Below are 51,619 nucleotides of genomic sequence, written 5' to 3'. Positions count from 1 at the left end.
GGCCTCGACATTGATCAGGGTCAGCGTGTTCGCCAGCTCGCCGAGCGTTACGACGGTGCTGAAGGTGTCGGGCGCCGTCGTCTGGCTGTTCACCGCCTTGTCGAACATTTTCCAGCGCGTCGTTGAGCCGAGCGGAAGCCACTTGGTTGCATCAGTCAGCGCGTTGCCTAGGTTTCCGCCAGCGAGCGATTTGTAAAGCTTATGCGCCGCGAGGTCAGACACGATGTCATTGAGCGCGTAGGTAGTGCCGCCCGCATAAGCCGCGTAGACCGTGCCGAGCACCTTCCACCAGGTGGGCGAGCTGGCGGGCGTGTGGCCCAAGTTCGCAGCTTGCAGCGACTGGTAGACGATCTGCGAAGTGCCAGTTGCCACGCCACGAATGTCACCCGCTGCGTACGTTGTGCCGGCGACGTAAATGGCGACAATCGCCTCCGGAACCGTGCAACTTGTCAGCGTGGTGTCGGTGATCGCAACTGGCCTGATCAAGCGGAAATCGGCGGCGCTCATGGTTGCTCCTTGGTGCGCATCGCGCTGAAGCCGTCAGTTGCAACCTCCAGCCCGTCAGCCACCCGCTTCGTACTTCCAGCAATGGAGCGGTTCTCTTCGCTGTTGTCCTTGCGAAGTTGCTCGACTTCGGCAGTAAGGCGCTCGACCGCCGCGACCAGCACTTCGTTGTTGTTGGATGGATTGCGCAGGCTATCCATCAAGTCCCGTGTGCTGTGAATGCGCGATGCTCCGGTCGCCTCAAGCTCTGGGCTAAGCTCGCCAACCCATCGCAGCCCGCCCATGTGATCGCCGCCATTGGCAAATCCCTTGATAGATGACGTTGTCGGGTGCATCCCGGCGTCAAGTTGACGCTGCACCTCGACCCAGTACGCCTCGGTGTGGCCCGTGAACTCCCACGCCTTGTCGCCCGTGAGGCCTAGCGCGGCGCCGACGCTGGCAACAGCGTGCTGCTTCGAATCGAGCAACGTGGTGCCAGCGCTCTGGATGTAGGCATCCCCGCCGTATTGATCGACATAAGCCTGCACGGCGGCCATGCCTGGCGAGACTGGGCTAGGCGCAGGCGCAGCCATGCCAGCCGCTGCCTTGAATGCCTTCTCGGCCTGCTCCACACTGAGGATGTCTTTGATCCCCTTGAGTACGTCGAGCTGCGCCTGAGCGCCGGTCACGATGGCGTCAAGGCGAGTGATCTCGGCTTCGTGGACCAGTTGAGAGGCGTCTTTCTGCGCGATCAGGGCGGCGAGCGTTTTCTCTTCGACCGATAGCGCTACATCCGCCAGCGCGCCGAGCGCAGCCACGTCGTTCTGCGTCTGGTAAAAGTCGCGCTGGTAGTCCTGAATCGTGGCGAACATGCTCGAAGCGTCTTTGCCGACCACAGAAAGCGCGCCCTTGAGGCTGTCGGCAGATGGCAGGGCGCCGCTAGAACGAGCGATCGCCAGGGCGGTACTGATCTGCGCTTGGGCGCTTGCACGGTCGGAGGCATCCGTGCCTTGAAGCTTCATGCTGCCCAGTGCGCCGCTCAGTGCATCGGACAGGGATTTAGCACTAGCCAGCGCCTTGCCTGACGCGTCGATGCGTGTCTGAATTGCCTTCATCTCGATTGCGTGCGCCGCCGCCTTTGCGGACTTCTCGCGGTCGACGGCCTTTTGCAGCACGCCGAATGCGGTATCAGCGGCGCTGAGCAGGTTGGCTTGAGCCTCTTTCAGGTACTCGACAGCGGACGTGTGGTTCTTGATCGCCTGGATCTCATCGAACAGCGCGCGGTTGGACTGGTCCAGCGCGTCACGCTGCTTGATGAGCAACTGGGTCGAGGTCATGGTGAGGCTGTCGTATTCTTCTTGCAGCGACTTGCGCTCGGATGCGATGTTCGCGATTGATTTGCTTGCATCCTCGATGGCAGTCGTCACCGCTGCGAACGCCGACTCCAAAGCCATCAGTCCGGCGAAGGTCTCTGCGCCTGCCTTAGTCGCCAACATTCCGCCTTCTTGCAAGCCGAGCACCGCAGCCTTGAAATCATCGCGCGTCTTGATGTTTGCAAGGCCCATCGCGGCGAGTTGTTCCGTGACGTGTTTTTGCACTGGCGCCAAGCGCTCGGCTTCGGTCAGGAAGTTTTCGGCAAAGCTGGAAGTCTGCTCTGCCAGTTTGTCGATTCCACCGGACAGCATGATCAGATGCTCGCGCGCGGCCAGGCTGCCGACGCCGACCTGTCCGAACGTCATGCCGATAGAATTCAGCGCGGCGTCGAGCGTGGCATAGTTGGACGCAATCCGGATCACGGTCTCAGCGTAGCCCTCGCCCACCTGGCGGAACTTGTCCATCTCCGGGAATACGGCCGCCGCCATATCATCCATGGTCTTGGAGATAACCCCGTTGAGTGCGTCGGTCAGATCCTGCCCGGTCAAGCCCTTGAGCGAAATGCGGGTGGTGTCGATCACAAGCTTGTCCAGCACACTCGCAACTTGGGCCGCGCCCATTCCCATGCCAACTGCAGCGCTGGTCAAGGCGCCTTCCAGGTTCGTGAAGATCAAGCCGAACTGCGCGGACAACTCGTCGCTCAGGCCCTGAGTCTCGACCGAGTTGCTGGTTTTCTTACTCAGTCCGAACCAACTCGACTTCGTGGTATCCACGCTCGCGTACTGGCTGTAGCCATCACCTTTTTGCAGGTCACGAATGTTGCCGCCGTACTGTACGCCGGAGTCGATAATGCTGGTCTTAGTCTTCCCCCACAGATTGTTCAGGAAGCGCGAGATAGGCTCGATGTCGTTCAACTTTCCCAGGAACCCGCGAATGCCAGGGTTAGCGGTTGAGCCTTCGGCGATGCCCATGTTCGTGCCGTCGACAACACCAGGCGTGCGGATCAAGAGATTGGTCAAGCCCTTCATTGACGCTTCGATATTGCGGAGGGCAGACAGCATGCCGCGATTGATCGGGAGCAGGTCGTCGGAGTGCGATTCAAGCATCTCCAGCGACTTCATGATCGAATCAGTCTTGGCGTCCTTGTCGCCAAACACGCCGCCAGTGCCTTGCTTCTTCTGCGCGTCAGCAGCGGACATGCCGCCACCCGAGCCGCTCCCGCCGATGCCTCCGATCAGCTTGGCGCCGATTGCGACGACTGCGGCCAGCGTTGCAGCGCCGGCGGCAAGGTTGGCTGGGAACGGCAGCGACGCTAGCGCCTTGACGACAGCCGTAATGCCCCAGGCGCTCGCTTCGGTCGCGGCCAAGCCGCTCGATACGCCAGTCTTCGTCGTTTCAGCGGTAACCTCGGTCGCCTTGCTCGCAACAAACAGGCTGGTGAATGCCGTCGTGAGGCCGCTTTTCGTCAGCATCGTCTCGATAGCCATCGCCATCTCGGCAGCACGGAATGCTTTCTCGGCGCCTTCCATGACTTTGTAGCCAGTCGTGTTCTCTTTGAAGAATCCCTTGGCGGCGCTGGCCATGTCGCCGTACGAGCGTACCTTTGCTTGGGCGCTCGCGTGCGCGGCTGCAATCTCAAGCTTGGCGATCTTGTCGACATTGCCGGCATTCTTCGGGTTAGCTTTGTCTGCCGCCAGTTGGGCCGTGATGGCCTGCTGCTGCACGGCGTAACCGGATAGCGCGGTCGTCAGTCCGCCGATTGCGGAGCCGACGCGCCCGAAGGATTCGGCCATTCCATCGGCAGCGGATTTCGTGGCGTTGTCGACCGCTACCAGAATGTCGAGCAGTTCTTTGGCTTGAGTGACATCAAGCCCCATATCTTGCGCGGTATCAGCCGCTTGCGCGGCGGCGAGGCCCTTTAGCGCGTCGATCCGTCGCTGGATATCGGCAATACCAGCATCAGTCAGGACGAGAGACTGCTTGGCAGCTTCCAATTCCGCGATCTGGACCGCCGTGATCGCCTCTGGCAGCATGCCGTATGTCTTGACCTTGAGGATCAGCGCGGCAGTCTGCGCTGTGATCTCGTTGACGCCGCCATTGGATGAGTCCGCAGCCTCGGCCGCCAGCTTCTCGGCCTGCGCCTTTGCTTCCCACGCCTCGGTGGCGATATCGAGCGCCAGCGCCTCACTCATGATTTGCATGCGAAGAGAAAGGGTTGGCGCCTTGGCGGCCTCACGCGCGGCGTTCATCATTCGCATCTGTCCGGCGTTCAGGCCTAGCTGCGATCCCTCGATCTTCATCGCTTGGATGAAGCTCTCGGCCGCCTTGACGGACGCGGCATATTCTGCGGCAGCTTTTTTCGCTGCGGCCTTCCGCTCGCTTTCTTGGTCGTTCAAGAACGCTTCAGCTTTTCGCCGCGCGTCTGCAGCCTTAGCATCATCAGCGCGCTTCTCGGATTCAGCCTTGGCAGCCACAGCACGCGCCTCTCCCTGAGCTTTGATTCCAGCAAGGAGTGTTTCGATATCGCGCTTTTTATCCGCAATCTCACTATCCCAGGCCCCCTCACTACCCCAAAGCAGATAGCCGAGGATCGGGACTGACTCTTTCGCGTTTAACTGGTAATTCTCAAGCACCTCAAGTTCCGCTCGCAGGTCGCGGATTTTCTTGGTGTCACTGGCAAATTCATTCGTAAAGGTGAGCGCGCCAAGTGCGCCCAGGCCTACCCAAATCGATTGCAGCAGGCCAGATTCCTCGTAGGCGGTCTTCATGGCGCTCGATACTTGATTCAACCCAGGAAGCATGTCGCTAACCAGCTTCGTCTTAAACCCACCGACGGTGATATTCAGATCTGCAAGGCTGTCGTTGAACTCGTCGGCCTTATCGGCCATTTCCTGGGTCGCGCCCGACATCGCCTTGCCCTTGGCGATCATCTCCCCGATTTTCGCCCCACCTTCGGATAAGAGTGGCGCAGCCGACGCCCATGACTTCCCAAGCGTCGCCGCTCCTAATGCCGCGCGAGTCTGCGGATCATCAATGGCAGAGAACACATCCGCCAGCTGCTTGAATGCCTCAAGCGGCTCTTTTGCAGTCACGCCAAGACGCGCATATTTCTCGGCGTTCTTCCCCATGTTCATTGCGAGCTTGTTAATCGAGTCGGCAGCGCCGGCCAAATCACCGCCCGACTGCATCGCCGCCAGCTTGAGGCCAGCCAGATCAGCTACCGCGATCTTTGTGCTCTTGCTCAGGTCGTTTAAATTGTCTGCGGCGTCAATGACACCCCTGACCATGCCAGCGAACGCGCCAACAGACAGCGCGCCAGCTATAGCGCCGAGTGCAGTCTTTGCGATGTTCGCGGCCCGCGCCATGCTCTCGGTCGCTTGCGATACCGTCTGGCGCGCTTGGTCCATGTCCTTTTGGAGGCGCGCAACGGAGGCGAAAAGTTGCAGCTCAATGGAACCAGCGATCATGGGATGCCTTATTTGAAAATGAAAACGCCCAGCAAATTGCCGGGCGCTTCGGTCTAACCTAGGAACGTGTCGAGATTCCGCAGAATCTCCGCCTGCTTGAGCCTTGCGGCATCGGTCGAGTCGGCAAACGGCGGCGGGCAATCGCGCTTAGTGGCCTTGTGCGACTCGTTCAGGTATTCAATGGACAGTCGCCGGAGGGTCTTGCACTCCCATGGCGACAAGGTGATACCCTCGTTTTCCTGGTAGTTCCGCAACTCTGTGTTGTTGATTGATTCGTCGCCCAACGTCGGACCTACTTGCCAGAAGTGTTTAAGCAGGTACTCGGCATCGCCAGGCGGCGGCATGTCCGGCTCAAATTCGTCGTCGCGGGCGGAATCCTTCATCCTCTGAAGCCGCGTTATGGACGGGCCTTTTGACTTGTCGGATTCATGCTTGTCCGGCGCGGTACCGAGCCATGCGCCGTGCCGGACATAGATGCTTAATTCATCGCCAGCGACTTTTAGAAATTTTCCCAGCCGATGTGGAACTTGACGACTTGCTCAGTGATGTAGCCGAGCTTCGGATTCGAGTACAGGTCTTTAGCCGAGATTGGGAAGTTCTCGATTTGCGTGGTAACAGCCGACAACTTCTCGGCTCGCTGGGCGATGTTGCCCTCGACCGTTTCCTTCGCGTGCTTGCCGCGCATCGCCGCATAGGTCTTGATGGTGGCAGCCGTGTCGATCCGGTGCTGAGCGTCCATCGCCTCTTTGGTGCCGGGGCTGCGCACTTCGATGCGGACGGGCTGGCCGTTGAACAGCAATGGCGCGTCGCCCTTCTTGTTCTCGACTTCCAGCCATGCGGTGTCGATTGCTTCGAAGTCGGCTACGTTGAATACTGCTGCGTTGATTTGGTCGGTCATGGTGAGTTCCTAGTCGTGGGTGATTGGCTGTTGCCAGAGGGGTGCTGAGTGGATTGATGTAAAAATTTAGATGGTGCAGCCTTCATGAAGCCTGCGCTTCGCTTCGATGTAAGCCGCGTGCGCCAACTCCGGCGAGTTAAAAGACCCGAGTCGGTAGGTCTTTTTGTTGGCGTCGATTCGTGCGCGCCAGCGGTTTTTATCAGGAATAACGCCAAGCAGGCCCGTGCTGCTACGCACGCACGCTTGTCTAAGGTTTTGGTGATTAATATTGCAGGAGACATCGCGCAGATTAGCGATTCGGTTATCACTTTTGACGCCGTTTATGTGATCAATTTGATCAGAGGGCCACTCACCATGAACATAAAGCCAAGCGAGACGATGGCCTTTGTAGTTCCGACCGTCGAGCCTCATCTGAATGTACTCGCGACTACTCTTATGTCCCGCAATCGCCCCTGCCTTAGCTCGCGCACCGCACGTCTTGCGCCAGATGAAAAATCCTGTTGCCTCGTCATATATGAAAAGCTCTCTGAGGCGACCTGCCGTAATCAGCGGTATTTTTTGATTCATGATTTGGCTTGTGTGATTAGCCCGTGCCAGCCGCCGCGCCCACGAAGGCGACAGCGACCAGCCGGTGCTGGGGTTGGCCGGATGGCCGTGAGGGATTACGCGACGCCGATGATGATTACGTCGTAGGTGACGCCGGTGCCGCCAGCGCTGTTCGTTACCGTCAGCATGTCGGCGGTGGTCGCGGTGACGGGGTAGCCGTTCGCGTCCGGAGCGACCAGGGCGATCATGCCGCCCGGCTTGACCTTCAGCGTGTGCGTCGCCGCGCCGAAGAACGAGAAACACGCTGCGGTGGCGTGACCGCCTACCACAACATCATTCGTGTTCGCAGCCGAAGCCTTGATGATCAGCGCCTTGATCTTGGTGAAGGTGATCGCGGCGCCGAAGGCATCGATCAGCGTCGCGGCCAGGTCGAGGTTTTCCGTTCCACTGGCGGCCAGCGTGCGCGTGTCGGAGAACAGCGACTTGGCCTGATTAGCGCCGGTGCCGTCAGTGAGGGCGAAGTTGCTGGCGTTATTGACGTTCTGCGTCACGTCACCCAAATCGAGCGCATTGACCAGAGTGGCCCCGAGCGAGAGCGTGATGCTTGCATTGAGGGTAGCCATGATTTCCCCTTATGCCTTGATGGTGTCGGTTTGGCGCAGCAGAGTGAAAGCGCCCTGCACCACGTTGTCAACCGTACCGTTGTTCTCGACCATCTTCATCACTTGCGCGGTGAAGTAGCGAATGGCGCCGCTCTGCTTGACCATCTTGAACGAATAGATGGCATTGGAGTTGGCGGCCGCGTTGATGATGATCTGACCAGCATCGGCCTCATCCCATCCGCAGGTGAAGTCCGCGTTCGGCAGTTTGTAGCTGGCCTTCTTCTCCGTCTGCTGGGCGCTACCGACAGGGGCGTGAGTGGCTGTGTTGTACTCACGGCCAAGGACGCTACCGATGTCGGTCAACTCGCCGACGGGAGTCCATGGCAGCGCGGCAAACGCGCCGGCGGTTTGGGAGCCTGGCAGGGACGCCGAGATGGACACGGCGGTATTCGCTACTGTTTCATAAGTCATGGCGTTACCTTTCGATCAAAAGAACCTGCCGTGCAAGAGCGCGTGGGCAGGCAGGTTGGGAAATGGGCGTAAAAAAAAGCCAGCGGGTTAGGCTGGCTGCGGTGAATCTGGAAGTGTTTAATTTGGCTCGATGTATGTCACTTTGAAATCACGGCTCTGCTCGAACGTCGGAACTGACTCGTCGCCCATATCGGGGCCGACCGTATCGCGTAGAACGCTGCGCACGTCCACGCCGGCAATCGTGCCGGTATGGACGCCAGCCCCGAGCTTTGCGGCCAGCAGTAGGGCCTTCTGCTGCGGATATGATGTGCCGTACACCGTCACCTGGATGCGCGCCGTAACTAGCGTCGCGGGTCCGCCGTTCGCGATCGTGATCCGCTCTGGGCGACTGATTTCCTTGATGCCGATTGCGGGAAGTGCAGTCCCTTGCGGCACGCTCCCGGCGAATACCTTGCTGCCGACAATCGCGGCGACTGGCGCATGCGCGAGAAGCAGGGACCGCATCACAACAACCGCGTTCATTTCTTGCGCGACTTCGCTTGGGGTTCGGGCGATGGCTCATCGACCGGCGCGGCCACTTCGACCACAACCGGATTCCAGTCGTCGTCAAGTTCAACAGCGGCATAATTGGCGATGTGCGCGCGCCCCATCCGCTCGCCGAGCGGAGATTTCACGGTTTCGTAGTCCTGACCCTCTTCCAGATCGTCTACGGTCACGCCGTTGAGTGATCCGCGAATTGATTTCGTCATTCTGATTTTCATTCTGCCTCCGGTGCTGGTACGTTGATGCCTTCTTTGGTAAGGCGTTCGCGGATTTTTGCGGTTACCGCCTCAATCGCTGCGCCACTCTTGCTGTCAAATGACGGGCGCATAAATGGCGATGGCTTTGCGCCGGGGTGGCTCACAACCGGCCCGATAAATGTATTCCCGATTTTTAGCGCATTCCTGTTGATTGTCCTCATCGACATATACGTCAACTTATTCCGCTTTCCAGTCAGTCGCCAGTTGATCGGGCGCTCGCTATCCTGCACCTTGATTAGGTGGGGCTTCGTGCCATACTCGACCATGTGGGCGTAATAGGCGATCTTGGGATCTGTTTTCACTGTGGCGCGCACAACGCCTTTTTTAAAGCCGGTCGAAACCTTGATGCTTTTGCGGAGTGCGCCGGAATCGACAGGCACGTTCGCCCTGGCTTCATCGCGAAGAACCGCAGCCCCGGCACGAAGGGCGGCGCGCATGATATTCCGCTCCACCTTTACTGGAAGGCTGCGAAGGAACGCATCCAACTCCTTGCCGCCCTTGATGATTTGGTCAGCCACCGTACGCCTCCAATCGGAATTCGTAATGCACTCGGTCATCGAGCATCGCTGGCCCGGAGATGATCTGCATAATCAGGTCGCCACGGCTATGCAGAACGGCGCGCATCTTGCCGGTCACTGCGCCCGCGCCCTGCATTCGAAGCCTGCTGCGCCTAACGCTCAAGTCAAGCCCGTTAGAGGTCGACTCGGCGCGGCTTGGAAGCTCGTCCTGTACGTTGGCCCAGTAGCGGTCCAGCAGCGTTACCCAGTTCTCGACTGGAGTGCCGTAGTCTGGATCGACCCCGCCGATGTTGTGCTGGATCGACACCTTTTCGTCGCGACGGAATGGGGCGACCATCAGCCGTACACCTTGTACGGATGTATCTTCCCGATGAGATAAGGCGATGGAGCAGTACCAGGTGTGGCGAAATGCTCCTGAATGCGGCCCAGGATGAAGCTCTTGAATCCGTCAGGCACGCTGGCTGCGGTATCGCCATATCCATGCACGGCCACCACGCTAACCGCATTGATCCGGCAATACGTGGCAGGCCAAGTGACATTCGGCGCCGGAACGATGTACCCTGGCTTGCTTTTTCGGTCGATGGTGTAATCCGCCGGGTCAAGCGTCTGCTCGATGTTATCGAGGTCAAAATACTTGACGCTTGTGACTGACTGGAGTTGCGCCAGCGGCATTCGAATGCTGCCGGGGCCGTTACCCATGTCGGCCTTTGGGAACCTGTCGAGCGTGATCTCGTGAGTTTGCGTAATGAGCGCATGGCCGGTGTAATGTTCGGCTTCGATCATAAGTGCGCGCACCTCGATTTCGATAGCCTCGTCGTGGTCAGTTCCGTTGACGCGCGCCGCGTTTCGCGCGGAAGTCAGCGATACCGCCATTTCGACAGGCTCGACAATTACTTCGGATGTCATCGGCTATTCCTCTGTGTTGCTGCTGGACGGGACTGCGCGCCACTGGTTGGCCGCGACTGACTTTCATTGCGTTGCGGCGAATAGCCTGAGCCGGATGGGGCGCGGGCGTAAGTGATGCCCGAGCTGTACGTCATATCCACCGCATATCCCGTAAGCGCGTAGATTCCAACGCCTACTGTCAGCCGGCGCGCCGCGCTGAGCCCTGCCGCGCCGCCCGTGATGCTGAAGCCTCCCGCTCCTGCACTCAACCGCCGCCCCATCGCCATCCCCGCGCCGTTGGCGAGGATCGAGAAGCTGCCCGGCGCAGCGGTCAGACGTCGACTCGCGCGCAAGGCTGTCGCACTGCCGGTGATGGTGAATGCGCCGGCCTGCGCGGTCAGGACATTGCCACCCGGCGTGTACGTCAGATTGGCCGCATGCCCCGTGATGCTGAGCGAGCCGGTGGCGGCGACTAGGCGGCGGGCGGGGCGCAGGCCGGCGACACCACTAGTCAGCGCAAACGATGCCGGTGCTGCCGAAAGCTTCCGCGCGGCGCGCAACCCGGTGGTGCCACCAGTCAGTGCGAACGTGCCGACGGCGGCCGCGAGCTGGCGCGCAGCCTTCAGTCCAGCGGCTGATCCGGTGATGGAGAATGAACCAGGTGCAGCGGCGAGCTGGCGCGCGACAGCCATTCCGGCAGCATTGCCCGTGATGGTGAATGTGCCGGTGGCGGCGGACAGTGTGTAACCGGCTGGCGCTCCTACGGTCTCGTCAACATACCCGACACCCGGTATCAGGCGCGGGCCGCTGCCGGTTTCTTCGACGTAGCCGAAGCCCGGTATCAGGCGTTGCGCCATTAGCTCACCTGTAGATTTGGATCAATGTAGACAATCGCGCTTGGCTTGGCGAGGAATACCCGCGCATGGAAATAGCCAGCCTCCTGCGGCATGAATGTCACCGACAGCTTTTGCTTGTTCGGATTGGTCATACCGGTGGTCGCCCATGTCGCGCTCGATGCAGTCTGGTCGGCTGCCGCAGCAAGGAAATCGGCCTTCATGTCTTCGATAAACGTTCCTTGAGGATAGCCGCTGGCGCCTAAATACTGCACTTCCAGCCAGATATCGGCATCGGTCAGGTTGGTGGCGCTGTCGTGCAGGATTTCCGCCGTCACGGTGATGGCGCTGCCCGTCGTCGTGTTCCAGCGGTTCATTACGGGCGATTCCAGCGGCGAGAAGTACGGGCGCACGCTGGCGTTGGTGACTTCCATCTTGAACGAGAACGGCGTGTCGCTGCCCCATGTGCCGCCCGACTTAATGAACACCGGGTCGGTGTTGATGCTGCCGGTAAAATCCGTGGTCTTGAGACGGTAATTGGTGTCTGCGCTGTCGCAGTTATGCATTTCAGCGCGGAAGCCGGGGTTTACTACTGCGCCGCCAGCCAATTCGCCGTTCCACGAAGCGGGCAGTTTGCAGTTGGCGAACGTCACATGGCCGCTGGTAGGCAGGCCCGTTTCGATCAGGTTGGCCGATGTGCCAAGATTGACCAGGTCTACGCCGTGGAACTCGGCATCGATCACTTGCTGGCAGCTGGCCGCGATCAGGTTGGCACTTGCGGCACTTCCCGAAGCGATGCCACCACCAGTCCAGCGGAATTTGGCGCTGCTGAAACGCATCCTTTGTGTGGTTGCTGCAAACTTCACTTCCGCTTGCTGGAATATGGTGACTGTTTCAGTGCCGCCCGAAGCCGATGAGCCAAACGACATCAGGGCGTTGGCCGTACCGCCAAGCTCTAAAAGGCAATTGGCGTAAATCTGCTTGTGCCCGTCCAGGTTATTCAGCGTCATGCCAGACGTCGCACTGGTGCTGCCTACCCCGGCCCGGAAGTTGACGCCGTAGTCGTAGATGCAGCCCGAGATGGCCAGCGAACTACCCGTACCGGTTCCGGTCGCCACCACGGCGGTCTCCGCTACGGCGGTTGGTGGCATCGCCCCATCGTTGACGCAAATGACATACACCGGGTTTGCGGCAGTCCCAGCAAACGTGAGCGTCATGGCGCTGTTCTGCGATTCCGAGTGGGCGTGCGACACATAGATGGTGTCGCCCGGCGCTGCTGCCGTCGCCGCTGGCAGCAGCGTGAGGTGGGCATTGGCCCATGAACTGCCGTCAGCAGTACCTGCTGCGCCGCTTTTAACGTACCTGATAGCCATTAGTCGGCTCCGATCACGGCTGCGCGCTCAGTGGTCAGCTTCCCGAGTTGCAAAAGGCGAGCGATGCCGGGGCGTGCTAGGGTCATATAGACCGCCTTGGACGAATCCAGTTTCTTCATAAAGAAAGCCACATGGATATCGGCTTCTGCCGCCTCACGGGCATCTGCATATTCCTGCGCCGTGAAGCGGTCAATGAACTCGTAGTTCGTGTAAGGCACTTCCATACCAACCACCGCCAGCAAAGCCGCCTTGCGGTCGGCCAGCGTCTGCGTGAAGACTTCCGCCGCCGCTTCCAGCACCATGCCGACGTTCAGCGTGCCGTCCCACAGCCACGTGCGCTTGAACTCGCGACCATCGTCGGCAACGTGCAATTCGTGAATCGGAATGCGCCCGTCGGCCTGCGCCGGGCCTTCGGTGAAAGTGGACGCGACGATCATCGTTATGCCAGCGCGAGGACGCCGGCTGCGGCATCAAAATCAATAGTGAGGCTCTCGGTATCGGCCAAGGTGATGCTCGATCCGTAGTCGTAGAAGCCGACAAGCGCATCAGCGGGTGATGTGGCAGTGTCGTTAAAAACGACGGCGTACCGGAACGGGCCCACGCTACCGCCGGTCGCGGTGATAACCTCGTCGGCAATGACAACCTTGGCAGTACCAGCAGCTTCCGACAGCACGACGGAATCAAGAGCGTAGCCTCCAGCGACGTAGCCACCAGTTGCGGCAATCTGCGTGATGTCGGCCAGCACGGCATTGGCAGCCGATGGCGCGGTATTCGTCAGGGCCACCTTGAAGGCGTGTGCCGAGAAATTGTGGACGCCCTTGAGCACCTGTTCGGCGAAGTCATTGAATTTCTGGAACGAGGCCATGGACTACCTTTCAGTGAGATTTGTACTTGTCGCCCCAGCACACGCCGCCCTTGAACAGGGCCTGGCGGAAGCTTGCGATCTACGGGTTAGTGGAAATAGCTCTGAGCTTGAGTCGGCCGATCTATTCAGCGCACCGAGCGCGAATGAATTCCAGCAGACCCTCATCTGATTCGAATCGGCCGATGTCATCCTCGAAGATGGCCACAGCGCCGCGCCGACCGCGCACGACGTAGCAAATTCCGGATGGATCGAGCGCAAACTCGCGCATCGCGGCGATGAGGTCGGCATTGGTGCTGGTCATGGCGCGATCAGATGTGGGGATTCAGCGCCAGGCGTTGCGGCCGGCGCTAAGGGGAATTCGGGGCGGGTTACTTCACCAGCGACTCGGCGTATTCGACGGCCGCAGGCTCCGCATCGAGGACACCATGCAGGGATGCGACCAGGCTCGCATCGATGACCGCGACCTCGTTGCATTTGCCGTACTCGCACTCGACCAGCACGCGAACCTTGACTTGGCCTTCGGCGGCCTTCTGGTTTTTTGCCATGATTTTCTTTCGGAGTTGAGGGAAGCGGCGAGCCGGGGCCCGCCGCGCGCGCCGACTTAGGTGGCCGAGTTGCTGTACGTCTTGACTGCGCCGCCCACGTCGATCAGGTTGCCGCCTGAACGCTGGAAGGCCAGGAAGCCGATCTGGCCCTTACGGGTAAATGCCGAGTCGGTGAAGCGGAACAGGGTCAGGTCCATCACGTCGCGGATTAGGTACTTGTTAAGCTGACCGAACAGGATCGACTTCGCGTTGGCAGCCATCACAGGCATGTGCTGGTTGATCGTGATCGCGCGGTTCATGATGCGATCTGGCGCGCCGCCAGGGTTGCCGGACTCATAGCCTGGCACGAAGATCGGACGACCTTCCAAGTCCTTGATCTTGCGAACCGCCTTCAAGGTCGAGTCGTGGAACATGTAGCCAACGCCTGGAGCGCCGCGGTAGACCGGATCGACCGAGTGCTCCAAGTCCACCAGGTCGTCGTAGGTGACAGTCACGGTCTGGCCGGTGCCGCCGATCTTGCCCGCGCCAGCTGCGGTGACCAAGCCCATCGGCTGGCCCGTGCCAGTGCCAACGGTGAAGTGGCGGTTCTGGATACGGCCGAGGCGCAGAGCCAGAAGTGTCTGGACGTAGGCTTCGATGTCGATAAACGAGTCCTGCACCAGTTCGAATGGGATCGCGATATCCTTGGACGAATACTTGAACACGTCCATGGTCGCATTGCCAAACGTGGTTTCTCCGTTGGCAACGACGACGTTCTGGCCAACGATTTCGCCTTCTTCTGCAGTGGAGTCAGCGGTCGGGAAATTCATCTGCGTCCCGGTGGCGGTGCGGATCACGGACGCGACAGCGCGCATGCCTCCGAATGCCTTCATCGCCGCTTCCAGCGTCTTCTGGTATTCCGGCGCCGTGGTGTAGCCGCCTTCGGCTGCGGTGGTGGTGCTCATCGCATTGCGAATGTCGGGGCTCTGGCGGGCCAGCATGCGGTTGCGGTCGCCTTCGGCCATATTCATCAGGCCGCCGGCCAGGTATGCGCGCAGCGCCTGCGACTCTTCGCCCTGCTTCGATGTGTCGCGGGTCGCCGCGTTCAGCGCAGCTTCGTGCTGCGCGGCCGGATTGTCGGCGGCCAGTTTCGCCATCCGGTCCTCGCGCGAGATTTCGTTGTCGATCGCCTCGATTGAAGCCAGCACGGCGTCGAGCTTTTCGGCTTCGGCAGCCGGCATGCGTTGGTCGGCCGGGTGCTTGTTATTCAGGTCGTTTGCTTTTTTGGCTTCGATGTTGCGTTGTTCACGCAGTTGGGCGAGCTTGGTCATGTGGTGCCTTTCGGTAAGTGGTCCGCTCTCGCGGCCCGGGTTGGGGCGAAAAAAAACCGCCCGAAGGCGGCTTGCTTAGTGGCGCGAGAGCGTCAGCTAATTTGGAGGCGCGACAGCATGCCAATGCGCTGCTGCTGGCGGGCGCGGTGGTCGTCTGTGATGCTGGTTTCTTCGGGTTGTTCGGGCGGCTCCGATTGCCTTGGCGCGTTTGCGTATGCGGACAGGTTCCACTTGGCCGAGGCGCGGGCGTTTGCCGCCGGCGCCTCGATGATGCTGTCCGCGAAACCGTTCTTCACCGCCTCGTCGGCTGTGAACCAAGTTTCAGCCGCGCACCATTCGCTGACCTGCTCGATCGTGTTCCCGCTTCGACGGACGTATTCTTCGTACATCGATTGGTCGCATTTGCGCAGCAGCTCGACGGTGGCCAGCAGGTCGACGTCATTGCCCATCGCGAAGGTCCACGTTTTGTGGATCATGTATTTCGAGGCGGCCGTCATGTTGACGACGTCGCACGCGCATGCGATCGCCGTCGCCGCACTGGCGGCGTAGCCTTCAATCTGCATTGTCACTTTGGCGGAATGCTCGCGCAGCGCCTGACACATGGCCTCCGCAGCAAAGACATCGCCACCAGGACAATTCGTGTAGATCGTGATTTCTTCTGTTTCTAGCGCGCGGACGGCCGGCACGAAGTCTTGCGGACAGATGCCGCCCCACCACTCCGCAGTTGTGCGATCGGCGACGATTGGGTCGTATAGATAGATTGCCGCTGCGTTACCCTTCGCCAGAATTCTAGATTCGATCGGCGTGAACTTGCGCCGGTTTTCAGCCAGCAGCTGCAGCAGATTTTTCATCAGTGGTTTTCTCGGTTGGTGATGGGGCGGGCGCGACAGCAGTCACTTCCAGCAGCTCGTCGCCGTTGTCTTTCGGCGGTAAGTTCTTGGCCTTGCGGACTTCGTTTTGAGTCATCCAGCCCGGCTCGCCGGCGCGGCCGAGGGCGATGCGCAGCGCTTCGTTTTCGCTTTTGAGGTCGCCGCGCTCGATGTCGGCCAGGTCGAAGCGCAAGAACAGGCGCTCGCGCGTCGGCCACAGTTTGCGGTTGAACTCCTGCTCGAATTTCACGAGGTCGCGCTTGAGGGTGAATTTGACGAAGCCGCGCCCCATGTTTTCCACCCCGGCCCCCCAGGAGGTGGACTTGTCGGTATGCCCGATCATGTGTGGAGGGACGCCCAGCACCCGTGCGATCTGCTCGACCTGGAACATGCTGGTAGCGAGGATCTGCGAGTCGGCGGCCGAAAGGCTCAACTGCTTAATGTCGAGGCCCCCCATCAGAACCGCAGGCATGTGCGACTTGGCAACGCCGGCGTGTTTGTCGTTCCAAGTCGAACGGATCATATTCGCCTGATCTTCGCTCAGGCTGCCCGGTGCCGTAATGGCAAAGTCAGGACGGGCGCCATTTGTGAAGAATCGCGAATTGTATTCGTCCGCGGACAGCGCCGTGCCGACTGCCTGCCGGGCGGCGTACGTGATCGGCGATGGGCTGCGTAGCCCATCGAAGCCCAGACTCGGCACATGAATCATGTCGGCCGGGTGTACTGTGTACTGCGCGCCGAGCAGCGGCGTGACTCGGTAAAACAGGTTGCCGGCTGTGTCGCGGAACGGTTGCACCCGATTAGGATGATGTGGCACGAACCCGGTAACCTTGGAACTGCGGAAGGACGGGCGCAGAATCTCAGCAAAGCAGTCGCCATAGAACAACCGCGAGCTGACCATGAATTCCCAGAACACCGCCGCCGACAGGTCATCATTCGGCGACTCGTTCAGCAGCCAGAAATACGGGTGGTCGACAATCTCGCGACCATCGACCGAGCGCGCGTACACCGGCATCGGCAACGTGGAAATTGCGCCTGCAATCAGCGCCACGCACGCATAGACCGCCGACACTCGCATGGCGGTGGTTTCGCTCACGGACGGGCCGCCGACGCCGCCGGCGCCGCTAATTAGGTTCGCCAGCTCTTGCACAGTTAGGTTCTGCTGCGATGTGTTCGAAGCTTGCACCCGCTCCGCGCGCCATGCGTTCAGGACCACGCTTCCGGGCTGACTGACCCGCTCAGCGTTGTACCAGGTGGCTTGCTTCATAGGATATAGATTCCGGGGGTGGGTTCAATTTCGACGGCTTCTTGCATCACACCGATGGCCATTAAAAGCGCGCACATGTCGTCAATCTTTTCCGGCGCCTTCTTCTTATCAGGCGCCGTATTCATGTTTTGGTCAGTGCGCGCGATCAGATTTGATGCGCACCAGTTCAATACCGGATCATTGCCATGCGCCAGATTTCCGCCGACGTATGCGATCTCCAATGCTTGCATCGCCGGGTGGTAGCTCTTCGGGCCTTGGATAAATTCCTGCATCGGGACATTGGCCGCTTGCAGCTTTTGCACCAATTGCTTGGCGTTCCATCCGTCGTAGCCGACCATTTGCAGATTGAAATCGGCCTTGGCCTTCAAAATGCAGGCCTCGACAGCGTCGTAATCTGTGACCTCGGCGCCGGATTCGATCAGAATTCCGCCCTGGACCCACGCCTGATACGGCACTAGGCCGCGCTCAGTGCGCCCATGCACCGCAGCCCCTGGCACGAAGCGCCAGCCGTGCGTGTAAAGGACGCCATCGACATTCCAAACCAGTCTGAACGAGGTCAGGTCGCGCGTACTCGCAAGATCCAGCCCGCCCCAGCACGGGAATTGGCGCAGCCACTCAAGGTCGACCGCGCCTTTGCAAGCCTTCCACTTGACTAGGTTGACCCAGCCCCCCGCAGCCGCAGATGGGCGGTTCAGGCGCTTGATCTTGAACTCGGCGTGGCGACCGGGCATGGACTTCGCCTCGATTGCCTCTTTCCGAATCTCCTTCATCAGGAGTGGGTTGACCTCCATCAGCGGATTCGCCTTGATCCACTTCGACTCATCAAAGTCGTCGTCAGCCGGGATGCCCTCGGCCTTGTCTTCGTCGTCGACCGCGAAGTAAATCGCGAGGAAGTGATCCGCCTCAACTACACCCTCAAGCAGCTGCTTGGCGAAGTGGCGAATCTCGCCCCATGGGCCCGGGCTCTCGTAGCCCTCGGTCGTCGTGTAAAGGAAAAGTGGGTTGCGTCGTGCGCCGGCCGCCGACTTCAGGACGTTCAGCAGGTCGTGTGTCTTGTGTGCGTGGATCTCGTCGATGCCGCAGTGCGAAGGGTTCAAGCCGTCCTGAGTGCTGGCCTTGGCGTTGATCGGCTTGAACGTGCCGCCCACCTCGTAGCGGGCGATCGCATTAGCGAACGGCTCCAGCGTGAACTGTTCGCGCAGGTCGCCGACCTTTTCAACGATCCGCTTTGCGACGTTGAACACGATTCGCGCTTGGGAGCCAGTCGTCGCCGCGCTGATAACCTGCGGTCCGTTCTCGACTTCGCAGCAGAAGCAGTAAAGCAGGATGGCGGAGCAGAGGAAGGACTTCGCGTTCTTCCGAGCTACTGCGAATAGCGCGGTTGTAAAGCGTCGCGTGCCGTCCTGGTTGCGGAATCCGAACAGGCAGACCACGAAAAGCACGTGCGACGGGTGCATGACGACGTTTTCAGTGTCCCATGTGCCCTCAACGTGCGGCAGCTTCTCAATGAAGTCGCAAGCGTCAATCGCATGCCACTCGTCGAAGATGAAGCTATTGCCCTTCTTTTTTGCGCGCCTTAGGTCGTCGAGGAAGCGCTTTGCAGCCAGGCGCACCCACTTACCGAAGCGCTTTCGGTCCTTATCGTCGACCGCGGCTTGCGCGTAGTCGATGGCGATCTGGATGTAATCACGCTGTCCGCTTGCCGTTACCGGCGAACTTGTTTCCTTTGTCTTCTTGGCCAACTGGTTTCACCTTGCCTTGTGCGACCGGCGTCAGGCCAAAGTCGTTTTCCATATTGCGCAGGGTGCCCGCCATGCTGGCGGTAGGAGCTTCACCTGCCGCATACAGTTGGACGATTTTGCCGTGCAGGGCGCACAGCATTCCTAGCGCGGACAGCCCGCCCTCGGTGAGAAGTTTGTTTGCAGTGAGGATGCCGGCGAGGCGATCCCACTCTTTGACCGCGTGTGAGTTTGGCAGCCAGTCTGGCGCCTTCGGGACGCTTGATAAAGCAGGGAGATCGACGCCGCCTTCGGGCTGCCGATCCTTTCTTTCTGTTCCGGCGACCATTTTGAGGCCGGCCGGTTTCTTGCCTGGACCTGGCATGATGCCCTCCGAAAAACTGTTTTTCTATCCTGACTGTGCGAATTAAAAGGGGGGGCGCGGTCCTAGGCAGTAATCGCCCCAGAGATTTGACCCGCCCCCCGCCCTATGGCAACTAAATGCTGCGATGCAACCGACGGGCTAGGTCACCCGCATATCTTTACTGCTGGCGCGCTTTGCTTCGACCTTCTCATAGCTGCTGGCTCGTCATAGCTCAACTGACCGGCGCTAAGCACATCCTCAATGACTCGCCTAGCGTCCTGCAACGTCCCGCGAAACCATTCCTTTCCGCGATGCAGAGGGCAGATCATAGCGAGCCCATCAATGCATGCCGACTCAACCGCTGACAAATCGGCATACTCTTCTGTTATGCAAAACACGATGCAATCCAAAACCCCATCGCCATTAGCAAAATTCCACGAATCGTATTCATTGCGGCGACTCTTCCACTGTGTCGTCCTGCCAATTTTCACGATGTCCTGATGCTCGCGCAGAACTACCGCATAGATAACGTATTGAGTTCTTTTCATTGTTTTTTATCTATCAAATCGCACAGCAACATAATCATTCTGGCACCGGCCATCCATCCTCGCCGATCTGCACCTTGGGGCGCAGGGCCTTCCCCTGCTCTTCCTCGGTCTTGATGTCGTGGCAGGGCTTGCAGATCGCCTGAAGGTTATCCGGATGCTCAGTGCGCTCCTTACTCCACTTGAGCTTCGCGGCATTAGCCTTGCTCATGATGTGGTCGACGATGTTCGTCGTGGTATATGCGCCCTTCTTCAAGCAGACCTGGCACAGACCACAGTCACGCGCCAGAACGACCTTGCGTACCTGGTCCCACTCCTTCCCGTACCCGCGCTCATGCCTGCTCTTCGATCCCCAGGCCATGTCACCCCAAGTCCAGCGCCACAGTCACGCCTGAAACGATGACACTGGGCCGCATATCCCTTAGACACTCCTGCGTCCGCACATCAACGCCCTTCACGCCCACTCCAGTGATCTTGGTGAATGCCGCCACCTCTGCGCCTATCAGGTCACGGATGCGGGATTCGAGGGCTCGCTTGTCGGCTGCAAGCTGGGCTAGTGCGGGTTGGATGTTCATGTTGGCTGGGGTATGTGCGGGATTGGTCCGCCGCGCCACGTCGTTGCGGTGTCCGGACTGCCTGCATCGGTGCGATCAGTCGGCGATTCAGGCTGGCTGTTCAGCGCATCGCGCGCTGCCTTGATGAAGAACTCGGCCGACCTGATCGCGTCCTCAATCTGTGTCGCGCACCACGCTGCCTCGCCGCGCTCAAGGGACACGCGGGCATCAGCGATCCTATTGAGTGCCAAATGGATCTGCGGCATAGGCGGAGGGGACGGGGAAGGCTTGACCATACGGCGCGGCCAGACGACCGCAGGGCTGTGATAGTCGCAGCGCGTGCAGTTATGGGCGCCAGCAATGCCAAGCCTTTCGCCAACCGCCACGAGCTTATGGCCGAACACGGCGCACTTGATGCGTTGCCAGTTCATAGGGGCCAGACGGCAAGCGATGCAGCCACGACCACAAATGCAGGGAATGCCAGCATCTCGATCATGTCGGTGATGACGTTCATGCCTTGACGACTGCCGCCACCGACATCCCAGCATCGAGGACCAGAACATTGACGCCATCAGGCAGCGACTTCTTGGCGCGCTCTGCAATCTGGTTGCGCTGATCGGTCGTGAGCATGCTTGGGTGCGCGATGATGACGGTATCGCCGCCAATCATGCTCAAGGTTGTTCGTGTGACGCTGGCTGCACTGGGATCTTCGACAGGTTTGCCAGTAGTCATGCCGTCCACAGCAGCGGACATGCAATCGCGAACCAGCTTCTCGCGGTAGGTGTTGGCAACATTATCGAGGAAGTCAAACGTGCCGGCGTCGTGATGGCTGATGCCGAGCGCACCGATCAACGACACAATGGCATCTTGAATCGCGTCTCGCGCAGCACTGACATTCGGCTCCACATCACGTCGGATGCGGCGCTCGATCATTTCGCTCAGGTTGTATTTGCATTCACCCATCACCACTCCCTCTTCCCCGGCACAAGCGCCGCAGTTGCCTCAATCGTCGATCCCTGCATGCCGTATCCCTTGGCGCGCAGGATGGAATGGGCCTTCTCGCACTTGCTAAGCTGCTCGGACAGCGATGCGATCAGGGCATCATTGCCCTCGGTCACAGCCTTGCGGATCAAGTCATCCCAATTTCTGACGTTCATACGTTCTTTCCCGTGCCTGGCGTGTGCTGCTGTGCCGCCGCTATATCGACCTGCATCATGCCTAACTGGATCAGGATGCGGAGCCAGATGGCCTCGGCCTCATTGGTCATTTCCATACGATCTTCGGCTTCAGTGCGCGGTCGATGATGCGCAACAGCTTCTTCTCGTCTACCTCGCAGCCTGTCAAGGCGCAGAACGCGGCGAGCGTGTAAAAGTACGGTGTCAGCCACCATGCCTGCACTACCTTGATGGTGAAGTCGGCTTTCATACGTCAGGCATCTTGTCGATGAGGCTTAGGGCATCGGCTGCGACCACGCGGCACCGAGCCATATCTTCCGTGATGCGGCGGATATCGGCACGGTGCTGCAATTCCTCCTTCATTGCCCAAGCAAGAAGGTTCACGTATGGGGAGCCATAGTCAATGCGGGGCATCATGGTTGGTCCCTATACGGCCAATTCCGCGATACCTGCGCCGGTTGCGATGGCACTGGTGCGGGAGGGTTCTGGCTGCACAGGATCAGCATTAGGGCCAAGAGGCTCATGGTCAGTCCTTCAGGCTCTTGACATCTGCCGCCAGGTCTTTGGCAGCCTCGGCGAATGGCTTCACAGCCGCGCCGGTTAGGTCGATCACCACTTCAACGGGCGCGAGAATGACGGTTGCCATGTCGCCGGCGAGGTCTGTCAGGGACTTAAGTAATCCGAACATGGCAGGCCTTTGGAGAATTGTTCAAATATCGGGCAGGTGTTGCCAACGTGTTATCTTGTTATTTCCACGCAACAATCAACGCGAAAGGTAATTCCATGGACTATGAAAAAATGATGCTTGCTGTCGAAGTGCGCAAACTGGCAGTTGTGCTGTACACGGAAGCCTTTGCCGAGGAAAGATCGCGCGACCAATCGGTCACCAATCACAGTTACTGGCGCGGCAAGCATTCGGTGATGTCATTTGTCCCTGAGGCCTTGGCTCAACTCGAAGCGATCGCAGGCCAGATCAGTGACCACGAGTAAGTAGCCCGTTCTCGACGTACCACATGAAGCTCGTAAGCAGCTCGTTGGTGCGTCGCCACTCAGCCAGCATCAATGCTGGCGTTTCGCCCGCCACTAGCTCGACACCTTGGACTGACACCGCAGCAGGTGCGCCAATCGAAGCAACCGCAGCAGCGGCCTCTTGCGCCGCAAACTTGATCTGGTCCAGTCCCACCAGGGCGAATGAAACACCCTTGAGCTCCAGCGCGAGTTCGATCGTGCCGGCATTCTTCGGTTTCGATTCTTCGTTCATATGAGCACCTACGAATAAAAAGCCGCTGTCGCAAATGCGGTCAGCGGCGAAGTCCGGCGCTTGGTAGCGCAGGAAGGGGGAGATGGAGCGGAATGACGGGATCGAACCGTCGACAGCCTGATTGGAAATCAGGCGCTCTACCGGCTGAGCTAATTCCGCGTTGAATTGGCGGTAGCACAAGGATTCGAACCTTGGGAGCCTTGCGACTCTACGGGTTAGCAACCCGCTGCTTTCGGCCTCTCAGCCATGCTACCGTTGAAACTGGTGGAGCCTGATGGAGTCGAACCACCTAGGAACAAGCCTGCTTGCGGGTTACAGCCGCACCCCTTACCGTCCGGGCCAAGCTCCGTTTATTGGCGGAAGATGAAGGAATCGAACCATCAACCATCCCTGATTGCCACGGTTTTCAAGACCGCTTCGCGCCCTGCGCGGCATCTTCCTTTTACCTTGGTGCGAGAGACCGGACTCGAACCGGTAGTTCAGGGAGCTTAAATCCCTTGCCGTTACCAATTAGGCCACTCTCGCAAAACTTGGTACCCCCGGTCAGATTCGAACTGACACTGAACGGCTTCTAAGACCGCTGCCTGCTACCAATTGGGCTACAGGGGCAAAACTGGCGTGGTGGCCGGGAACGCCCAACCCTGCGCTAGGCGCTTGACCACACGGCTGACGAATGTGCCGCACGGTTTTGCTATGCTGGCCCGTGCCAAGCCTCGAACTTTCGTCATGCGTGTAGTCACTCGTTTCGTGAGTGAGGCGTATTGGCGGAAGCGGCGCGATTCGAACGCGCGGACCCTTGCGAGTCTATCGGTTAGCAACCGATTGCCTTCGGCCTCTCGGCCACGCTTCCTTGATCTGAAAGCAGAAAAGCCACCTCTAGGGCGGCTTCTGGGTTCGTACCCAAGCTATCTGCTTGGTGGACAAATAAAAAGCCCGCGACCGTAAGGTGGCAGGCTTCGATTTTCGGGCGCGACGTGTCATCAACGTCTCGGCTTCAGGTTGGCCGCTGCCCTGCTCCGCGCTTGAGCGCTCGGCTTGAATTATGCATGCCGGGTGATTCGTAAAGCATGCAGTGCGTCAATTATATACATGTGTTTACAAACAGTGCAACGCATTTCATCGTTATCCGGAATATTGTGCGGGAAAGCTTACCGGCCATGCCAATGACTCCTCGTCATCAGCAGTATCGCAGCCCTTTCCAATTCCAAGAGCCGCGGCGAGATCACCGGACAGCTGGGTGCTGGCCTCTATGTCGGGCGCATCCTCCAATACGGGCACATCTGCCTCGGGATGTGCTGCTTTGAAAAGATAGCCAAGGGGATTGCGCACCAATCCACAGATAGCTCTACCGTCCCGCGTTTCTAGCGCAACACACGGGCCGGTCATGCAGCGCAGGAACTCTTGAGCAAGTTTGCATGGCTCCATAGTGCAGCAGTAGCCGCAGCCGTTGCATGGCTCGCCGAATTTAGGTTTTTGAAGGCCGGTTTGAAAATTCATCTTCGTCACAACTCCATTTCCGACGCAAGGCGCTTCATCGTTTTGCCGGCCGCATGCGCCGACATAGCGTTAAGAACCTCGACCATGTCCTCGACCAGGTGGATCAGGTTGTGCTTTGCCTCTACGGCACGCTTGGCAGTACCGCCACACGCTTTGCACACGTTATCCGACATGACCGTAGGCGCGCCCCTCACGGCCTCGTAGCCGCGACCTGTGCACACCGGACACACATCGTTGAGCCAGTGATTGAGCGACAGGCGCGCGACCTTGCGTGGGCTGACATCCGCCGGCCAGGTGCGCACCGCTGCTTTGCCCTCCACGATCGTGCGCCAATCCTCTAGCAGTGCTGGGTAGGTGGTCGCGTCGCCCGCGTACTTGACCCGGAAAAGTCTAGTTCCCAGGTCGCGGCACAGCGCCGCAGCGGCCAGCACCTCTGTACTGTGATGGTGAGCGTCGTCGCGCAGGTTCGAAGAGCTGACGGCAAGGGTGTATTTATGGATCACGTTCACTGGGCGGCTCCGGAATATTTGGTCATCATGATCATTGGCTCGGCTGAATATCGTTTCCATGCACAGTTAGCCGTTGACCGCACTCGGTCTCAATGCGGTAGTAGCAGCGGCGCTCAGTGACGCCTAAGAATCTCGCGCGCTTCGTGTCGATGGAGGTGGAGACCCATAAGGGGAACGGTGCTCCGCGCTCTGTGTTCGCCATCTTGGAAAGCCCGGCCGAAAGAACGCGGCGCGCAAACTCATGCGTGAGCGGACCCGCATTCATCGCTGCTTCGATCATCGCTTCGGTAATGTCCGTTCGTATGCTCATGATTCCCTTCAACTGCCAGAATTTTCTGGACGTTAGGTTTTGACTTGGCTTTTGGTGTTGCCGTTGTTCGTGGTCTTGAATCTTATTTTCCTGGTACTCGGGGTTGCCTGTTATTGCGGGTGGAGCGTCGCAATATCTGTTCTCTTCTGTATCTGTTCTGTTCTAGGGCGTTACAAAACCGTTTCTGTAACGTTTCACTCGATTAGTGCTTCGGCTTGGTCGTCGCTTTCTTCGCCTCTCGGTGCCTTGCAACCCTTGCCGTACTAGTGTCGGAGACGAATTGACGCTTGTCCCAGTTGAGCAACTTCCAGCGATCATCGATGAATCCTTTTGCCAGAAAGATGGCCTTGGTTTCGGCCACAGCAGCGGCATCGATTCTCAGCGCCCACGCTATTTCCGTTTCATGTAACGTTTCAAGGTCGTTACTGCAACGGAGGCACATCAGCATCACGTAACGACGCTGCATCACCTCATCAAGCATCTGCACTTTGGGGTCGTTCGCGAACTCGCTGTACATGCGGAACCAAGGATTAGCCATTAGCCAGACCTCCGGCGCAGGTCGATGATCAAGCGGCAAAGCTCAACGATGCCGGCGCGTTGATGCAGATCGTTCGCATCCTCGCCAATGGCATCGCTCATGCAGTAGGGAAGGCCCGTATCCTTCGCCGCCGCCTCGCCAGTAAGGGTTTCATCGTTGTCAGCAAATACGAATGCCCGGCCCTTTGCGAGGGTTCCGACATAGGAGAGGTTGTACGCGCTGAAGCAGACCGCCACGCTCGCGTTTAAGCGCAGCCTGCGGAGCGCCATTTCGACGCTGAACCCGGTTGCCAACCCCTCGCAGAAAAACGTCTCCTGAGCCCGCTGATTGCCCAGCCAGAGCACGCCGCCCTTGGCACGCGCGCCCCACTGCATTTCCTTGCGCCACCTCTGCTGGTCTGCGCACCAGTCGATCCGCTGCGAGCCGACCAGCTCACCGTTGAGGAAGTCGTACATCGGCGCGATCAGGGTCGGCCCACGCACCAGGGCGATCGCGTTGGGCAGGCCCTTAAATACGAGGTACGGATGCGTCGATGGCTTGCACTGAGCGAGGTGCCGCGTCGTCATCGCAACGGCGGAGGTGAAGGCGCGCTTCTTTCGCGCTTCTTCGGTAAGGTCCTCAGGCGGAATGCCGCCGGGCTTCGGGATCAGTGGCTCGGCGCCAAACTCGGCGTAGCGCCAACCGTTCGCTGCCGCCTCGCGGTATAGGGTGCCGATGCGGATCTGGCCGGCCGAGCCAATGCTGCGCCACACGGCCAAGGCAGCGTTACGGGAGTAAGAGGCCGCACCTTTCGACCAATCGTTCCAAAGATCGAATCCGTCCTCGCCGAACTCAGACTTGAGGGCCATGGCCGCCCTCACCCAGGTTGCTCGTTCAACCGGCGCGATGTGGTTGAGGGCGCTTGCTGCTTTCGCGTGGCTCATTTGGAAATTTCCTCCAGCGCGGCGTCGAGCGCGCTGATGTGGTAGCAGCCCACCCGACCGAATCGGCTATCACTGACTTGGTCGATTGCGATCCCGCGCTTCTTGCTGATCATTGACGCCTTCCTGCCCAAGCGCGTAAGTTCGATCTTGCTCATCGGGATCTCCCTGAAGATCGAATAACCGAGCGCGGTGAATGACTGCACGCTGGCGATCGCGGCCACTTGGTTTGCCTCAATGCGGGCTATACCCTGCTGCATCGCCACTTGCGTGGCTGCCAGCTCGTCCTGCCGGGCCCGGATGGTGGCGTTCTCGCACATCAGCGCAACCAGCGCGCGGTGCTCGGGTGGCAGGCTGGCGAGCGGGTCAGGTGCGGCCGTCAGAGCTGCGCGCATTTCAAAGAAGCCTTTGACGAGCGCCATCTTAAAATCTCGCACCTTGTCGCTGTTCCGCATGTAGGCGATCAGTACGGACGATTGCCGCTCGTTCAGCATGGCGTACTCGGTCGACTGTGCAAAGCCGCCCTGTGGGAGCGGCCTACCCTGCTGGATTTCAAATCCGACAGGGCCGAACATCTTCAGGTCTGCCAAATACTTGCGCGCCAGCTTTATAGTCGATTCGTGCGAGCTGCCCGTTCCTTCAGCAATCGCCAGTGTGGTGGTGACCGGCTCGCCATTCTTAATGATGATCGGGCCGCCGCTCATGATGGACTCCGATCAGTCGCGCACACGCCGGTCGCGTTCACTCGGGCAGCCTTACGGCACGCCGTCTGTAGCCGACGACGCAGGTTGTATGCAATGCGTTTCTCGCGCTCACTCGCCGCGTATTGCTTCTCCGTCGCCGCCAGGATATCTGCATGATCCGGGTTTCTCGGATCTAATCGCCCTTCGATTCGGCCATGCTGCGCCTCGAAGTCGTTTAAAGCATCGAGGTATGTCCAGCGGGCGATCTTGATTTTGGCCTGCTGCTGCGAGTCCTGAATTGCGAGGACCGCGACCTCGATTAGCAATCCGATTTGCGAAGCGGAGACGTACGGGGTCACCGCCGCCGGGGTGCCGGCGGCGTTATGAGATTTGGTCATGGTGGCGCCCCTTACGGTTTAGAGGCGTTGATGCAGGACTGTTGCCAAGCAGCGATGGTCGACAGGGGCCAAGCGACCGATCTCGCACCGATTTTAATTGGCGCAGGGAATTTGTTTTCTCGGATGTCGCCGTAGATGGAGCTGCGTCCGCGCCCGGTAAGCGAGATGACTTCTTGCAGTCGCAAGAACTGTTCTTTGTTATTCATTTTGCCACTTTCATAAAAGCGGCAAGAGTCCCCGATATAGCGCAAGTCTTCGCGAACGACGTAGGACACCGTAGAACAAGTGATATACGTAGCCGTATTACATGCGCTATACTAATTCTGTCCCGTCCAGGGATGACAAAATCATTTGGCGCTCTTGCCAGATTCGTGGGCTCCATCGCCTTGTAACTTTGGAGCCCACACCCCACCACTCTCCAGCAAAACAACCTTCTCGGCGTTCTTTGCCTTCAACGTTACCGTTTTGGCTGCTGTTGGACTGATTATATAGAGTTGACCCTTACTCACAAGATCCACGCAGCACAGTTGTCACTCGGTCAACCTGTCTAAATAGAGTCCATTAAGCTGCATTAGTGCACATATGTCGCCCTTTCGCCCACAGAACCACCAAAAGAACGCATAAGACGGAAGAAACCTATGCCGATAAAATCTAAGGAAGTTCGACTACTGGTTAAATAAACAGGCATTTCGACGACCGTCATTACCGTGATCTGTTCGATGTGGAGGTCGATCTTGCCGTCGATCTCCGTGAACTGACAGCAGGTCTTGCGGCAGATGACCCGACGGTTCCGTTGATCGTTGTTTGCCGTCCAAAACTAGTCAGCGTAGTCCAGAACGAGCCGACAGAAGAATGGTAGCAATGACTGATACCCTGAGGGCAAGGGGTTTTACCCTCAGGGCAGCATTACTTAGACCTGTCTATGGGGCATGCGACCCGTTCAACAGCCTTGGCCTCTGCCTCGCTAAGGTCATATCTTGTCCTTAGCTCGCGGACAATTACATCTTGCTTCGGCGGTGCGGTCAGGTCGGTCCAATACTCTTTCTGAACCTCGACAGCGATGCTCAGCAGTCCGGAGTCGTAGAGTGGCGCCGAGCTTTCCAAAAGGTCATCCATTAGGAACTCGATAGCTGCATACGCTGCTATCAATTGATCCCTCCGCATTTCTGACGTGCCTCGCTCCACGTAAAGGTCCAGCACGTCTACCGATTCAAAGCCTGAAGCGTCGGCGGCTACTTGCTTTTCGAGACAGACACCGTCAATTGACGGACTTTCTTGTCGATGATGTGCAATCCACTGTTCCGTCGACGGCGGATTTCCGTTCACGTCCATGCCCTGGCAGTTCCAGAACTCCGCGCCCACGTCCCACCGGGCTTCGCCGTGAACTTTCTCCGCGCCCGAATCGGTAATAGCAAACACATCAGTTCCGTGCGCGTTCGCCGTTACGATATCTTCGACGGCCCGAACAGCCTGAATTTTCGGAATGCCTCGATGCAGCATTACCGCATATGTAAGCCGACGCAGCGTTACAAGATCCTCGCGTCGGACTTGGGTTGGCTCAGCAGAATCCACGGCCTCAGGCCTTTTAGCGCGCTCTATCTTCATCAAGATGCCTCCGAATTGTTTGTCTGCAATAGTCTACGCCAGATCGCATGCCCCTCGGTAGCGCCAGCAAAGTTGCTCATGCCGGCCCTCCTTCATTTTCGTTCCGCACAATGACGTCAACAAGCTCTGAGATCTCATCGGCCAGCTGCTGGGCCAGCCACAGCAGGTCGCAGGGGCCATCTTGGCATTGAGCCCGGAGCAACAGCTCAGCAAGCTGGTCAGCGACTAATGCGTCACGGTTCGATTGCGCTTTGAGCTCATCAGCCAAGCGGCCCGCTAACGAGATCATTGGCGCCGAGTGATTGCCAACTGGAATCACGCGAAGAATCGCTGCCAACTGCCCGGCCCGCATGCCGATCTGGTCTTCGCGGTCGAAAGCGGCGACGTGCACCGTGCTGTAGGGGGCGACAAAAATGAAGATGCGCTCGGGCGCCGCCTGCGCTGCCAGGTCATTAAGTGCGCTCATGCTTGCCCCCGGTCGTTGAAGCCCATCGCGGCGCCGTCGATCTCGTCGGCGATGAGTTCGCAAATGGCGGCCGTCATGTTCGTCAGTCGGCTGATAGCCAAATTGCTTAGCGGCGCTTCGCTGGTTGGATCATCTGGATCGAACTGATCTTCGAGTACCGGGTTGCCGGCCACAATGCGCATCACGGTGCCGAGACCGGAGAGCACGGTGTAAATCGTGTTCAGTTGGCTCATGAGTTGGCCAGCGGAGCCACTCGCGTCAATCGTTCTTTCATGGAACTGGCCGTATCTGTTTTCCAGGTGACTGACCCGGCGCGAAGAGATTGCGGCTTTGATTTGCTCGATTGCTTCCGGCGTGACTGGTGGCTTAGCGCGGCTCATGCTGCACCTCCGCAAGCGATAAACGCCGTGGCCACACCGATATCGTCGATATAGCGACGCGCTGCACGAAGCGCAGATTCTGCCGGGCGGACGTTGCCGGCGTTGACGCACTCTTGCAGCCCGAGGCTCAGCAAGTCAGCAATTGCTGCGGCAGCGAGGTCGATATCGTCAACGCTATCGAGGATTGCATCGGTGTCGGGACGCGTGGACGAGGGTGTGGCGAGCGCTGCGGCGATCTCCGTGCGCCATGGATGGTCGGCGCCGTGGCCGGTAGCGTCCATGTAAGAATCGAGGCGAGCGAGCACAGCGCGCAACGAATTTGATTGTGTTTTTTGATTCTTAGTGATATCGTCTGATTTCATTGTATTTTCTCCAAGATGCAGTGAGCCATAACGACCGTAAATTCTCTAAAATTCGCGGTTGAAATTATTGGTCTGGTTACGCCCAGATTGATAAAAAGCTGATTTTAGGAGGCGACCGCCAAGTCGCCTCTTTTCACATCAGTGCTACATTTGGTTAGTCAGTAGCTATCTCCTTTCTATTTGAATTGGTAACAGCAATTACGCTTGCGGCTTATCGGCGGGCATCTCCGTAGCAGCCAGGCCACTCTCGATAAGCAGCAGGAGCTCCGCATTCAGCGATCGCCGGTTCTGCGCAGCCCTCGCCTTCAGCTTCGCCTTCAGTCCGGCGTCGAATCGCAAGATGTACTTTTCGCCAGCCTGCGCTGCGCGTGTCGGGGAATCCATGCTCACTCCTTGATATGGCTCAATGCCATACAGACTATAGTGGATCAGCTCGCTTGACAAGCCATATTTATGGCTCATTGCCAGCATTTATTGAATGGCTATATGCCAGTATGCTTCTACCATGACAAATGAGAAGCCGAAACGCACAGCACAGGTCGCCGACAAATTTATTGTTCGGCTGCCACCGGGCATGCGCGATGAAATTTTCGCTGCAGCGAAGGCGAACAATCGATCGATGAACGCTGAACTCGTAGCTAGACTGGCTAAGTCGTTCAATCCGATTGAGGATGAAGAGGACGTGATGCGAGCAGTGCATGCCATCATCCGGCATTCAGCTAAATTCAACGTGGATGTCTCTGTCAACTTCTCGGGTTCTCCAGAGAGCCTTTTGGCCAAGGCAATTCAAAATGGAAGCCTGCCCGCCGATGCCACGCTGGAGGATCTAGCCGACCCATCGGCGGCCCTGGCTCGAATTTCTCGCGCTGCAGTTAAGTCAAAACGCTGAACTCGACCAGGACGGAGCAGTGAACTACGCTATCGGTTGGGTCGCACTTGAGCGATACACAGCGCTTACCGGCGACACCATTGATGCAGTCATTGGCCCGGCGAACGGCTGGGCAATGGACCTTGGGAAAACAGTGCAAGATTTTGGAGGGTCGATTGTGGGTCAATCTGGCCGCGGTGGACCAGTGGATTGATGGTGGCGCGCGGGCGATCTGCCGAATCCGATAGAGTGGCTATCCCATCTGCTGCGGCAAATACTATGACGATCATACTGGCACGCGAGAGGCTTTACACGGCCGTGTGGATCACACCTATCGGCCAACTCGCGCGCCAGCTTGGAATCACGTCAGCACGGCTCAGGGACGCTTGCATGACGATGGCGGTACCGTTGCCTCCGCTGGGCTACTGGAACGCTCACAAGGCGGGCAACAACCCGATCGCGACGCCGCTGCCGCCGCACAACGGACTATGTGAGGTTCGTATCGGCGCTGAGAAGCGCGTAAGTCCACCGAGGACAGTAGCGCCGGCAACTAAGCCGGCATCCGTCGCACAGCCGCGCCTGGTGCCAATAGCGGTATGGGCGGCGATGGTGTTCGGTGAGCACGCGCCCCACTCCAACACGCTGCTGCGGTGGATTCACGACGGCCGGATTCAGCCGCAGGCTAGGAAGATTGGGCGCAAATGGTGGGTGGCGCCAACCGCAGAATATCGAGAGGACTGAAGTAATGAGCGAAACGTTCCTAACGCGCGACGAGGTAGCGGAACTGACAGGTCGGAAGAACAAGCGCCTGCAGGCAGAACACCTACGTAAGCTTGGCTTGCCTTTTTGGATCAATGCAGCGGGCGCCGCGGTGGTGCCGCGCTCAGCAATTGAAGGCACGAGAACACCAGCGCCAGCGACGAAGCCGAAGTGGGAGCCATCGGTACTCCGAAAATTGGCGTGTGGGTAGAGGTGTGGGTACGCCGAAATGAAAAAAGCTCCTTCATAGGAGCTTTTTCACTTAACTGGCGGAAAGGGTGAGATTCGAACTCACGGTACGCCTAAACGTACGCCAGATTTCGAGTCTGGTGCATTCGACCACTCTGCCACCTTTCCGTTTCCTGGTCTAACTACATTCGCTTACTGCTGCGAAGACAAGATTATAGACAAGCCTCACAGAAAACGGAAGAGCGAAATTCAAAAAAATCCGAATATTTTCTCTCCCGCATCTTTTTTGCGTCAGGCTGCCGCAGTGAGGCGCTCCATGCCACCCATGTACGGGCGCAGCACTTCCGGAATCACGACGCTGCCGTCGGCTTGCTGGTAGTTTTCCAGCACGGCGACCAAAGTGCGCCCTACCGCCAGGCCGGAGCCGTTCAACGTATGGACCAGCTCAGGCTTGCCCTGCGCATTGCGGAAACGTGCCTGCATGCGGCGCGCCTGGAACGCTTCGCAGTTCGACAGCGACGAAATCTCACGGTAGGTATTCTGCGCCGGCAGCCACACTTCGAGGTCGTAGGTCTTGGTCGCGCCGAAGCCCATGTCGCCGGTGCACAGCGACATGACGCGATATGGCAGGCCCAGCGTCTTGAGGATGGTTTCGGCGTGTCCGACCATTTCTTCCAATGCGTCGTACGAAGTTTCCGGATGCACAACCTGGACCATTTCAACTTTGTCGAACTGGTGCTGGCGGATCATGCCGCGCGTGTCGCGGCCATAGCTGCCCGCTTCCGATCGGAAGCACGGCGTGTGCGCCGTCATCTTCATTGGCAGCTGGTCGGCGGCAACGATTTCGTCGCGCACCAGGTTGGTCAGCGATACTTCCGAGGTCGGGATCAGGTAGAAGCTCTCGCCCTCGCCTTCCGCGCCGCCCTTTTTAACCGAGAACAGGTCGGCTTCGAATTTCGGCAGCTGGCCGGTGCCGCGCAGCGAGTCGGCGTTGACCATGTACGGGGTATAGCATTCGGTATAGCCGTGCTCGCCCGTGTGGGTGTTGAGCATGTACTGCGCCAGCGCGCGGTGCAGGCGGGCGATGCCGCCTTTCATCACCGAGAAACGCGAACCAGTCAGCTTGGTCGCGACGTCGAAATCGAGGCCGAGCGGGCCGCCGACGTCGACGTGGTCCTTGACTTCGAAGTCGAACACAGGCGGCGTGCCGACCTTGCGTACTTCGACGTTGCCGGTTTCATCGGTACCGACCGGCACGGATGCGTGCGGCAGGTTCGGGACCGATTCCATGAAGGCCGCCAGCCTGGCTTGCACGTCGGCCAGCGCGGTTTCGTTTGCCTTCAGCTCATCGCCCAGGCCGCCGACTTCCGCCATCAGGGCCGTGGTGTCTTCACCCTTGCCCTTCATCATGCCGATCTGCTTGGACAGCGAGTTGCGCTTGCCCTGCAGTTCTTCGGTGCGCGTCTGGATCGCTTTACGCTCCGCTTCGAGGGCGTTGAAACCTGCCACGTCGAGCTGGAACTTGCGGGTCGCGAGGCGCGCCGCGACGTTGTCGATGTCTTTGCGAAGTAATTGGATGTCTATCATTTGTCGGGATGGGCGGATGTGGCGAAACCGCAATTGTACCAAGCCGACCGGCATTTCCTGCGAGTTTCACGATGCTGCCTGCAGCGCCGTGCCCGCTACCGCGTTTCGATCAATCGAGCTGGGCTTTTTCGGCGGCGGTCAGGCGTTTGCCTGTGATGACGACGACTTGCATGTTGCTGTCGGCAGCGGTGGCGACTTGCACTGCGGTGGCGGCGCGGTAGTGCGGCACTTCGGCCGTTGCGTAGGCAGCAAACGTGCACAGGGCGGTGGCTGCGAGGAAGACGGCTTCGGCGTTTTTACGGATGTTCATGGTCTGCTCCTGGTGGGTGATGCGCGTTGGTATGGTGGTACTTTAGCCATCCGCAGCGCCGGTAGCCACCGGCTTGCGATGAAGCGCCAGAATCGCGGAACGAGCTGCAAAAATCGCGGATTGAAGTCGTTTCCGGCGCATCGGCATGCGACGAGATTGATCGCTCGCAACTCCGCGCTGCGAGGTCCACCTAGCATGCAAGGATGTTATTGCGGAAGGCGACCATGCCCACACTCTCCCCGTCCCTGCTGCGCCTGTTCTCGACGGCGCTCCTTGCCTTTCCCGCGTATGCGGGCGCTGCGCCGGCGACCGACGGCATCGGCTGGCAATGGGGCGAATGCGCGCGGCCGCAGTTCACGGCAGTGATGGTCGCGCTGGACAAGGGGTTCGGCGGCTACGCCATCGAGGTGGCTGGAGAAGGCTACTGGATCGCGATGACCGAGCGAGCGACGTTCGTGCTGCAGGTGGCTGATACGCGCGAAGCCATTGCGCGCATCAAGATCTCTCGCCCTCCGGTTGCGGAGTTCGACGAACAGGCAGGATGGCGCGAACGCTGGCTACAGGATGTGGCGGCGCGCTCCGCCGTAACGATGGAGCGCCGCATGCTGGCGGGGGGAGTGGAACTTCTGTCCATGACCAAGGGCACCCTGGCCGGCAAGTTTGTCGGCGTGTCTTTAATCGTGGATCGCCAACGCAAGATATTTGCTGAACTGGACTGGCGCCGCATCGAGCGCTATGCCAGTCCGGCCGACGTCAGCGAGATGCAGGAAACGGTGTGGCGGCAATTGCTGCCGTGCGCGTTCCCTGCGGTTGAACCGGCGCTGGTTAAGAGAAACTGACTTCCACTGGCTTCGAGTCCGCCTTCACTGCAGGTACCTCGATGTTCGCGCCCTTGGCCAGCTTGCCCACACCCACCATGAAACCGCCCGCATCGCTGACAACGCGGCCCAGCACAGGCAGCGCGTCTTTCACCGGCATCATCTTGGTCACGTTCATCGGATTCGCGCCAGCTTTTTGCAGCAGCGACTGGCCGGTCTTGGTCAGCACGACTGCCTGCAGGCTGCCGATGCCGAAGTTCATCAGCGCGTCGCCGATCTGTTTCTTCTTGGCTGCGTCCAGCTTGCCCATCTGTTCCTTGGCTTCGCCCGACTTCACCCGACGCTCCAGTTCGGCTGCGTTCGATTCATACAGCTCATTCAGCTTGGCCTGCTTTTCGTTGACGTTGGTCAGGGCGTTGGCGGCGTCGAAGGCGGCGCGCCTGGCTTCGCTTTCACCAGCCGACAGGAAGGCGGCGTTGATGGCGATGACCGAACGGCTGGTCAGTTCGCGCAGTGCATTGCTTTGGGTAACAAAGGTGCTGATGTCCGCGCTGATGTCGGTATTGCTGCCGGCGCTCTTGGCGCCGAGCATGCCACCCAGGCCGCCCAGCTGGGCGTGCGCTGCGGAAGCGGAAAGCAGGCAGGCGGTCAGTACAGCGACGTTACGAATTTTGCTCATGAGGTTTTCCCTTAGTTTTGGTTGAGTTTATTAATGAGATCGGACTGCATGGACAGTCCATTGCCTAACTGCTTGTAACCGTAGTACGAGCTCTTGTTTGCCGACGGGAAGCCGCTGTACTCGGTCTTCAATCCGGCGCTGATGCTTTTATAAACTTCGCTACCCTTCTTCAGCCGCGTAACCAGGCCCATCGTCACCGTGGCCTTGCAGTTGTCGGCGCTTTCGCAGGCGGCGGCATCCTCGCGGATCACGTAGCCGGGCTGGCTGCACACCTCGATCTCCGGGCGCTCGACCTGCAGGTCGAACAGGCCCAAGCCGAGCAACTGGTTGGTCGTGGCGTAGAAGGCAGGATCGCCGATGTGGCTGGCGAACTTTTTCGACTGGTACAGCGCGTGCCGCACCAGGGGCGCCAGGTACGGGGCGTCGACCAGGTTGTTCTGCCCGATGAACGGCCCCTCGTCGCAATCCACGATCCTGGCGACGCCAGGTACTGCCTGTGCATACAAACGCACCAGGTCGCCGCGGCGCGGCGCCGGCAAGGACGGGTTGGTCGCCGAATACGGCAGCCCCAGCAGTTCGCCTTCGGCCAGCAGGTCGGCCGCGCCTGCGCCGGTCTCGAGTTCGAGCAAGGCCGGCTTGCCGCGTACCATCGCGTCGAGCGGATGCAGCACAGTGAAGCTCAGCTTCCCGGACGTCGGCATGCCCGCCAGCCCTTCGACCCAGATACGCTGCTGGTCGACCTTGACGACCTTGTAGTCCTTGGGTGCAAAGCGCACTTTCGCGATGAAGTTCTGCGCCAGTTTTCCGGTCGCATTCTTCAGCGACACTTCCTTGGCCTCTGCAAAGCCGAGGCCGGCGCCGTTAACCTTGTCGATCGCGTAGTCGTTGTCGCCGGCTTCGGAATAAATCACCTTGCCGAACTGGTCGATCACCTGCGCCGTGACCAGCGTATGGAAGCGTTCCGACGTCTTGGTCCCGCCCGCCCCCGACAGCGTCGCAAGCGGCGTCAGCACAGGCGTGAAACGCAGGAAGAAATCAGGCGGATCCTTACGCTCACCCGAGGCCTGGGTCATGCTTGGATACTTTTGCCAGGTGACGCAGTTGGCCGAGCGCGTAACCAGTTGCTTGGTCTGCGTGAAGTGCACGTCGACTGGGCTCAGCTGGAATGACGCGTTGAAGCCGATGTCGCGCGCGAACATGTCCGATACCGCGCTCGCCCATTCGTTGCCCGGGCCGGCATTCACCACCGGCATCAGGCGCGGCTTGCGGCTGTCGTCGGCCGCGGTCTCGAACACAAACTTCAGGCTGTCGCCCACCGAGACCGAACCGGCCACCGGCTTGACCACGGCATAGCCGCTGTCGGCATACAGCACGTCGAAGATGTAGGCATTGCCTGCGCTGTCGCGCGCTTCGACCTGCTCCCCCTTGACGAAGCCTGCCTCGACGCCCTGGTCGGCGACAAAGTATTTCCCGTCCTTGCCCACCAGCTTGACGACCACGTCCTTCGGGTTGAACGCGGCGCGCGCCGCTGCCACCAGGCTGCCGACCTGGGCAGTGACGTTCTTCATCAGTTGTGCGCGGATCACGGCATCGGCCGCGCCTGACGCGTACTCCGCCTTGCTAAAGCGGAATGGCGAGTACGCGGTCTCGCTCATGGTGTAGACCACCTTGGCCAGGTTCGGCTTGACGAACTGGAGGCTCAGCGTTACCGGGATCAGCACTTCGATGTTGTCGTCCTTGACGACTTCATACAGCGAAGCGCGGGTCACGCCGATCACGACCGCGTAGGTGTCCGCCACGTTGAACGACGGCGCTTGGCGGCACTGCCCGTTGTCATCGTTAATGAACTTGTAACCGCTGCCGATGTTGGTGTCATACACCTGTTTCGGATGGATCAGCGAGCCCGGATAGGCCTGCCCCAGCTGCGCCACGAAATGATCGACCATCGCGCGCTGGGCCTGCTTGCCCGGCTCGCCGCCGAACAGCCGGTCCAGCACGCGCGCGTCGACCAGCGGACGAGCCGCCCTGCCCTCGGCAGACACGCCCTCGATCTCCTGTACAGGAAACAGGTGGAACGACGCGGCGGCCGCGCCCGAGCACGCGGCCAGTCCGAGGACCAGCGCCGCGATGCGCGCTGCGGCTGCCATCAGAACACCTCCGGGCATTTGCCTTCGATGCAGAAGATCATGTTGTTGCCGCGCTTGGCGAAGGTGGCGTTCTTGTAGGCCGAGTTGTCGGCTTCCGCGACGGCGTCGATCAGGTCTTCCACCTGCTCGGCGAAGTTACCCTTGGCCGTTACCTTCCAGCGGCGCATTTCCTGGGTGGCGTTCTCGTCGTCGCCGACGTCGACCACGCCATTGATTTCTTTCAGGCGCGCCGAGAAATCGCGGCGCAGCTTGGCCGGCACGCGCAACGCGCTGTACAGCATCACGTTGTAGGTGCGGCCGCGTGTCTGCGCCATCTGCACTTCACGCTGGGCGGTTGTGCCGACCGTGTCGGCCAGGCTGCGCGCCAGCGCTTCGGCCAGGTTCGAGCGGCAGTTCTGGTCGGACGAGCCGAGCGCGCGCTTGCCGATGGTGCCGGAGACGAAACCGTCGCCGGTGTCGACGTCGGACGAGGTCAGCGCCAGCTGGCCGGCGCACTGCACCTGGCCGCTCGACGTCTCCCCTTCCGACTGCATCACCGCTTTGCCGTACACCAGGTACTTGGCGCGGTAGCCGGGCTGTGCGGCTTTGGCGAGGTAGGCGCCGAATTTCTGCTGCTTCTCGATCTCCGACACGGTCAGGCGGCGGCCGCCTTCGACGCGGAAATCGCGCTCGTCGGTGAAGCTCAGGCCGAACTCCTTGACCACTTGCTGCAGCTTGTTGCTGATCAGCGCGGACGTGTCGTCGGCCGGCTTGGCGTTATCGATGCCGGCGAATACCTGGCGCACCTTCAGGTTCACCACGTCGTTCTGGCGTTCGACATCGTTTTGGCGGGTGGCGTAGCTCGACGCGCTGGACGACTTCGATGCGCTTGCGCTCGCCGACGATGCCGCCACCGCTGCCGACGACGACGAGCTTCCTGCCGCCGACGACTTCTGCGCCGCAGCGAACTGGGTGTCGCGCGCCCCTGCGACCTTGGTGTCGCGCGCGCCGGCTACCTGCGTGTTGCGCGCGGCGGCGCTTGCCCCGTATCCGTCGCGGTAGGCGGCCGAGCCCTGGTCGGAACCCGAGAACGATTGCTTGTCCGAGCCTGCGAACGATGCGCGGTCGCGCCCGGCGGCCGATGACGACGAACTGGCGGCATAGGCCGACTTGTCCGACGCCGCCGCCGCAAAGCTGGACTTGGCGGCGCTGGCCGATGCGCTCGACGCGCTCTTCGCGCCGGAACTGGTGGCGGTGCGGTCCGACATCGAGCTCTTGTCGTGCGAATAATCGATCTCCGTGAGCAGCGGCTGGGACGGATCGAGCCTGGTGCCGACGCCGTAGTATTCATCGATCAGGAACAGCACCTTGGCGCCCTCGCTGGCGTTCTGCGAGGCCACGCCGAGCGAGCGGGTCAGCTCCATGAACTGCACCGAGTCGACGGTGAGCACGGTCTTCGCGGTCAGCACGTCGCCTTCGGCACTGAAGCTGGTGCGCATGCTGTCGACCAGCTGTTTGCGCAGGTCGACCAGCGCGTTCTGCACCTTCGGCTCGTTGACGTTCGCGCCGAGCTTCGTTTTCAGGATCGACGCGACTGCGTCGTTCTCGGCACGTTCGCGCACGATGCGGCGCGCGTTGATGACGTCGCCGCTTGCCTTGATGCTGACTTCATGGAGGCCATTGGCCGACAGCGGCTCTGCGTGGGCGGTTCCGACGATTCCGAGGGCGAGCAGAGCCGATACCAGTAAGGTTTTTTTCATTTTTTGAGTCTCAGGTGAGGAGGAAAACGAGGGCGCCGCGCGTGGTTTAGTCCGGCAGCATGACCGAGACGTCGCCTGCGCTGGCTTCCACGCCGGCCGTCGCGTTGACGGCGCCGGAAGCGGATGCAGCGGGTGAGGCGGCCGCATCCGGGCCAGGTGCGTCGATGCCGGCGGCGAGGGAGGTGAAGCGAATATCGGTGCGAACTGGCTCGAGCATCGGCTCGGACATCAGCTGCACGTTGCTCACGGCGCCGGCCTTGAAGGCCTCGCCCGCATATTTAATTGCCAGGTCATGGTTGCCGAGTTTTGCGCTGGCTTTAGCGAGGGCCCAGGCCAACTGGCCGGACTTATCCTCATGATCGTTCAGGAACGCGATGCCCTCGTCCTGCGCTTCCTTAAACTTGCCTTCTGAAATTTTCCCATTGACGCTCGCGGTGACGTCCTGCGCATCGGCAAAAAATGCGCCGCTGATTTTTGCGCCGGCGTGCTCGTCGCAGCCAACCTGCAGGCTCATCAGGCCAACCATTGCAGCCAGGGCCGACGCGTGTACCAGTTTCGAATTGAACTTCATGCATTGCTCCTATTGTTCTAATATTTAGAACGAAACTCTACATAACAAACCGGTTTCTGTACAGAAATTAGTTTAACTCTGGTAATATTTTTTACGGGTGCTGGGTAGCCGGGCGTGGCGAGAGCATCGTGAGCAAGTACTTTGCCGAATACAGCACGATCAGCGTACCCGCGAGATCGCCCGCAGCCATGGCCAGGAAACCCCAAAGCAGGTTATCCTGTCCGCGAAGCGCGAACCAGAAGTGGTGCAGTAACGGGCTCGCGATCGAGAACGCGACGGCATAGGCCAGCAAGCGCGTGGGCGTCAGGTCGGCTAGCGATGTGCGCGCCCCGGCGAGCCACCCGGCGGCCCGGTAGACCAGGTAGGGAGCCGCAGTGGCGACAATACCGCCGACGAACGAGCGCAGTACGTCATCCGGAAAGAAATACAGGAAGCAGACGCCCCACGAGACCAGCAACAGGCCAACCGCGCCCGCCTCGGCAAATAGCAGGATACACAGCAGGCGCATGCCGGCCGGAAGGTAAATCCAATTGATGCCGGGGACGAATTCGAGTTTTGTAAACAGCAGTTCGTTGACGAACAATGCGGAGCAAAACAGGACAACGGTAGCAGCAGCCATGCACAGGTTCAGACGGGCTTGCGACATCGATGAGCTTCCCTTAGTAAAAGCGGCACAAAACGGACGTATATAAGCTAAAAGTATATACATCCGGGAAACAAGTTGCAATTAATCAATTAACGCAGCATACCAATCAATAAAAAATGACCAAGCCCACCCGCCCTGCAGACCTGTACCTGCGTTTCCTGAACTTGACGGAAGCGTTGCGGGGGTTGCCAACTCTGCCGGCGCTCGATCCGCTGGAGGAGCGGATTCTTGAACTGGTCGCGCGGGCCGGACAGGCGAACGCGCGCCTGAGCGTGCGTGACGTCATGGCGCATGACCAGTTGGGCGCTCCGGCGACGGTGCACAGGCGGCTTAAATCGATGCGGGAAAAGGGATGGATTACTCTGTCGGATACGGAGGACAGCCGGCGCAAGCAGGTCGAGCTGACCCAGGCTGCGTTATCTTATTTTGACGAATTGTCGGCTGCGATGGTGAAGGCTGCCCGAAACGGCTGACGGCACTCGATTCCGCGTAGACGTACAGCAGCGACTGCCTTACGCCTGCGCATCCTCATCAAGACTACGCAGCCAGGCCAACTTCTCAGCAATCTTGGCTTCGATGCCGCGCGGGACCGGTTCGTACCAGCGCGGTTCGGCGATGCCGTCGGGAAGGTAGGTTTCGCCCGCCGCATACGCATTCGGTTCATCGTGGGCGTAGCGGTATTCGTGGCCGTAGCCGAGTTCCTTCATCAGCTTGGTCGGTGCATTGCGCAGGTGGACCGGCACTTCGCGCGACTTGTCTTTCTTCACAAACGCCATTGCGCGGTTGTACGCGTTATAGCCGGCATTGCTCTTGGCTGCGATCGCGAGGTAGATGACTGCCTGTCCAAGCGCGAGTTCGCCTTCGGGCGAGCCGAGCCGCTCGTAGGTTGCCGCAGCGTCGTTGGCGAGCTGGATGGCACGTGGATCCGCGATGCCGATGTCTTCCCACGCCATCCGCACGATGCGGCGCGACAGGTACTTTGCGTCGGCGCCGCCGTCGAGCATGCGGCACAGCCAGTACAGGGCCGCGTCGGGATGCGAGCCGCGCACGGACTTGTGCAGCGCCGAGATCTGGTCGTAGAAATTGTCGCCGCCTTTGTCGAAGCGGCGCGAGTTCAAGGTCAGCGCGTTGTCGACGAATTCGCCGGTGATCCGGCTGATGCCGGAGGTTTCGGCCGAGGTCTTGGTCTGTTCCAGCAGGTTGAGGAAGCGGCGCGCGTCGCCGTCGGCGTAGCCGATCAGCGTGGCGATCGCCACCTCGTCGAATTCAAGATGGTGCAGCACCCTCTCCTGCGCGCGCTTGAGCAGCTGCAGCATCTCGGCATCCGTCAGCGCCTTCAATACATATACCTGCGAACGCGACAGCAGCGCCGAGTTGACCTCGAATGAAGGGTTTTCAGTGGTGGCGCCGATCAGCGTCACCAGGCCCGATTCGACGAACGGCAGCAAGGCGTCCTGCTGCGATTTGTTGAAGCGGTGGATCTCGTCGATGAACAGGATCGTGTGCTTGCCGCCGGCCAGGTAATGCTCGGCTTGCTCGATCGATGCGCGGATATCTTTTACGCCGGACAGCACAGCCGACAGCGCGATGAATTCGCATTCGAAGGCATTGGCGGTCAGGCGCGCGAGCGTGGTTTTGCCGACGCCGGGCGGGCCCCAGAGGATCATCGAGTGCGGTTTGCCAGACTTGAACACCAGGTTCAGCGGCTTGCCGGGCGCCAGCAAATGGCTCTGGCCGATCACCTCGTCGATGGTGGCCGGGCGCAACGCCTCGGCCAGGGGCGGCGAAGGCGCGGTCTTGAAAAGGTCATCCACGGGCGGGTCCGGATTGGGTTTGGAGGGTTGTACGTGGCAAAATTATATGACAACGGCTGCGCCAGCCCGGTTCGAGTGGGTGATGTCGAAAAAACCAAGGGAGGTTGAAAAACTCCGGGAACGACGAGCTAGTTGCTGTTGAAGACGTCAGCGCCCTTCGGCATCACGAACTTGAACTGTTGCGCGCCGAGGTTGGGGTTCTTCTCGAACTTCTGGAATGCCAGCAGCGAGGTCTGCCCGAACGCATCCTTCAGCTCCATCGCTTCCGGCGTGCCGTTGCGCAGGCCGATGCTGATCAGCTCAAATGCCGTGTCTTTCGACTTCGGTGTCGCGTTCAGCCATTCCAGCCCATCGCGCGTGCCCGCTTCACTCAACGTGAAGTTCTTTTCCAGGTCGTTGCTGCCGAACAGGATCGCGGCAGGAGACGAGCCCAGCGCATCGCCCAGCTTCTTGACCGTCACCTGGTTCAGGTCTTTGTCATAGATATAGAGCTGGTCGCCGTCGGCCTGCAGCAGCTGGTCGTACGGCTTCTGGTAAGTCCAGATGAACTTGCCCGGACGCGCAAACACAAACGTGCCCGTGGATGGCGCCGCTACCTTGCTGCCCTCGGCCTTCTTGACCTGGCGCTGCGTGAATTCGCCGCGCGCCGATTTGGTGCTGGAGACGAAGGTCTTGAACTGGGCCAGCGCACTTGCGTACGCCGAACCCGACAGCGCCAACGCGCCTGCGGCAACGACAACGCCCAATGTATTCTTCAAGCTGATACCCATGTGGTTCCTTCTTTATTCAGCACTGGCAGCAGGAACGAGAATTTCCCGGTTGCCGTTAGATTGCATGGCGGAGACGACTCCGCTGTTTTCCATCTGCTCCAGCAGGCGCGCCGCGCGGTTGTAGCCGATGCGCAGGTGGCGCTGCACCAGCGAGATCGATGCGCGGCGGTTCTTCAGCACAACCTGAACTGCCTGGTCGTACATCGGATCGGCCTCGCCACCCGCTTCGCCGGCAACTCCGCCTTCAGCGCCGCCCTCGCCTTCCAGCGTCCCGCCTTCGAGGATGCCTTCAATGTAATTCGGTTCGCCAAGAGATTGCAGATGTTTTACAACTCGATGCACTTCCTCATCAGATACGAACGCGCCGTGCACGCGGATCGGCAGGCCGGTTCCCGGCGGCATGTACAGCATGTCACCCATGCCGAGCAGCGCTTCGGCGCCCATCTGGTCCAGAATCGTGCGCGAGTCGATCTTCGACGATACCTGGAACGCGATTCGGGTCGGGATATTCGCCTTGATCAGGCCGGTAATGACGTCGACCGACGGACGCTGGGTTGCCAGGATCAGGTGCAGGCCGGCCGCGCGCGCCTTCTGCGCGATACGAGCGATCAATTCCTCGACCTTCTTACCCACGACCATCATCAGGTCGGCCAGCTCGTCAATAATAATGACGATGGTTGGCAATTTCTCAAGAGGCTCTGGCGAATCCGGTGTCAGCGAGAACGGATTCGGGATGTGTTCTTCGCGCTTGGCCGCGTCGGCGATCTTGGCGTTGTAGCCGGCCAGGTTACGCACGCCGAGCTTACTCATCAGCTTATAGCGGCGTTCCATCTCGTTCACGGCCCAGTTCAGGGCGTGGCCGGCCTGGCGCATGTCGGTCACCACCGGCGCCAACAGGTGTGGAATGCCCTCGTACACCGACATTTCCAGCATTTTCGGGTCGATCAGGATCAGGCGCACGTCGGCCGGGTCGGATTTGTACAGCAGCGACAGGATGGTGGCGTTAATACCCACCGATTTACCCGAACCGGTCGTACCCGCGACCAGCAAGTGCGGCATCTTGGCCAGGTCGGCGACCACCGCCTTGCCGGCAATGTCCTTACCCAATGCAATAGTCAGGTTCGACGAGCTGTCGTTGTACACCTTGGAACCGACGATCTCGGTCAGGCGCACGATCTGGCGCTTCGGATTCGGCAGTTCCAGCGCCATGTAGTTTTTGCCTGGAATGGTTTCGACGACGCGGATTGAGGTCAGCGACAGCGAACGGGCCAGGTCGCGCGCCAGGCCGACGATCTGGCTGCCCTTGACGCCGGTGGCCGGTTCGATTTCGTAGCGGGTTACCACCGGGCCCGGATAGGCGGCCACGACCTTGGCTTCGACGCCGAAGTCGGACAGCTTCTTCTCGATCAGGCGGCTGGTGAATTCCAGCGTTTCGACGGAAACAGTTTCCTGCATTTCCGGCGGTTCATCCAGCAGCGACAGCGGCGGCAGGTTGGAGTCGCCCGGCAAGTCCTGGAACAGCGCGGCCTGCTTTTCCTTCTGCACACGCTCGGACTTGACCACCTCGACCACCTGCGGCTCGATCTTGACCGGCGGCGCGGAGACATGTTTTTCGACGTGCTTGGCGCGCTCGTGCACGACCACCTCGTCGCGCTTGACGGCGGCAACCTCGCCCTGCTTGCGGTCCTCGCGGTCCTGGTAGCGCAGGCGGAACCATTCAATGGTGTCCTCGAGCGCCTCGCCGATGCGTTCGGCCACGGCCATCCACGACACCTGGAAGAACAGCGAGAAACCCAGCGCGAACAGCGCCAGCAACAGCAAAGTGGCGCCAGTGAAGCCGAACGCATCGTGCGCATTCTGGCCGATCATCTTGCCCAGTACGCCGCCATTGACGAACGGCAGCTGCACGTTCAGCGAGCGCATGCGCAGGTATTCGATGCCGACGCTGCCGACGAACAGCAGCGCAAAGCCGACCCAGCGGATCGCGCCTTCATGCTCATGCTCGGGATCGGACTCGCGTTCCATCACAAACTTGTCGGTCAGCGAGCGGTAGCCCTTCCAGACCAGCCGCAGGAAGCAGACGCACCACCACCAGGCCGAGAACCCGAACACGAACAGCATCAGGTCCGCCAGCCAGGCGCCGGCGCGGCCTCCCAGGTTCATCACCTTGGGCACCTGCACCTCGTGCGACCAGCCCGGGTCACCCTTGTTATAGCTGAGGAGAATCATGACAAAATACAGGAACATCACCGCGAGCGCGATCCAGCGCGCCTCGGACAACAGGCGCACCAGGCGGTTCGGCAGCGGCTGCCGGACGGTGGTGTTGCGGGTATAACTGGAAGTTTGGGCTTGGCTAGTCTTTGTCATTCTGAGGAAACGCGTTGCTGCTATGACTGCAATCCGTCCATTCTAAGCCATATATTGCAATACATGCCCATCATTCATGCACGTACGCATCATCGTCTATAATCTTGGATACGCATATTGAACCCCAGCGTCACTTGATCTGGCGTAGATAAGCCCCAGTTTCGTCTCATACACATTTCGATAAAAGCTCCCATGACCACTACCAAACACGCCAAAGTCCTGATTATCGGTTCCGGCCCGGCCGGCTACAGCGCAGCAGTCTATGCGGCGCGCGCGAACCTGAAACCGATGCTGGTGACCGGCGTCGAGCAAGGCGGCCAGCTGATGACCACTACCGACGTCGAGAACTGGCCAGGCGACCCGATGGGCGTGCAAGGTCCTGAGCTGATGCAGCGCCTGCTGCAGCATGCGGAGCGTTTTAACACCGAAATCGTGTTCGACCACATCCACACGACCTACCTGAACGAAAAGCCGATCCGCCTGGTTGGCGACACATCCACCTACACCTGCGACGCGCTGATCATCGCGACCGGCGCTTCGGCCCAGTACCTCGGCCTGCCGTCGGAAACCGCGTTCATGGGCAAGGGCGTGTCCGCCTGCGCGACCTGCGACGGATTCTTCTACCGTGGCCAGGAAGTTGCGGTCGTCGGGGGCGGCAACACCGCGGTCGAGGAAGCGCTGTACCTGTCGAACATCGCCACCAAGGTCACCCTGATCCACCGCCGCGACAAGTTTCGCGCCGAGCCGATCCTGGTCGACCGCCTCAAGGCCAAGGCTGCGGAAGGCAAGATCGTCATCAAATACAACCACACGCTGGAAGAAGTCACCGGCAATGAAAGCGGCGTCACCGGGGTGAACATCAAGTCCACCGACGACGGCACCATCACCCCGCTGACCGTGCACGGCCTGTTCGTGGCGATCGGCCACAAGCCGAACACCGGCATCTTCGAAGGCCAGCTGGACATGAAGGACGGCTACATCAAGACCCAAACCGGCCTTGAAGGCATGGCGACGTCGACCAACATTCCGGGCGTGTTCGCGGCCGGCGACGTGCAGGATCACGTGTACCGCCAGGCGGTCACCAGCGCCGGCACCGGCTGCATGGCCGCGCTGGACGCCCAGCGCTACCTCGAAAGCCTGGAAGACTGAGGAAACATCATGGCGTCGATGAAAGATTTTGCCGATCTGAAGGCCTTGAAGGAATCGCTCAAGGTCCAGGAAGAGCAGCGCGCCATCGAAAAGGCCGAGCGCGAACAGCGTGAACGCATCGCTCACCAGGAAGCGAACGTGTTCCACACCTCGCTCGGCGGTGTCAAGAAGCTGCCCGAGTCGAACCGCTATGTTCCGAACGCGCCGCCGGGGGTGAATCCGCCCCCGCCGCGGCAGAAGTTCCGCAGCCAGGCAGACGACGACGCGGCGGTGCTGCGCGAATCGCTGTCCGATGACTTCGACGTCGAGCACCTGCTCGAAGATGAGCCGGGTGTCAGCTTCACGCGCAGTGGCGTTGGTTCCGACGTGCTGAAAAAGCTGCGCAAAGGCTACTGGCAGGTTCAGGACGAGCTCGACCTGCACGGCATGCGGCGCGACACCGCGCGCGACCAGCTTGGCGATTTCCTGCGCCGCGCGGTCAAGGGCAAGCTGCGCTGCGTCTGCATCATCCACGGCAAAGGCCTCGGCTCGGCCGGCGGCGAACCGGTGCTGCGCTCGATGGTGCACAGCTGGCTGGAGCAGAAAGACGACGTCATTGCGTTCTGCGCAGCGAATATGGATGGGCGCCCGCACGGTGCGCTGATCGTCCTGCTAAAGGCGGCGCTGCCGACGGCCTGACGCTGCTCGTATTACCGGGCCCGCGGCGCGCGCCCTTCCCCCTGCCGTCATGCGCATGGTAAGGTAGCAACATCGCTATCTTACGTTTTGTGCATGACCCTCATTAAATTCATCGAAATCATGGCGATCCTGGTCGGCGCGTTCTCGGGCTTCATTGAAGCCCGGCGCAAGCGCATGGACCTGGTCGGCGTGTTCACCGTTGCCTTCATCACCGCGTTTGGCGGCGGTACGCTGCGCGACATCCTGCTCGACCTGCGGCCGCTGTTCTGGGTAACGCACCAGGAATACGCGATTCTGATTTTCGTTCTGGCGCTGGTAGCGACGCCGCTAATCCGGACGCTGCGGCACATCCTGTCCGAGAAGCTGATCGTGATTGCCGACGCGATCGGGCTGGGGCTGTTTTCGATTGCGGGGGTGTCGGCGGCGCTGGATGCGAACATGCCGATTTTCATCGCGTCGATGATGGGCGTGATTACGGGGATCTTTGGCGGGGTGCTGCGGGATATCGTTTGTAACGAGGTGCCGATGGTGTTCCGGGATGGGAAACCGTATGCGATCTGTTCGTTTTTAGGCAGCTGGATGTATCTGCTCATGCGGCATTTCGAGTTCCCGCATGATTTCGCGCTGTGGTCGAGCGCGACGTTCATTACCGGCCTGCGGCTGCTGACGTGGCGGTTTGATATTAAGATGGGGCGGTAGCGGGAGGTGACGCGGAATGCGCGCTGCGCGCTTTCCGCCCACGCTGATCTCGCGTAGGGCGGATAAGCGTGGCTGCCGCCCTACGGATCCAATGAATCGGACTTTAAACCGCCTCCGGCCCCGTCTCGCCGGTGCGAATCCGGATCACCTGCTCGACCTCTTGCACGAAAATCTTCCCGTCGCCGATCTTGCCGGTGCGCGCCGCCTTGATGATCGCATCAACCACCTGCTCCACCATCCCGTCATCAACCACCACCTCGATCTTCACCTTCGGCAGGAAATCGACGACATACTCAGCACCGCGGTACAGCTCGGTATGGCCCTTCTGGCGGCCGAATCCCTTCACCTCGGTGACGGTCAGCCCGGTCACGTTCACGTCGGCCAGCGCCTCGCGCACCTCGTCCAGCTTGAACGGCTTGATCACGCAGGTAATCTGTTTCATGGCTTCTCCTTGTATGGTGGTTCGCCCGCTATTTTAGCCGACGAGCGCGCCGCGTGGCACTTTCTACAAGGTTGCGTAGCCTCCATTTGCCTGGCTGCCCGTTCCCGCCGGATGCAGCCCCATCGCCAGCGACCTGTCCATCGTCGCCACGTGCAGCTGGAACCACTGCGGCAACAGCATCAAGGCCTCGCGCGCTTCCGCCGGCTCGCCCACCACGACATGGTGCAGCGCGCTCAACACCCGAGCATGCTGCTCGCGATGCTCCTTCACGTCGGGCAGGTCCATGGCTTCCATCACGTCTTCCTCTTCACGGAAATCGCGCTCGAGCCTGTCGCACAGCCTCGGCAGCCCTTCCGCCAGGTCGCTGTCCGGCGCGGCGTATAGCCGCACCATTTCGTCGAACAAAGCCCTGTGCGCTTCGTCGATCGCCGGATTGCCCAGCTCCATCGCCGGGGTCCATTCAATCACGTCCATCTGTCCTCCCTATTCCATATACTGGCCGCCATTCACGTTGAAGGTGGCTCCGGTGATGAAACCGGCGGCATCGTCCGCCAGGAAAGCAACCATCCGTCCGACATCGGCAGGCGTTCCCAACCGCCCTACCGGTATGTCCTCCACGATGGACTTCAGCACCTCTGGCGGCACTTCGGCCACCATCGCCGTATCGCAATAACCGGGCGCGATCGCGTTGACGGTGACGTTCTTGCGAGCGCTCTCCAGCGCCAGCGCCTTGGTAAAGCCGAGGATGCCCGCCTTGGCGGCCGAGTAATTGGCCTGGCCGAGCTGGCCCTTTTCTCCATTTATGGAGCTGATATTAATGATGCGCCCAAATCCGCGTTCGCGCATGCCGTGAATGACATGGTGCGACATGTTGAACATTGAGCCGAGGTTGGTATTGATGACCTTCCACCACTGTTCGGGCGACATGCGGTGCAGCATGGCGTCGTCAGTGATGCCGGCGTTGTTGACGAGGATATCGATCGGCCCGAGCGTTTCCGCGACCTTGCCGATGCCGTGCCGGCAGGCTTCAAAGTCCGACACATCCCATTGGAAGACAGCAATGCCGTTGGCGTCCGAGAAGGCGCGTGCGGCGTCGGTATTGCTGTGATAGACGGCGACGACGCGGTGGCCAGCCGCATGCAAGGCAAGGGAAATGGCCTGTCCGATGCCACGGGTTCCCCCGGTGACGATTGCGGTTCTTTGCATGACGGTTCCTTCACAGCTGCGGCAATACCCACAACTATATCGGCGAACCGCGTGCCGGTCACCCCGCACACTTAACTTGCATCAAAAATTGTATCAATTGTTTATTGCTCAGTCCGGAATATTGGCGAGATCGTTCATCCATACGGTCGCTTCCGAGTCGCTCGGTGCGCGCCAGTCGCCGCGCGGGGACAGCGAACCGCCATTGCCGACCTTCGGCCCGTTCGGAACGCATGAGCGCTTGAACTGGCTGGTCTTGAAGAACCGGTAAAGGAAGATGCCGAGGAAGCGCTTGATATCCGGCAGGCCATACTCGTTGCGGCTTGCGTGAGGCGCGTCGGGCCACACACCCGCGTCGCGCTTGCCCCACGCCGAGTACGACAGGAACGCCACCTTCGACGGTGCAAAGCCGTAGCGCAGGATGTAATAGAGATTAAAGTCCTGCATTTCGTACGGGCCGATCACGCGCTCGGTGCTTTGGGCCGGCTTGGTATCGCCCGCCTTGCCCGGAACCAGTTCCGGACTGATTTCGGTGTCGAGGATATTGATCAGCACATCCGAGCCACCCGCGCCGATGGCGCCCGAGTCCGCCACCCAGCGCACCAGGTGGGTGATCAGGGTCTTCGGCACGCTGGCATTCACATTGTAGTGCGACATATGGTCGCCGACGCCGTAGGTGCACCAGCCCAGCGCCAGTTCGCTCAGGTCGCCGGTGCCGATGACGATCGCATTGTTGAAGTTCGCGAGCCTGAACAGGTGGCTGGTACGTTCGCCCGCCTGCACGTTCTCGAAGGTGACGTCGTACTCCTCCTTGCCTTCCGCGTACGGATGGCCGAGGTCCTTCAGCATCTGGATGCAGCTCGGACGGATATCGATTTCCTTCGCCGCGCAACCGACTGCCGCCATCAGGTTCCTGGCCTGCTTCAGCGTGCGTTCGCTGGTCGCAAAGCCCGGCATCGTGTAGGCCAGGATGTTCGAACGCGGCAGGTTCAGGCGGTCCATCGCCTTGGCGCAGACCAGCAGCGCATGGGTCGAATCGAGCCCGCCTGAGACGCCGATGACCACCTTCGAAATCCCGCTCGACGACAGGCGCTGGACCAGTGCCTGCACCTGGATGTTATAGACCTCGGTGCAACGCTCGTCGCGCCGCGCGGGATCGGCAGGCACGTATGGGAAGCGCTCGACGGTGCGCTCCAGCGGCAGATCGCCCTCGCGCGGGACTTCAAGTTCAAAGCGAATGACACGGAACTTCGACACCTCGCCCGCATGCCGGCGTACAGACTGCCCAAAGGTCGTGGTGTGGAAGCGCTCGCGCGACAGGCGTTCGAGGTCGACGTCGCCGTACACAATGTGCGACTGGTCGTTGAAACGCTCGGATTCGCCGAGCAAATCGCCCTTTTCGTAGATCAGCGCCTGGCCGTCCCACGCCATATCGGTGGACGATTCACCCAAGCCCGCAGACGTGTAAAGGTAGGCTGCCAGGCAGCGCGCGGACTGCTGTCCGACCAGCTGGTGGCGGTAACCGCTCTTGCCGACGACGACGTTCGAGGCCGACAGGTTGACCAGCACCGTGGCGCCAGCCAGTGCCGCGAACGACGACGGCGGAACCGGCACCCATACATCCTCGCAGATCTCGATATGGAAGCGCAGTAGCGGAAGGTTCGCCACTTCGAACAGCAGCCCGGCGCCGAACGGGATGCTTTCGCCAAGCAGTTCAACCGTCGTAGTCGACGCGCAGTCGGCCGCGCTGAACTGGCGGGCTTCATAAAACTCGCCATAATTGGGCAGGTAAC

The 51,619-nt window shown here is 60.0% G+C and carries 68 protein-coding genes and 8 tRNA genes (2 of these 76 running past the window's edge); 9 read left to right on the top strand and 67 right to left on the bottom strand.

All coding sequences use genetic code 11. From position 1 onward, the window contains the following. From HHL21_RS12275 to HHL21_RS12125, 31 genes are all read right to left on the bottom strand, one after another. Positions 1 to 507 carry the beginning of a hypothetical protein gene (locus tag HHL21_RS12275; RefSeq protein ID WP_169466193.1) on the bottom strand. It extends 537 nt beyond the left edge of the window, so only the first 507 of its 1,044 coding nucleotides appear in the window; the start codon lies at positions 505 to 507; its stop codon lies beyond the left edge, outside the window. Continuing rightward, complete coding sequence (locus HHL21_RS12270) at positions 504 to 5,324, bottom strand: hypothetical protein (protein ID WP_169466191.1); 4,821 nt, start codon at positions 5,322 to 5,324, stop codon at positions 504 to 506. Before HHL21_RS12270 ends, HHL21_RS12275 begins: the two co-directional genes overlap by 4 nt. A 53-nt stretch (positions 5,325 to 5,377) precedes the next feature. Further along, the gene (locus tag HHL21_RS12265) at positions 5,378 to 5,707 is read right to left on the bottom strand and encodes a hypothetical protein (protein ID WP_169466189.1); all 330 of its coding nucleotides are present in this window, start codon (positions 5,705 to 5,707) and stop codon (positions 5,378 to 5,380) included. Between the two features lie 116 nt (positions 5,708 to 5,823). Further along, on the bottom strand, positions 5,824 to 6,222 hold the full coding sequence (locus tag HHL21_RS12260) for a hypothetical protein (RefSeq protein WP_169466187.1): 399 nt from the start codon (positions 6,220 to 6,222) through the stop codon (positions 5,824 to 5,826). A gap of 66 nt (positions 6,223 to 6,288) precedes the next feature. Further along, the gene (locus tag HHL21_RS12255) at positions 6,289 to 6,789 is read right to left on the bottom strand and encodes an HNH endonuclease (protein ID WP_169466185.1); all 501 of its coding nucleotides are present in this window, start codon (positions 6,787 to 6,789) and stop codon (positions 6,289 to 6,291) included. 95 nt (positions 6,790 to 6,884) lie between these two features. After that, a complete protein-coding gene (locus HHL21_RS12250; protein WP_169466183.1) occupies positions 6,885 to 7,391 on the bottom strand; it encodes a hypothetical protein in 507 nt (168 codons plus the stop codon). Between the two features lie 9 nt (positions 7,392 to 7,400). Then, positions 7,401 to 7,841, bottom strand: coding sequence for a hypothetical protein (locus tag HHL21_RS12245; RefSeq protein ID WP_169466181.1), 441 nt, complete (start codon positions 7,839 to 7,841; stop codon positions 7,401 to 7,403). 117 nt (positions 7,842 to 7,958) lie between these two features. After that, the gene (gene gp17 / locus HHL21_RS12240) at positions 7,959 to 8,363 is read right to left on the bottom strand and encodes a tail completion protein gp17 (RefSeq protein ID WP_169466179.1); all 405 of its coding nucleotides are present in this window, start codon (positions 8,361 to 8,363) and stop codon (positions 7,959 to 7,961) included. After that, positions 8,360 to 8,602, bottom strand: a complete 243-nt coding sequence (locus HHL21_RS12235) for a hypothetical protein (RefSeq protein ID WP_169466177.1) — start codon at positions 8,600 to 8,602, stop codon at positions 8,360 to 8,362. The genes gp17 and HHL21_RS12235 overlap by 4 nt, the downstream gene beginning before the upstream one ends. Further along, positions 8,599 to 9,159: an HK97-gp10 family putative phage morphogenesis protein gene (locus HHL21_RS12230; protein ID WP_169466175.1), complete on the bottom strand. Its 561-nt coding sequence runs from the start codon at positions 9,157 to 9,159 to the stop codon at positions 8,599 to 8,601. Before HHL21_RS12230 ends, HHL21_RS12235 begins: the two co-directional genes overlap by 4 nt. Beyond that, complete coding sequence (locus HHL21_RS12225; protein WP_169466173.1) at positions 9,152 to 9,496, bottom strand: phage head completion protein; 345 nt, start codon at positions 9,494 to 9,496, stop codon at positions 9,152 to 9,154. The genes HHL21_RS12230 and HHL21_RS12225 overlap by 8 nt, the downstream gene beginning before the upstream one ends. Beyond that, positions 9,496 to 10,065 (bottom strand): head-tail connector protein, encoded by a 570-nt coding sequence (locus tag HHL21_RS12220; RefSeq protein WP_169466171.1) that lies wholly within the window; start codon positions 10,063 to 10,065, stop codon positions 9,496 to 9,498. Before HHL21_RS12220 ends, HHL21_RS12225 begins: the two co-directional genes overlap by 1 nt. Continuing rightward, entirely contained in the window at positions 10,062 to 10,901 is an 840-nt protein-coding gene (locus HHL21_RS12215; protein WP_169466169.1) for a hypothetical protein, read from the bottom strand. The genes HHL21_RS12220 and HHL21_RS12215 overlap by 4 nt, the downstream gene beginning before the upstream one ends. After that, a complete protein-coding gene (locus HHL21_RS12210) occupies positions 10,901 to 12,250 on the bottom strand; it encodes a hypothetical protein (RefSeq protein ID WP_169466167.1) in 1,350 nt (449 codons plus the stop codon). Before HHL21_RS12210 ends, HHL21_RS12215 begins: the two co-directional genes overlap by 1 nt. Further along, positions 12,250 to 12,687, bottom strand: coding sequence for a hypothetical protein (locus HHL21_RS12205; protein ID WP_169466165.1), 438 nt, complete (start codon positions 12,685 to 12,687; stop codon positions 12,250 to 12,252). The genes HHL21_RS12210 and HHL21_RS12205 overlap by 1 nt, the downstream gene beginning before the upstream one ends. Before the next feature lie 2 nt (positions 12,688 to 12,689). Further along, entirely contained in the window at positions 12,690 to 13,115 is a 426-nt protein-coding gene (locus HHL21_RS12200; protein ID WP_169466163.1) for a hypothetical protein, read from the bottom strand. A 121-nt stretch (positions 13,116 to 13,236) separates the two neighbouring features. Continuing rightward, positions 13,237 to 13,416 carry a hypothetical protein gene (locus tag HHL21_RS12195; RefSeq protein WP_169466161.1) on the bottom strand — a complete coding sequence of 60 codons (180 nt, stop codon included), beginning with the start codon at positions 13,414 to 13,416 and terminating at the stop codon, positions 13,237 to 13,239. A 67-nt stretch (positions 13,417 to 13,483) separates the two neighbouring features. Continuing rightward, positions 13,484 to 13,660 carry a hypothetical protein gene (locus tag HHL21_RS12190; protein ID WP_169466159.1) on the bottom strand — a complete coding sequence of 59 codons (177 nt, stop codon included), beginning with the start codon at positions 13,658 to 13,660 and terminating at the stop codon, positions 13,484 to 13,486. Positions 13,661 to 13,716: 56 nt separating this feature from the next. Then, positions 13,717 to 14,970, bottom strand: coding sequence for a phage major capsid protein (locus tag HHL21_RS12185; RefSeq protein WP_169466157.1), 1,254 nt, complete (start codon positions 14,968 to 14,970; stop codon positions 13,717 to 13,719). 92 nt (positions 14,971 to 15,062) lie between these two features. Continuing rightward, entirely contained in the window at positions 15,063 to 15,821 is a 759-nt protein-coding gene (locus HHL21_RS12180; protein ID WP_169466155.1) for a head maturation protease, ClpP-related, read from the bottom strand. Then, positions 15,793 to 17,106 (bottom strand): phage portal protein, encoded by a 1,314-nt coding sequence (locus HHL21_RS12175; RefSeq protein WP_169466153.1) that lies wholly within the window; start codon positions 17,104 to 17,106, stop codon positions 15,793 to 15,795. Before HHL21_RS12175 ends, HHL21_RS12180 begins: the two co-directional genes overlap by 29 nt. Next, complete coding sequence (locus HHL21_RS12170; protein WP_169466151.1) at positions 17,103 to 18,848, bottom strand: terminase large subunit; 1,746 nt, start codon at positions 18,846 to 18,848, stop codon at positions 17,103 to 17,105. Before HHL21_RS12170 ends, HHL21_RS12175 begins: the two co-directional genes overlap by 4 nt. Next, positions 18,793 to 19,209 carry a hypothetical protein gene (locus tag HHL21_RS12165; protein WP_169466149.1) on the bottom strand — a complete coding sequence of 139 codons (417 nt, stop codon included), beginning with the start codon at positions 19,207 to 19,209 and terminating at the stop codon, positions 18,793 to 18,795. The genes HHL21_RS12170 and HHL21_RS12165 overlap by 56 nt, the downstream gene beginning before the upstream one ends. Positions 19,210 to 19,352: 143 nt before the next feature. Continuing rightward, on the bottom strand, positions 19,353 to 19,736 hold the full coding sequence (locus tag HHL21_RS12160) for a GIY-YIG nuclease family protein (RefSeq protein ID WP_169466147.1): 384 nt from the start codon (positions 19,734 to 19,736) through the stop codon (positions 19,353 to 19,355). 34 nt (positions 19,737 to 19,770) lie between these two features. Next, positions 19,771 to 20,094, bottom strand: coding sequence for an HNH endonuclease (locus HHL21_RS12155; RefSeq protein ID WP_169466145.1), 324 nt, complete (start codon positions 20,092 to 20,094; stop codon positions 19,771 to 19,773). A 210-nt stretch (positions 20,095 to 20,304) separates the two neighbouring features. Beyond that, positions 20,305 to 20,718, bottom strand: a complete 414-nt coding sequence (locus HHL21_RS12150) for a hypothetical protein (RefSeq protein WP_169466143.1) — start codon at positions 20,716 to 20,718, stop codon at positions 20,305 to 20,307. A 79-nt stretch (positions 20,719 to 20,797) separates the two neighbouring features. Next, a complete protein-coding gene (locus HHL21_RS12145) occupies positions 20,798 to 21,250 on the bottom strand; it encodes a hypothetical protein (protein ID WP_169466141.1) in 453 nt (150 codons plus the stop codon). Further along, the gene (locus tag HHL21_RS12140) at positions 21,250 to 21,444 is read right to left on the bottom strand and encodes a hypothetical protein (protein ID WP_169466139.1); all 195 of its coding nucleotides are present in this window, start codon (positions 21,442 to 21,444) and stop codon (positions 21,250 to 21,252) included. Before HHL21_RS12140 ends, HHL21_RS12145 begins: the two co-directional genes overlap by 1 nt. 106 nt (positions 21,445 to 21,550) lie before the next feature. Next, positions 21,551 to 21,712 (bottom strand): hypothetical protein, encoded by a 162-nt coding sequence (locus HHL21_RS12135; RefSeq protein WP_169466137.1) that lies wholly within the window; start codon positions 21,710 to 21,712, stop codon positions 21,551 to 21,553. Then, the gene (locus HHL21_RS12130; protein ID WP_169466135.1) at positions 21,709 to 21,879 is read right to left on the bottom strand and encodes a hypothetical protein; all 171 of its coding nucleotides are present in this window, start codon (positions 21,877 to 21,879) and stop codon (positions 21,709 to 21,711) included. The genes HHL21_RS12135 and HHL21_RS12130 overlap by 4 nt, the downstream gene beginning before the upstream one ends. A gap of 109 nt (positions 21,880 to 21,988) precedes the next feature. After that, positions 21,989 to 22,150: a hypothetical protein gene (locus tag HHL21_RS12125; RefSeq protein ID WP_169466133.1), complete on the bottom strand. Its 162-nt coding sequence runs from the start codon at positions 22,148 to 22,150 to the stop codon at positions 21,989 to 21,991. Positions 22,151 to 22,245: 95 nt separating this feature from the next. Here HHL21_RS12125 and HHL21_RS12120 point away from each other — a divergent pair, with 95 nt between their 5' ends. Beyond that, positions 22,246 to 22,452, top strand: coding sequence for a hypothetical protein (locus HHL21_RS12120; RefSeq protein ID WP_169466131.1), 207 nt, complete (start codon positions 22,246 to 22,248; stop codon positions 22,450 to 22,452). Here HHL21_RS12120 and HHL21_RS12115 read toward each other — a convergent pair. The 21 genes from HHL21_RS12115 to HHL21_RS12015 all read right to left on the bottom strand — a co-directional run bounded on the left by HHL21_RS12115 (position 22,436) and on the right by HHL21_RS12015 (position 30,775). Then, positions 22,436 to 22,723 (bottom strand): hypothetical protein, encoded by a 288-nt coding sequence (locus HHL21_RS12115; protein WP_169466129.1) that lies wholly within the window; start codon positions 22,721 to 22,723, stop codon positions 22,436 to 22,438. The two genes, HHL21_RS12120 and HHL21_RS12115, sit on opposite strands and share 17 nt — an antisense overlap. 83 nt (positions 22,724 to 22,806) lie before the next feature. Then, positions 22,807 to 22,882, bottom strand: a tRNA-Gly gene (locus HHL21_RS12110). 7 nt (positions 22,883 to 22,889) lie between these two features. Next, positions 22,890 to 22,977: transfer RNA gene (locus HHL21_RS12105), tRNA-Ser, on the bottom strand. 8 nt (positions 22,978 to 22,985) lie between these two features. Beyond that, positions 22,986 to 23,071: transfer RNA gene (locus HHL21_RS12100), tRNA-Tyr, on the bottom strand. Positions 23,072 to 23,077: 6 nt separating this feature from the next. Further along, positions 23,078 to 23,163 (bottom strand) — tRNA-Ser (locus HHL21_RS12095). Positions 23,164 to 23,171: 8 nt separating this feature from the next. Then, positions 23,172 to 23,248: transfer RNA gene (locus HHL21_RS12090), tRNA-Leu, on the bottom strand. A gap of 6 nt (positions 23,249 to 23,254) precedes the next feature. Continuing rightward, positions 23,255 to 23,332, bottom strand: a tRNA-Leu gene (locus HHL21_RS12085). 153 nt (positions 23,333 to 23,485) lie between these two features. Continuing rightward, positions 23,486 to 23,573: transfer RNA gene (locus HHL21_RS12080), tRNA-Ser, on the bottom strand. Between the two features lie 272 nt (positions 23,574 to 23,845). Beyond that, entirely contained in the window at positions 23,846 to 24,229 is a 384-nt protein-coding gene (locus tag HHL21_RS12075) for a hypothetical protein (RefSeq protein WP_169466127.1), read from the bottom strand. Then, positions 24,226 to 24,729 (bottom strand): hypothetical protein, encoded by a 504-nt coding sequence (locus tag HHL21_RS12070; protein ID WP_169466125.1) that lies wholly within the window; start codon positions 24,727 to 24,729, stop codon positions 24,226 to 24,228. The genes HHL21_RS12075 and HHL21_RS12070 overlap by 4 nt, the downstream gene beginning before the upstream one ends. Before the next feature lie 31 nt (positions 24,730 to 24,760). Further along, positions 24,761 to 25,039 (bottom strand): hypothetical protein, encoded by a 279-nt coding sequence (locus HHL21_RS12065; RefSeq protein ID WP_169466123.1) that lies wholly within the window; start codon positions 25,037 to 25,039, stop codon positions 24,761 to 24,763. A gap of 202 nt (positions 25,040 to 25,241) precedes the next feature. After that, on the bottom strand, positions 25,242 to 25,577 hold the full coding sequence (locus HHL21_RS12060; RefSeq protein WP_169466121.1) for a hypothetical protein: 336 nt from the start codon (positions 25,575 to 25,577) through the stop codon (positions 25,242 to 25,244). After that, on the bottom strand, positions 25,577 to 26,500 hold the full coding sequence (locus tag HHL21_RS12055; protein ID WP_169466119.1) for a PriCT-2 domain-containing protein: 924 nt from the start codon (positions 26,498 to 26,500) through the stop codon (positions 25,577 to 25,579). Before HHL21_RS12055 ends, HHL21_RS12060 begins: the two co-directional genes overlap by 1 nt. After that, positions 26,497 to 27,201 (bottom strand): Rha family transcriptional regulator, encoded by a 705-nt coding sequence (locus HHL21_RS12050; RefSeq protein WP_169466117.1) that lies wholly within the window; start codon positions 27,199 to 27,201, stop codon positions 26,497 to 26,499. Before HHL21_RS12050 ends, HHL21_RS12055 begins: the two co-directional genes overlap by 4 nt. Further along, positions 27,198 to 27,578, bottom strand: coding sequence for a hypothetical protein (locus HHL21_RS12045; protein ID WP_169466114.1), 381 nt, complete (start codon positions 27,576 to 27,578; stop codon positions 27,198 to 27,200). Before HHL21_RS12045 ends, HHL21_RS12050 begins: the two co-directional genes overlap by 4 nt. A gap of 11 nt (positions 27,579 to 27,589) precedes the next feature. Next, the gene (locus HHL21_RS12040) at positions 27,590 to 27,784 is read right to left on the bottom strand and encodes a helix-turn-helix transcriptional regulator (protein WP_169466112.1); all 195 of its coding nucleotides are present in this window, start codon (positions 27,782 to 27,784) and stop codon (positions 27,590 to 27,592) included. Positions 27,785 to 28,484: 700 nt separating this feature from the next. Then, positions 28,485 to 29,186, bottom strand: a complete 702-nt coding sequence (locus HHL21_RS12035; protein WP_169466110.1) for a hypothetical protein — start codon at positions 29,184 to 29,186, stop codon at positions 28,485 to 28,487. A gap of 73 nt (positions 29,187 to 29,259) precedes the next feature. Continuing rightward, positions 29,260 to 29,649, bottom strand: coding sequence for a hypothetical protein (locus HHL21_RS12030; RefSeq protein ID WP_169466108.1), 390 nt, complete (start codon positions 29,647 to 29,649; stop codon positions 29,260 to 29,262). Next, on the bottom strand, positions 29,646 to 30,029 hold the full coding sequence (locus HHL21_RS12025; protein WP_169466106.1) for a hypothetical protein: 384 nt from the start codon (positions 30,027 to 30,029) through the stop codon (positions 29,646 to 29,648). Before HHL21_RS12025 ends, HHL21_RS12030 begins: the two co-directional genes overlap by 4 nt. Beyond that, complete coding sequence (locus HHL21_RS12020) at positions 30,026 to 30,391, bottom strand: hypothetical protein (RefSeq protein WP_169466104.1); 366 nt, start codon at positions 30,389 to 30,391, stop codon at positions 30,026 to 30,028. The genes HHL21_RS12025 and HHL21_RS12020 overlap by 4 nt, the downstream gene beginning before the upstream one ends. 198 nt (positions 30,392 to 30,589) lie before the next feature. Then, the gene (locus tag HHL21_RS12015) at positions 30,590 to 30,775 is read right to left on the bottom strand and encodes a FitA-like ribbon-helix-helix domain-containing protein (protein WP_169466102.1); all 186 of its coding nucleotides are present in this window, start codon (positions 30,773 to 30,775) and stop codon (positions 30,590 to 30,592) included. A 121-nt stretch (positions 30,776 to 30,896) separates the two neighbouring features. Between HHL21_RS12015 and HHL21_RS12010 the strand changes: the two genes are divergently transcribed. The 3 genes from HHL21_RS12010 (at position 30,897) to HHL21_RS12000 (ending at position 32,229) form a co-directional block, all read left to right on the top strand. Continuing rightward, the gene (locus tag HHL21_RS12010) at positions 30,897 to 31,280 is read left to right on the top strand and encodes an Arc family DNA-binding protein (RefSeq protein ID WP_169466100.1); all 384 of its coding nucleotides are present in this window, start codon (positions 30,897 to 30,899) and stop codon (positions 31,278 to 31,280) included. Between the two features lie 258 nt (positions 31,281 to 31,538). Then, a complete protein-coding gene (locus tag HHL21_RS12005) occupies positions 31,539 to 32,000 on the top strand; it encodes an excisionase (RefSeq protein WP_169466099.1) in 462 nt (153 codons plus the stop codon). A gap of 4 nt (positions 32,001 to 32,004) precedes the next feature. Beyond that, a complete protein-coding gene (locus HHL21_RS12000; protein ID WP_169466097.1) occupies positions 32,005 to 32,229 on the top strand; it encodes a DUF4224 domain-containing protein in 225 nt (74 codons plus the stop codon). A gap of 56 nt (positions 32,230 to 32,285) precedes the next feature. Here the strand turns inward: HHL21_RS12000 and HHL21_RS11995 are convergent. The 3 genes from HHL21_RS11995 to HHL21_RS11985 all read right to left on the bottom strand — a co-directional run bounded on the left by HHL21_RS11995 (position 32,286) and on the right by HHL21_RS11985 (position 34,104). Then, a tRNA-Ser gene (locus tag HHL21_RS11995) sits at positions 32,286 to 32,375 on the bottom strand. Between the two features lie 123 nt (positions 32,376 to 32,498). Then, positions 32,499 to 33,794 (bottom strand): serine--tRNA ligase, encoded by a 1,296-nt coding sequence (gene serS / locus HHL21_RS11990; protein ID WP_169466095.1) that lies wholly within the window; start codon positions 33,792 to 33,794, stop codon positions 32,499 to 32,501. A 109-nt stretch (positions 33,795 to 33,903) separates the two neighbouring features. After that, the gene (locus tag HHL21_RS11985) at positions 33,904 to 34,104 is read right to left on the bottom strand and encodes a hypothetical protein (protein ID WP_169466093.1); all 201 of its coding nucleotides are present in this window, start codon (positions 34,102 to 34,104) and stop codon (positions 33,904 to 33,906) included. Positions 34,105 to 34,328: 224 nt separating this feature from the next. Between HHL21_RS11985 and HHL21_RS11980 the strand changes: the two genes are divergently transcribed. Further along, positions 34,329 to 34,943, top strand: coding sequence for a hypothetical protein (locus HHL21_RS11980; RefSeq protein ID WP_169466091.1), 615 nt, complete (start codon positions 34,329 to 34,331; stop codon positions 34,941 to 34,943). Here HHL21_RS11980 and HHL21_RS11975 read toward each other — a convergent pair. From HHL21_RS11975 to HHL21_RS11955, 5 genes are all read right to left on the bottom strand, one after another. Next, positions 34,930 to 35,601, bottom strand: coding sequence for a hypothetical protein (locus HHL21_RS11975; RefSeq protein WP_169466089.1), 672 nt, complete (start codon positions 35,599 to 35,601; stop codon positions 34,930 to 34,932). The genes HHL21_RS11980 and HHL21_RS11975 overlap by 14 nt on opposite strands. An 11-nt stretch (positions 35,602 to 35,612) precedes the next feature. Further along, positions 35,613 to 37,748, bottom strand: a complete 2,136-nt coding sequence (locus HHL21_RS11970; RefSeq protein WP_169466088.1) for a hypothetical protein — start codon at positions 37,746 to 37,748, stop codon at positions 35,613 to 35,615. Further along, complete coding sequence (locus HHL21_RS11965; protein ID WP_169466087.1) at positions 37,748 to 39,487, bottom strand: hypothetical protein; 1,740 nt, start codon at positions 39,485 to 39,487, stop codon at positions 37,748 to 37,750. Before HHL21_RS11965 ends, HHL21_RS11970 begins: the two co-directional genes overlap by 1 nt. Before the next feature lie 46 nt (positions 39,488 to 39,533). Then, positions 39,534 to 40,058: a hypothetical protein gene (locus tag HHL21_RS11960; RefSeq protein WP_169466086.1), complete on the bottom strand. Its 525-nt coding sequence runs from the start codon at positions 40,056 to 40,058 to the stop codon at positions 39,534 to 39,536. A 91-nt stretch (positions 40,059 to 40,149) separates the two neighbouring features. Then, positions 40,150 to 40,704, bottom strand: coding sequence for a hypothetical protein (locus HHL21_RS11955; protein ID WP_169466085.1), 555 nt, complete (start codon positions 40,702 to 40,704; stop codon positions 40,150 to 40,152). A gap of 116 nt (positions 40,705 to 40,820) precedes the next feature. Here HHL21_RS11955 and HHL21_RS11950 point away from each other — a divergent pair, with 116 nt between their 5' ends. Next, positions 40,821 to 41,177, top strand: coding sequence for a winged helix-turn-helix domain-containing protein (locus HHL21_RS11950; protein WP_169466083.1), 357 nt, complete (start codon positions 40,821 to 40,823; stop codon positions 41,175 to 41,177). A gap of 39 nt (positions 41,178 to 41,216) precedes the next feature. Here HHL21_RS11950 and HHL21_RS11945 read toward each other — a convergent pair whose 3' ends face one another. From HHL21_RS11945 to HHL21_RS11935, 3 genes are all read right to left on the bottom strand, one after another. After that, positions 41,217 to 42,518 carry a replication-associated recombination protein A gene (locus HHL21_RS11945; protein WP_169466081.1) on the bottom strand — a complete coding sequence of 434 codons (1,302 nt, stop codon included), beginning with the start codon at positions 42,516 to 42,518 and terminating at the stop codon, positions 41,217 to 41,219. Positions 42,519 to 42,646: 128 nt separating this feature from the next. Beyond that, on the bottom strand, positions 42,647 to 43,288 hold the full coding sequence (gene lolA / locus HHL21_RS11940; protein WP_169466079.1) for an outer membrane lipoprotein chaperone LolA: 642 nt from the start codon (positions 43,286 to 43,288) through the stop codon (positions 42,647 to 42,649). A gap of 12 nt (positions 43,289 to 43,300) precedes the next feature. Further along, positions 43,301 to 45,655, bottom strand: coding sequence for a DNA translocase FtsK (locus HHL21_RS11935; protein WP_169466077.1), 2,355 nt, complete (start codon positions 45,653 to 45,655; stop codon positions 43,301 to 43,303). A 192-nt stretch (positions 45,656 to 45,847) separates the two neighbouring features. Here HHL21_RS11935 and trxB point away from each other — a divergent pair, with 192 nt between their 5' ends. The 3 genes from trxB to HHL21_RS11920 all read left to right on the top strand — a co-directional run bounded on the left by trxB (position 45,848) and on the right by HHL21_RS11920 (position 48,181). Then, positions 45,848 to 46,804, top strand: a complete 957-nt coding sequence (gene trxB / locus HHL21_RS11930; protein ID WP_169466075.1) for a thioredoxin-disulfide reductase — start codon at positions 45,848 to 45,850, stop codon at positions 46,802 to 46,804. 9 nt (positions 46,805 to 46,813) lie between these two features. After that, on the top strand, positions 46,814 to 47,482 hold the full coding sequence (locus HHL21_RS11925; RefSeq protein ID WP_169466073.1) for a Smr/MutS family protein: 669 nt from the start codon (positions 46,814 to 46,816) through the stop codon (positions 47,480 to 47,482). A gap of 93 nt (positions 47,483 to 47,575) precedes the next feature. Then, complete coding sequence (locus tag HHL21_RS11920; RefSeq protein WP_169466071.1) at positions 47,576 to 48,181, top strand: trimeric intracellular cation channel family protein; 606 nt, start codon at positions 47,576 to 47,578, stop codon at positions 48,179 to 48,181. A 103-nt stretch (positions 48,182 to 48,284) separates the two neighbouring features. On the opposite strand, the gene HHL21_RS11915 is transcribed toward HHL21_RS11920, so the two are convergent. The 4 genes from HHL21_RS11915 to HHL21_RS11900 form a co-directional block, all read right to left on the bottom strand. Further along, a complete protein-coding gene (locus HHL21_RS11915; protein ID WP_169466069.1) occupies positions 48,285 to 48,623 on the bottom strand; it encodes a P-II family nitrogen regulator in 339 nt (112 codons plus the stop codon). Between the two features lie 63 nt (positions 48,624 to 48,686). After that, on the bottom strand, positions 48,687 to 49,091 hold the full coding sequence (locus HHL21_RS11910) for a bacteriohemerythrin (RefSeq protein ID WP_169466067.1): 405 nt from the start codon (positions 49,089 to 49,091) through the stop codon (positions 48,687 to 48,689). 15 nt (positions 49,092 to 49,106) lie between these two features. Then, complete coding sequence (gene phbB / locus HHL21_RS11905) at positions 49,107 to 49,829, bottom strand: acetoacetyl-CoA reductase (RefSeq protein ID WP_169466065.1); 723 nt, start codon at positions 49,827 to 49,829, stop codon at positions 49,107 to 49,109. A gap of 108 nt (positions 49,830 to 49,937) precedes the next feature. After that, positions 49,938 to 51,619, bottom strand: partial view of an NAD(+) synthase gene (locus tag HHL21_RS11900; RefSeq protein WP_169466063.1) — the 3' portion only. It continues 370 nt past the right edge of the window; only the last 1,682 of its 2,052 coding nucleotides appear in the window; the start codon falls outside the window, past its right edge; it ends in the stop codon at positions 49,938 to 49,940.

The sequence above is a fragment of the Massilia polaris genome, assembly GCF_012927275.1.
GTDB lineage: Bacteria > Pseudomonadota > Gammaproteobacteria > Burkholderiales > Burkholderiaceae_D > Telluria_A > Telluria_A polaris.
Note: the sequence above shows the minus strand (reverse complement) of the source record. Positions and strands in the feature narration are given on the sequence as shown.

Excerpts from the sequence above, each read along its gene's own strand:
- HHL21_RS12270 (WP_169466191.1), bottom strand. The coding sequence starts at position 5,324 with ATGATCGCTGGTTCCATTGAGCTGCAACTTTTCGCCTCCGTTGCGCGC.
- HHL21_RS12265 (WP_169466189.1), bottom strand. The coding sequence starts at position 5,707 with ATGAAGGATTCCGCCCGCGACGACGAATTTGAGCCGGACATGCCGCCG.
- HHL21_RS12260 (WP_169466187.1), bottom strand. The coding sequence starts at position 6,222 with ATGACCGACCAAATCAACGCAGCAGTATTCAACGTAGCCGACTTCGAA.
- HHL21_RS12255 (WP_169466185.1), bottom strand. The coding sequence starts at position 6,789 with ATGAATCAAAAAATACCGCTGATTACGGCAGGTCGCCTCAGAGAGCTT.
- HHL21_RS12250 (WP_169466183.1), bottom strand. The coding sequence starts at position 7,391 with ATGGCTACCCTCAATGCAAGCATCACGCTCTCGCTCGGGGCCACTCTG.
- HHL21_RS12245 (WP_169466181.1), bottom strand. The coding sequence starts at position 7,841 with ATGACTTATGAAACAGTAGCGAATACCGCCGTGTCCATCTCGGCGTCC.
- gp17 (WP_169466179.1), bottom strand. The coding sequence starts at position 8,363 with ATGAACGCGGTTGTTGTGATGCGGTCCCTGCTTCTCGCGCATGCGCCA.
- HHL21_RS12235 (WP_169466177.1), bottom strand. The coding sequence starts at position 8,602 with ATGAAAATCAGAATGACGAAATCAATTCGCGGATCACTCAACGGCGTG.
- HHL21_RS12225 (WP_169466173.1), bottom strand. The coding sequence starts at position 9,496 with ATGGTCGCCCCATTCCGTCGCGACGAAAAGGTGTCGATCCAGCACAAC.
- HHL21_RS12220 (WP_169466171.1), bottom strand. The coding sequence starts at position 10,065 with ATGACATCCGAAGTAATTGTCGAGCCTGTCGAAATGGCGGTATCGCTG.
- HHL21_RS12215 (WP_169466169.1), bottom strand. The coding sequence starts at position 10,901 with ATGGCGCAACGCCTGATACCGGGCTTCGGCTACGTCGAAGAAACCGGC.
- HHL21_RS12210 (WP_169466167.1), bottom strand. The coding sequence starts at position 12,250 with ATGGCTATCAGGTACGTTAAAAGCGGCGCAGCAGGTACTGCTGACGGC.
- HHL21_RS12205 (WP_169466165.1), bottom strand. The coding sequence starts at position 12,687 with ATGATCGTCGCGTCCACTTTCACCGAAGGCCCGGCGCAGGCCGACGGG.
- HHL21_RS12200 (WP_169466163.1), bottom strand. The coding sequence starts at position 13,115 with ATGGCCTCGTTCCAGAAATTCAATGACTTCGCCGAACAGGTGCTCAAG.
- HHL21_RS12195 (WP_169466161.1), bottom strand. The coding sequence starts at position 13,416 with ATGACCAGCACCAATGCCGACCTCATCGCCGCGATGCGCGAGTTTGCG.
- HHL21_RS12190 (WP_169466159.1), bottom strand. The coding sequence starts at position 13,660 with ATGGCAAAAAACCAGAAGGCCGCCGAAGGCCAAGTCAAGGTTCGCGTG.
- HHL21_RS12185 (WP_169466157.1), bottom strand. The coding sequence starts at position 14,970 with ATGACCAAGCTCGCCCAACTGCGTGAACAACGCAACATCGAAGCCAAA.
- HHL21_RS12180 (WP_169466155.1), bottom strand. The coding sequence starts at position 15,821 with ATGAAAAATCTGCTGCAGCTGCTGGCTGAAAACCGGCGCAAGTTCACG.
- HHL21_RS12175 (WP_169466153.1), bottom strand. The coding sequence starts at position 17,106 with ATGAAGCAAGCCACCTGGTACAACGCTGAGCGGGTCAGTCAGCCCGGA.
- HHL21_RS12165 (WP_169466149.1), bottom strand. The coding sequence starts at position 19,209 with ATGCCAGGTCCAGGCAAGAAACCGGCCGGCCTCAAAATGGTCGCCGGA.
- HHL21_RS12160 (WP_169466147.1), bottom strand. The coding sequence starts at position 19,736 with ATGAAAAGAACTCAATACGTTATCTATGCGGTAGTTCTGCGCGAGCAT.
- HHL21_RS12155 (WP_169466145.1), bottom strand. The coding sequence starts at position 20,094 with ATGGCCTGGGGATCGAAGAGCAGGCATGAGCGCGGGTACGGGAAGGAG.
- HHL21_RS12150 (WP_169466143.1), bottom strand. The coding sequence starts at position 20,718 with ATGAACTGGCAACGCATCAAGTGCGCCGTGTTCGGCCATAAGCTCGTG.
- HHL21_RS12145 (WP_169466141.1), bottom strand. The coding sequence starts at position 21,250 with ATGGGTGAATGCAAATACAACCTGAGCGAAATGATCGAGCGCCGCATC.
- HHL21_RS12140 (WP_169466139.1), bottom strand. The coding sequence starts at position 21,444 with ATGAACGTCAGAAATTGGGATGACTTGATCCGCAAGGCTGTGACCGAG.
- HHL21_RS12135 (WP_169466137.1), bottom strand. The coding sequence starts at position 21,712 with ATGAAAGCCGACTTCACCATCAAGGTAGTGCAGGCATGGTGGCTGACA.
- HHL21_RS12130 (WP_169466135.1), bottom strand. The coding sequence starts at position 21,879 with ATGATGCCCCGCATTGACTATGGCTCCCCATACGTGAACCTTCTTGCT.
- HHL21_RS12125 (WP_169466133.1), bottom strand. The coding sequence starts at position 22,150 with ATGTTCGGATTACTTAAGTCCCTGACAGACCTCGCCGGCGACATGGCA.
- HHL21_RS12120 (WP_169466131.1), top strand. The coding sequence starts at position 22,246 with ATGGACTATGAAAAAATGATGCTTGCTGTCGAAGTGCGCAAACTGGCA.
- HHL21_RS12115 (WP_169466129.1), bottom strand. The coding sequence starts at position 22,723 with ATGAACGAAGAATCGAAACCGAAGAATGCCGGCACGATCGAACTCGCG.
- HHL21_RS12065 (WP_169466123.1), bottom strand. The coding sequence starts at position 25,039 with ATGAGCATACGAACGGACATTACCGAAGCGATGATCGAAGCAGCGATG.
- HHL21_RS12060 (WP_169466121.1), bottom strand. The coding sequence starts at position 25,577 with ATGGCTAATCCTTGGTTCCGCATGTACAGCGAGTTCGCGAACGACCCC.
- HHL21_RS12055 (WP_169466119.1), bottom strand. The coding sequence starts at position 26,500 with ATGAGCCACGCGAAAGCAGCAAGCGCCCTCAACCACATCGCGCCGGTT.
- HHL21_RS12050 (WP_169466117.1), bottom strand. The coding sequence starts at position 27,201 with ATGAGCGGCGGCCCGATCATCATTAAGAATGGCGAGCCGGTCACCACC.
- HHL21_RS12045 (WP_169466114.1), bottom strand. The coding sequence starts at position 27,578 with ATGACCAAATCTCATAACGCCGCCGGCACCCCGGCGGCGGTGACCCCG.
- HHL21_RS12040 (WP_169466112.1), bottom strand. The coding sequence starts at position 27,784 with ATGAATAACAAAGAACAGTTCTTGCGACTGCAAGAAGTCATCTCGCTT.
- HHL21_RS12030 (WP_169466108.1), bottom strand. The coding sequence starts at position 29,649 with ATGAGCGCACTTAATGACCTGGCAGCGCAGGCGGCGCCCGAGCGCATC.
- HHL21_RS12025 (WP_169466106.1), bottom strand. The coding sequence starts at position 30,029 with ATGAGCCGCGCTAAGCCACCAGTCACGCCGGAAGCAATCGAGCAAATC.
- HHL21_RS12020 (WP_169466104.1), bottom strand. The coding sequence starts at position 30,391 with ATGAAATCAGACGATATCACTAAGAATCAAAAAACACAATCAAATTCG.
- HHL21_RS12015 (WP_169466102.1), bottom strand. The coding sequence starts at position 30,775 with ATGGATTCCCCGACACGCGCAGCGCAGGCTGGCGAAAAGTACATCTTG.
- HHL21_RS12010 (WP_169466100.1), top strand. The coding sequence starts at position 30,897 with ATGACAAATGAGAAGCCGAAACGCACAGCACAGGTCGCCGACAAATTT.
- HHL21_RS12005 (WP_169466099.1), top strand. The coding sequence starts at position 31,539 with ATGACGATCATACTGGCACGCGAGAGGCTTTACACGGCCGTGTGGATC.
- HHL21_RS12000 (WP_169466097.1), top strand. The coding sequence starts at position 32,005 with ATGAGCGAAACGTTCCTAACGCGCGACGAGGTAGCGGAACTGACAGGT.
- serS (WP_169466095.1), bottom strand. The coding sequence starts at position 33,794 with ATGATAGACATCCAATTACTTCGCAAAGACATCGACAACGTCGCGGCG.
- HHL21_RS11985 (WP_169466093.1), bottom strand. The coding sequence starts at position 34,104 with ATGAACATCCGTAAAAACGCCGAAGCCGTCTTCCTCGCAGCCACCGCC.
- HHL21_RS11980 (WP_169466091.1), top strand. The coding sequence starts at position 34,329 with ATGCCCACACTCTCCCCGTCCCTGCTGCGCCTGTTCTCGACGGCGCTC.
- HHL21_RS11975 (WP_169466089.1), bottom strand. The coding sequence starts at position 35,601 with ATGAGCAAAATTCGTAACGTCGCTGTACTGACCGCCTGCCTGCTTTCC.
- HHL21_RS11970 (WP_169466088.1), bottom strand. The coding sequence starts at position 37,748 with ATGGCAGCCGCAGCGCGCATCGCGGCGCTGGTCCTCGGACTGGCCGCG.
- HHL21_RS11965 (WP_169466087.1), bottom strand. The coding sequence starts at position 39,487 with ATGAAAAAAACCTTACTGGTATCGGCTCTGCTCGCCCTCGGAATCGTC.
- HHL21_RS11960 (WP_169466086.1), bottom strand. The coding sequence starts at position 40,058 with ATGAAGTTCAATTCGAAACTGGTACACGCGTCGGCCCTGGCTGCAATG.
- HHL21_RS11955 (WP_169466085.1), bottom strand. The coding sequence starts at position 40,704 with ATGTCGCAAGCCCGTCTGAACCTGTGCATGGCTGCTGCTACCGTTGTC.
- HHL21_RS11950 (WP_169466083.1), top strand. The coding sequence starts at position 40,821 with ATGACCAAGCCCACCCGCCCTGCAGACCTGTACCTGCGTTTCCTGAAC.
- lolA (WP_169466079.1), bottom strand. The coding sequence starts at position 43,288 with ATGGGTATCAGCTTGAAGAATACATTGGGCGTTGTCGTTGCCGCAGGC.
- HHL21_RS11935 (WP_169466077.1), bottom strand. The coding sequence starts at position 45,655 with ATGACAAAGACTAGCCAAGCCCAAACTTCCAGTTATACCCGCAACACC.
- trxB (WP_169466075.1), top strand. The coding sequence starts at position 45,848 with ATGACCACTACCAAACACGCCAAAGTCCTGATTATCGGTTCCGGCCCG.
- HHL21_RS11925 (WP_169466073.1), top strand. The coding sequence starts at position 46,814 with ATGGCGTCGATGAAAGATTTTGCCGATCTGAAGGCCTTGAAGGAATCG.
- HHL21_RS11920 (WP_169466071.1), top strand. The coding sequence starts at position 47,576 with ATGACCCTCATTAAATTCATCGAAATCATGGCGATCCTGGTCGGCGCG.
- HHL21_RS11915 (WP_169466069.1), bottom strand. The coding sequence starts at position 48,623 with ATGAAACAGATTACCTGCGTGATCAAGCCGTTCAAGCTGGACGAGGTG.
- phbB (WP_169466065.1), bottom strand. The coding sequence starts at position 49,829 with ATGCAAAGAACCGCAATCGTCACCGGGGGAACCCGTGGCATCGGACAG.